Annotated in this window: 50 protein-coding genes and 1 pseudogene (1 of these 51 running past the window's edge); 23 read left to right on the top strand and 28 right to left on the bottom strand. The window is 74.7% G+C overall.

Annotation, left to right across the window (positions count from 1 at the left end):
* Positions 1-154: 154 nt before the first annotated feature.
* Positions 155-1,684 (bottom strand): alpha/beta hydrolase, encoded by a 1,530-nt coding sequence (locus tag AC07DA_RS02635; RefSeq protein ID WP_479123893.1) that lies wholly within the window; start codon positions 1,682-1,684, stop codon positions 155-157.
* A 364-nt stretch (positions 1,685-2,048) separates the two neighbouring features.
* On the opposite strand from AC07DA_RS02635, the gene AC07DA_RS02640 reads away from it, so the two are divergent.
* The 4 genes from AC07DA_RS02640 (at position 2,049) to AC07DA_RS02655 (ending at position 5,506) form a co-directional block, all read left to right on the top strand.
* On the top strand, positions 2,049-3,173 hold the full coding sequence (locus AC07DA_RS02640) for a Gfo/Idh/MocA family protein (protein WP_479123895.1): 1,125 nt from the start codon (positions 2,049-2,051) through the stop codon (positions 3,171-3,173).
* Positions 3,170-4,096: a DUF6807 domain-containing protein gene (locus AC07DA_RS02645; protein ID WP_479123897.1), complete on the top strand. Its 927-nt coding sequence runs from the start codon at positions 3,170-3,172 to the stop codon at positions 4,094-4,096. The genes AC07DA_RS02640 and AC07DA_RS02645 overlap by 4 nt, the downstream gene beginning before the upstream one ends.
* Positions 4,090-4,851: a cupin domain-containing protein gene (locus tag AC07DA_RS02650; protein WP_479123899.1), complete on the top strand. Its 762-nt coding sequence runs from the start codon at positions 4,090-4,092 to the stop codon at positions 4,849-4,851. The genes AC07DA_RS02645 and AC07DA_RS02650 overlap by 7 nt, the downstream gene beginning before the upstream one ends.
* A 202-nt stretch (positions 4,852-5,053) precedes the next feature.
* Positions 5,054-5,506 carry a phospholipase gene (locus tag AC07DA_RS02655; protein ID WP_479123901.1) on the top strand — a complete coding sequence of 151 codons (453 nt, stop codon included), beginning with the start codon at positions 5,054-5,056 and terminating at the stop codon, positions 5,504-5,506.
* An 87-nt stretch (positions 5,507-5,593) separates the two neighbouring features.
* Here the strand turns inward: AC07DA_RS02655 and AC07DA_RS02660 are convergent, their stop codons facing one another.
* Positions 5,594-6,295 (bottom strand): phosphatase PAP2 family protein, encoded by a 702-nt coding sequence (locus tag AC07DA_RS02660; RefSeq protein ID WP_479123903.1) that lies wholly within the window; start codon positions 6,293-6,295, stop codon positions 5,594-5,596.
* A gap of 251 nt (positions 6,296-6,546) precedes the next feature.
* On the opposite strand from AC07DA_RS02660, the gene AC07DA_RS02665 reads away from it, so the two are divergent.
* Positions 6,547-7,203, top strand: coding sequence for a class I SAM-dependent methyltransferase (locus AC07DA_RS02665; RefSeq protein WP_479123905.1), 657 nt, complete (start codon positions 6,547-6,549; stop codon positions 7,201-7,203).
* Between the two features lie 12 nt (positions 7,204-7,215).
* Here AC07DA_RS02665 and AC07DA_RS02670 read toward each other — a convergent pair.
* A pseudogene (locus tag AC07DA_RS02670) lies at positions 7,216-9,464 on the bottom strand (heavy metal translocating P-type ATPase).
* A 3-nt stretch (positions 9,465-9,467) separates the two neighbouring features.
* On the bottom strand, positions 9,468-9,680 hold the full coding sequence (locus AC07DA_RS02675; protein WP_479123907.1) for a heavy-metal-associated domain-containing protein: 213 nt from the start codon (positions 9,678-9,680) through the stop codon (positions 9,468-9,470).
* 187 nt (positions 9,681-9,867) lie between these two features.
* Here AC07DA_RS02675 and AC07DA_RS02680 point away from each other — a divergent pair, with 187 nt between their 5' ends.
* Complete coding sequence (locus AC07DA_RS02680) at positions 9,868-10,827, top strand: hypothetical protein (RefSeq protein WP_479123909.1); 960 nt, start codon at positions 9,868-9,870, stop codon at positions 10,825-10,827.
* A gap of 3 nt (positions 10,828-10,830) precedes the next feature.
* Here the strand turns inward: AC07DA_RS02680 and AC07DA_RS02685 are convergent, their stop codons facing one another.
* Positions 10,831-12,666 (bottom strand): glycoside hydrolase family 15 protein, encoded by a 1,836-nt coding sequence (locus AC07DA_RS02685; RefSeq protein WP_479123911.1) that lies wholly within the window; start codon positions 12,664-12,666, stop codon positions 10,831-10,833.
* 65 nt (positions 12,667-12,731) lie between these two features.
* Positions 12,732-13,511: a DeoR/GlpR family DNA-binding transcription regulator gene (locus AC07DA_RS02690; protein ID WP_479123913.1), complete on the bottom strand. Its 780-nt coding sequence runs from the start codon at positions 13,509-13,511 to the stop codon at positions 12,732-12,734.
* A 154-nt stretch (positions 13,512-13,665) separates the two neighbouring features.
* On the opposite strand from AC07DA_RS02690, the gene AC07DA_RS02695 reads away from it, so the two are divergent.
* Entirely contained in the window at positions 13,666-14,547 is an 882-nt protein-coding gene (locus AC07DA_RS02695) for an SIS domain-containing protein (RefSeq protein ID WP_479123915.1), read from the top strand.
* 13 nt (positions 14,548-14,560) lie between these two features.
* Positions 14,561-15,421, top strand: a complete 861-nt coding sequence (locus AC07DA_RS02700; protein ID WP_479123917.1) for a class II fructose-bisphosphate aldolase — start codon at positions 14,561-14,563, stop codon at positions 15,419-15,421.
* Here the strand turns inward: AC07DA_RS02700 and AC07DA_RS02705 are convergent.
* Positions 15,411-16,553: a methyltransferase gene (locus AC07DA_RS02705; RefSeq protein ID WP_479123919.1), complete on the bottom strand. Its 1,143-nt coding sequence runs from the start codon at positions 16,551-16,553 to the stop codon at positions 15,411-15,413. The genes AC07DA_RS02700 and AC07DA_RS02705 overlap by 11 nt on opposite strands.
* 56 nt (positions 16,554-16,609) lie before the next feature.
* Between AC07DA_RS02705 and AC07DA_RS02710 the strand changes: the two genes are divergently transcribed.
* From AC07DA_RS02710 to AC07DA_RS02725, 4 genes are read left to right on the top strand one after another with little or no spacing between them, the layout of a single operon-like run.
* Positions 16,610-17,251 (top strand): alpha-ketoglutarate-dependent dioxygenase AlkB family protein, encoded by a 642-nt coding sequence (locus AC07DA_RS02710; protein WP_479123921.1) that lies wholly within the window; start codon positions 16,610-16,612, stop codon positions 17,249-17,251.
* A gap of 36 nt (positions 17,252-17,287) precedes the next feature.
* Positions 17,288-18,532 (top strand): ROK family protein, encoded by a 1,245-nt coding sequence (locus tag AC07DA_RS02715; protein WP_479123923.1) that lies wholly within the window; start codon positions 17,288-17,290, stop codon positions 18,530-18,532.
* Positions 18,436-19,581, top strand: coding sequence for an NAD(P)-dependent oxidoreductase (locus tag AC07DA_RS02720; RefSeq protein WP_479123925.1), 1,146 nt, complete (start codon positions 18,436-18,438; stop codon positions 19,579-19,581). Before AC07DA_RS02715 ends, AC07DA_RS02720 begins: the two co-directional genes overlap by 97 nt.
* Before the next feature lie 33 nt (positions 19,582-19,614).
* Positions 19,615-20,037, top strand: a complete 423-nt coding sequence (locus AC07DA_RS02725; protein ID WP_479123927.1) for a PPOX class F420-dependent oxidoreductase — start codon at positions 19,615-19,617, stop codon at positions 20,035-20,037.
* A gap of 3 nt (positions 20,038-20,040) precedes the next feature.
* On the opposite strand, the gene AC07DA_RS02730 is transcribed toward AC07DA_RS02725, so the two are convergent.
* From AC07DA_RS02730 to AC07DA_RS02740, 3 genes are read right to left on the bottom strand one after another with little or no spacing between them, the layout of a single operon-like run.
* On the bottom strand, positions 20,041-20,952 hold the full coding sequence (locus tag AC07DA_RS02730; protein ID WP_479123929.1) for a phosphotriesterase family protein: 912 nt from the start codon (positions 20,950-20,952) through the stop codon (positions 20,041-20,043).
* Positions 20,949-21,527, bottom strand: a complete 579-nt coding sequence (locus tag AC07DA_RS02735; RefSeq protein WP_479123931.1) for a DUF4865 family protein — start codon at positions 21,525-21,527, stop codon at positions 20,949-20,951. The genes AC07DA_RS02730 and AC07DA_RS02735 overlap by 4 nt, the downstream gene beginning before the upstream one ends.
* Before the next feature lie 6 nt (positions 21,528-21,533).
* Positions 21,534-22,103 carry a TetR/AcrR family transcriptional regulator gene (locus AC07DA_RS02740; protein WP_479123933.1) on the bottom strand — a complete coding sequence of 190 codons (570 nt, stop codon included), beginning with the start codon at positions 22,101-22,103 and terminating at the stop codon, positions 21,534-21,536.
* 185 nt (positions 22,104-22,288) lie between these two features.
* Between AC07DA_RS02740 and AC07DA_RS02745 the strand changes: the two genes are divergently transcribed.
* Positions 22,289-22,570 (top strand): SHOCT domain-containing protein, encoded by a 282-nt coding sequence (locus tag AC07DA_RS02745; RefSeq protein WP_479123935.1) that lies wholly within the window; start codon positions 22,289-22,291, stop codon positions 22,568-22,570.
* A gap of 300 nt (positions 22,571-22,870) precedes the next feature.
* On the opposite strand, the gene AC07DA_RS02750 is transcribed toward AC07DA_RS02745, so the two are convergent.
* Together AC07DA_RS02750 and AC07DA_RS02755 are read right to left on the bottom strand one after the other, a co-directional pair.
* Positions 22,871-23,401 (bottom strand): ATP-binding protein, encoded by a 531-nt coding sequence (locus tag AC07DA_RS02750; protein ID WP_479123937.1) that lies wholly within the window; start codon positions 23,399-23,401, stop codon positions 22,871-22,873.
* Positions 23,402-23,584: 183 nt separating this feature from the next.
* Positions 23,585-23,908 carry a hypothetical protein gene (locus AC07DA_RS02755; protein WP_479123939.1) on the bottom strand — a complete coding sequence of 108 codons (324 nt, stop codon included), beginning with the start codon at positions 23,906-23,908 and terminating at the stop codon, positions 23,585-23,587.
* 511 nt (positions 23,909-24,419) lie between these two features.
* Between AC07DA_RS02755 and cds1 the strand changes: the two genes are divergently transcribed.
* The gene (cds1, locus tag AC07DA_RS02760; RefSeq protein WP_479123941.1) at positions 24,420-25,544 is read left to right on the top strand and encodes an L-cysteine desulfhydrase Cds1; all 1,125 of its coding nucleotides are present in this window, start codon (positions 24,420-24,422) and stop codon (positions 25,542-25,544) included.
* A gap of 525 nt (positions 25,545-26,069) precedes the next feature.
* Here cds1 and AC07DA_RS02765 read toward each other — a convergent pair.
* Positions 26,070-26,906, bottom strand: a complete 837-nt coding sequence (locus tag AC07DA_RS02765) for a DeoR/GlpR family DNA-binding transcription regulator (protein ID WP_479123943.1) — start codon at positions 26,904-26,906, stop codon at positions 26,070-26,072.
* A gap of 291 nt (positions 26,907-27,197) precedes the next feature.
* Between AC07DA_RS02765 and AC07DA_RS02770 the strand changes: the two genes are divergently transcribed.
* Positions 27,198-29,543 (top strand): hypothetical protein, encoded by a 2,346-nt coding sequence (locus tag AC07DA_RS02770; RefSeq protein WP_479123945.1) that lies wholly within the window; start codon positions 27,198-27,200, stop codon positions 29,541-29,543.
* Positions 29,544-29,550: 7 nt separating this feature from the next.
* Here the strand turns inward: AC07DA_RS02770 and AC07DA_RS02775 are convergent, their stop codons facing one another.
* From AC07DA_RS02775 to AC07DA_RS02790, 4 genes are all read right to left on the bottom strand, one after another.
* Entirely contained in the window at positions 29,551-31,998 is a 2,448-nt protein-coding gene (locus AC07DA_RS02775) for a right-handed parallel beta-helix repeat-containing protein (protein WP_479123947.1), read from the bottom strand.
* 227 nt (positions 31,999-32,225) lie between these two features.
* Positions 32,226-32,831: an Rv1733c family protein gene (locus AC07DA_RS02780; RefSeq protein WP_479123949.1), complete on the bottom strand. Its 606-nt coding sequence runs from the start codon at positions 32,829-32,831 to the stop codon at positions 32,226-32,228.
* Positions 32,832-33,008: 177 nt separating this feature from the next.
* Positions 33,009-33,836 carry an MOSC domain-containing protein gene (locus AC07DA_RS02785; protein ID WP_479123951.1) on the bottom strand — a complete coding sequence of 276 codons (828 nt, stop codon included), beginning with the start codon at positions 33,834-33,836 and terminating at the stop codon, positions 33,009-33,011.
* Between the two features lie 43 nt (positions 33,837-33,879).
* The gene (locus AC07DA_RS02790) at positions 33,880-34,308 is read right to left on the bottom strand and encodes a DUF6643 family protein (protein ID WP_479123953.1); all 429 of its coding nucleotides are present in this window, start codon (positions 34,306-34,308) and stop codon (positions 33,880-33,882) included.
* 318 nt (positions 34,309-34,626) lie between these two features.
* On the opposite strand from AC07DA_RS02790, the gene AC07DA_RS02795 reads away from it, so the two are divergent.
* Entirely contained in the window at positions 34,627-35,913 is a 1,287-nt protein-coding gene (locus AC07DA_RS02795; RefSeq protein ID WP_479124688.1) for a TerD family protein, read from the top strand.
* A 37-nt stretch (positions 35,914-35,950) separates the two neighbouring features.
* Here the strand turns inward: AC07DA_RS02795 and AC07DA_RS02800 are convergent, their stop codons facing one another.
* Entirely contained in the window at positions 35,951-37,144 is a 1,194-nt protein-coding gene (locus tag AC07DA_RS02800; protein ID WP_479123955.1) for a glycosyltransferase, read from the bottom strand.
* A 39-nt stretch (positions 37,145-37,183) separates the two neighbouring features.
* Between AC07DA_RS02800 and AC07DA_RS02805 the strand changes: the two genes are divergently transcribed.
* Together AC07DA_RS02805 and AC07DA_RS02810 are read left to right on the top strand one after the other, a co-directional pair.
* Positions 37,184-37,969 carry a glutamate racemase gene (locus AC07DA_RS02805; RefSeq protein WP_479123957.1) on the top strand — a complete coding sequence of 262 codons (786 nt, stop codon included), beginning with the start codon at positions 37,184-37,186 and terminating at the stop codon, positions 37,967-37,969.
* A gap of 123 nt (positions 37,970-38,092) precedes the next feature.
* Positions 38,093-38,647 (top strand): PH domain-containing protein, encoded by a 555-nt coding sequence (locus AC07DA_RS02810; RefSeq protein ID WP_479123959.1) that lies wholly within the window; start codon positions 38,093-38,095, stop codon positions 38,645-38,647.
* 79 nt (positions 38,648-38,726) lie between these two features.
* Here AC07DA_RS02810 and AC07DA_RS02815 read toward each other — a convergent pair whose 3' ends face one another.
* Positions 38,727-39,800, bottom strand: coding sequence for an O-antigen ligase family protein (locus tag AC07DA_RS02815; protein ID WP_479123961.1), 1,074 nt, complete (start codon positions 39,798-39,800; stop codon positions 38,727-38,729).
* Between the two features lie 288 nt (positions 39,801-40,088).
* Between AC07DA_RS02815 and lnt the strand changes: the two genes are divergently transcribed.
* The 4 genes from lnt to AC07DA_RS02835 all read left to right on the top strand — a co-directional run bounded on the left by lnt (position 40,089) and on the right by AC07DA_RS02835 (position 45,111).
* Positions 40,089-41,696: an apolipoprotein N-acyltransferase gene (gene lnt, locus AC07DA_RS02820; protein WP_479123963.1), complete on the top strand. Its 1,608-nt coding sequence runs from the start codon at positions 40,089-40,091 to the stop codon at positions 41,694-41,696.
* A gap of 68 nt (positions 41,697-41,764) precedes the next feature.
* Positions 41,765-42,244, top strand: coding sequence for an NUDIX hydrolase (locus AC07DA_RS02825; protein ID WP_479123965.1), 480 nt, complete (start codon positions 41,765-41,767; stop codon positions 42,242-42,244).
* Positions 42,245-42,298: 54 nt separating this feature from the next.
* A complete protein-coding gene (locus tag AC07DA_RS02830; RefSeq protein ID WP_479123967.1) occupies positions 42,299-43,099 on the top strand; it encodes a 3-hydroxybutyrate dehydrogenase in 801 nt (266 codons plus the stop codon).
* A gap of 68 nt (positions 43,100-43,167) precedes the next feature.
* The gene (locus AC07DA_RS02835) at positions 43,168-45,111 is read left to right on the top strand and encodes a helix-turn-helix domain-containing protein (RefSeq protein ID WP_479123968.1); all 1,944 of its coding nucleotides are present in this window, start codon (positions 43,168-43,170) and stop codon (positions 45,109-45,111) included.
* A gap of 200 nt (positions 45,112-45,311) precedes the next feature.
* Here the strand turns inward: AC07DA_RS02835 and AC07DA_RS02840 are convergent, their stop codons facing one another.
* The 8 genes from AC07DA_RS02840 to AC07DA_RS02875 form a co-directional block, all read right to left on the bottom strand.
* Complete coding sequence (locus AC07DA_RS02840) at positions 45,312-46,697, bottom strand: MFS transporter (protein WP_479123970.1); 1,386 nt, start codon at positions 46,695-46,697, stop codon at positions 45,312-45,314.
* Positions 46,698-47,030: 333 nt separating this feature from the next.
* Positions 47,031-47,693 (bottom strand): hypothetical protein, encoded by a 663-nt coding sequence (locus tag AC07DA_RS02845; protein WP_479123972.1) that lies wholly within the window; start codon positions 47,691-47,693, stop codon positions 47,031-47,033.
* Positions 47,694-47,901: 208 nt separating this feature from the next.
* Positions 47,902-48,984: an ABC transporter ATP-binding protein gene (locus AC07DA_RS02850; protein WP_479123974.1), complete on the bottom strand. Its 1,083-nt coding sequence runs from the start codon at positions 48,982-48,984 to the stop codon at positions 47,902-47,904.
* Between the two features lie 81 nt (positions 48,985-49,065).
* Positions 49,066-49,911 (bottom strand): ABC transporter permease, encoded by an 846-nt coding sequence (locus AC07DA_RS02855; RefSeq protein ID WP_479123976.1) that lies wholly within the window; start codon positions 49,909-49,911, stop codon positions 49,066-49,068.
* Positions 49,908-50,726, bottom strand: a complete 819-nt coding sequence (gene modA, locus AC07DA_RS02860) for a molybdate ABC transporter substrate-binding protein (RefSeq protein WP_479123978.1) — start codon at positions 50,724-50,726, stop codon at positions 49,908-49,910. The genes AC07DA_RS02855 and modA overlap by 4 nt, the downstream gene beginning before the upstream one ends.
* 170 nt (positions 50,727-50,896) lie before the next feature.
* Complete coding sequence (locus AC07DA_RS02865) at positions 50,897-51,295, bottom strand: TOBE domain-containing protein (RefSeq protein WP_479123980.1); 399 nt, start codon at positions 51,293-51,295, stop codon at positions 50,897-50,899.
* A gap of 5 nt (positions 51,296-51,300) precedes the next feature.
* Complete coding sequence (locus tag AC07DA_RS02870; RefSeq protein WP_479123982.1) at positions 51,301-52,026, bottom strand: ribonuclease BN; 726 nt, start codon at positions 52,024-52,026, stop codon at positions 51,301-51,303.
* 533 nt (positions 52,027-52,559) lie between these two features.
* Positions 52,560-54,236 (bottom strand): NAD-dependent malic enzyme, encoded by a 1,677-nt coding sequence (locus AC07DA_RS02875; RefSeq protein ID WP_479123984.1) that lies wholly within the window; start codon positions 54,234-54,236, stop codon positions 52,560-52,562.
* Positions 54,237-54,410: 174 nt separating this feature from the next.
* Here AC07DA_RS02875 and AC07DA_RS02880 point away from each other — a divergent pair, with 174 nt between their 5' ends.
* Positions 54,411-54,881 carry a DUF6069 family protein gene (locus AC07DA_RS02880; protein ID WP_479123986.1) on the top strand — a complete coding sequence of 157 codons (471 nt, stop codon included), beginning with the start codon at positions 54,411-54,413 and terminating at the stop codon, positions 54,879-54,881.
* Between the two features lie 160 nt (positions 54,882-55,041).
* Here the strand turns inward: AC07DA_RS02880 and AC07DA_RS02885 are convergent, their stop codons facing one another.
* Positions 55,042-56,354, bottom strand: partial view of an enoyl-CoA hydratase-related protein gene (locus AC07DA_RS02885; RefSeq protein ID WP_479123988.1) — the 3' portion only. 433 nt of this gene lie beyond the right edge of the window; 1,313 of the gene's 1,746 nt are visible here — the last part of the coding sequence; the start codon falls outside the window, past its right edge; it ends in the stop codon at positions 55,042-55,044.

Raw genomic sequence — 56,354 nt, forward strand, 5'->3', positions numbered from 1 at the left:
AGCCGTCCGGTCGGAGTCAGCGGGGCGTTACGGTGGGACACGAGGGCCTCCTGCGGTTGGGCGTAGATGTCGCAATCCACACCGAACCCAGAAGGAGGCCCTCACCCGTTCAAGCACCCAGCACGCGTGTCACCAACGTCCCGGGACAGCACACCTAGCTGTGCGAAGACGCCCGGCAGTCCATGTCCCGCTCCGGCAGCCGCCCGGTGGCCAGGTACGCGTTGACCGCGTCGTCGACACACGGCACCCCGTACACGCCGTACACCGCGTGCTGGTCCGCGCCGCGCAGGGTGATCAGGCGCGACGAGGGCCACCGCGAGCGCACGGTCCGGGCGCCGTCGTAGCCGGTGCGCGGGTCGCCGGTGGCGTTGACGAGCAGCGCGGGCAGGTCGTCGCGGACCGCGGTGGGGCGTTCGCGCGGCTCGTCCCAGAAGGCGCACGGGTTGAGGTTGTGCGTCACGGGCGCGAACAGCGGGTCACCCGCGCGGGTGCGCTGGACGTCCCGCCAGTAGACCTCCGGGTCGCGGGGAGCGGCACCGTCACCGCACAGGACGGCCGTCTGCACGCTGCCGTACGCCGAGTCGCTGCCGGTGAGCACGAAGTCGAGCACCCCGGCGAGCCAGGGGGACGGCGTGACCCGCTGCCCCTGAGCCGCCCGCAGCATGTCCCGCACGCCCCGCGCGAGGTCGCCGTAGGGCGCGTCCCGGTGCTGCGACAGGCCGTTGAAGACGACCAGGGGCAGCACGTGCTGGTCCACGCGGTGGTCGCCGAGCCGCAGCGGGGAACGGGCGGCGGCCCGGCGCACCCGGTCGACGGTCGCCAGCACCTCGCCGCGCGTCCGGCCCAGCCCGTAGGCCGGGTCACGGGCGGCGGCCCAGGCGGCCCAGCCCTCCAGCGCCCGGCGGTTGGTCCGCTCGGCGCCCAGCAGCAGCCGGGGGCCGTAGCGCTCCGGGTCGATCACGCCGTCCAGGACGACGCGGGCGGTGCGGCCGGGGAACAGGGTGGCGTACACCTCGCCCAGGTAACTGCCGTAGGAGTAGCCCAGGTAGGAGATGCGGCGCTCGCCGAGCGCGGCCCGGACGACGTCCATGTCGCGTGCGGCGTTGCGGGTGGTGGCATGGGGGAGCAGGTCGCCGGCGTGGGTCCGGCAGCGCTCGGCGAGGTCCCGCGCGAACGCGGTCATGCGCGCGAAGCCGGCCCGGTCCTCACCCGCCGAGCGGAAGGCGGAGCCGGTCGGCCAGCGGCAGTCCAGCGGGGTGCTGCGGCCCACGAAGCGGGGGTCCACCCCCACGACGTCGTAGCGTGCGCCGACGTCCTTCATCGCCGTGCGCACCCACGGCGGGTCGCCGAGTGTCCGCCCGCCCGGACCGCCGCCGTTGAGCAGCAGCGCGCCGACGCGGCGGCCGGTGTCGGTGGCGCGGATCCGGGAGACGGCGACGGTGATCGTACGGCCGCCGGGGTCGGAGTAGTCCAGCGGCACGGTCACGTCGGCGCAGCGGGCGCCGGCCTGTGCCAGCTCCTTCCCGGTGGTGTCGTCGGGGGCGAGCACGCAGCTCTTCCAGACGAGGCGCTGCTGGTGGTAGCGGGCCAGTGGGCCGGGGGCGGTGCCCGCCCCGGCCGCTGCCGCGGGCAGTGCCGTCACGGCCAGCGCGGTGGCCGTCAGGGCGAGGGCGGCTCGTCTCACGGTTCCCGGGAAGCGGGGTAACACGGGTGGGTGTCCTCTCTGTCGCCGATGTCCCTCGACGGCCGGGCGCGGGCGGGCCGCGAAGGGGTGCGGTGCGACAGAACGCTAGGGGCGGGGCGCCCCGCGGACACTCCGGCCGGCAGCCGGTTCGTGGTGGGGTCCTCCCCAGCGCCGGAGCGGGGGAACGCCGTTTCCGTGGCCTGGGCAACAACCGGAAACTCCGCCCCAAGCTGGGAGAATGCGCCGGCGCACGGAGGGGTGGTCGGTGCAGGGGGGTTGTCCAGACATTCTCTCGCGCCTAGGGTCCCTTCCGAGTGCAAGCGCTTTCCAAGCGTGTGTCCGCCGGCCGTCCGAGGAGCGCCGCATGTCCGTGTCCCCAGGGTCCCCCACCCGCCGCCGCGTGGCCGTCGTCGGCACCGGAGCCATCGTCTCCGGCAGCCATCTGCCCGCGCTGCGGGCCCACTCCCACCGGGTGGAACTGGTGGCCGCCGTCGACGTGGACCAGGAGCGCCTCGACGCGTTCCGCGAACGGGCCGGCGAGCGGGTCGCCGGGTACGCCTCGGTCGACGCGATGCTGGACGCCGAACGCCCCGACCTCGTCCTCATCGGCACCCCGCCCTCCCTGCACCGGGACCAGACGGTGGCCGCGCTCAAGGCGGGCGCCTGGGTGCTGTGCGAGAAGCCGCTCACCCTGTCCCTCGCCGACTACGACGACATCGCCGCCGCCGAGGAGGCCTCCGGCGCCTACGCGGCCGTCGTCTTCCAGCACCGCTACGGCTCCGGCGCCGTGCACGCCCGGGAGCTGATCGCCGGCGGAGAGCTGGGCGCCCCGCTGGTCGCCCACTGCCAGACGACCTGGCACCGCGACGCCGCCTACTACGCGGTGCCCTGGCGCGGGACATGGGCCGGCGAGGGCGGCGGCCCGACCATGGGCCACGGCATCCACCAGTACGACCTGATGCTGCACCTGCTCGGCGAGTGGGACGAGATCCGGGCCATGGCCGCGCGCCTGGTCCACGACACCGAGAGCGAGGACGTCTCCACCGCCCTCGTGCGCTTCCGCAGCGGCGCCCTCGCCACCGTCGTCAACAGCGTGCTGTCCCCGGACGAGGTGAGCCGCATCCGCGTCGACTGCGCGGACGCCACGGTCGAGCTCACCCACCTGTACGGCCACACCAACGACAGCTGGGTCTACACCCCGGCCCCGCACGTCGCCCCCGAACGCGCCGCCGCCTGGCGCACCCCCGCGCACGACGTGCCCAGCTCGCACACGGCCCAGCTCGGCGCACTCCTCGACGCCTACGACGCCGGCGTCCGGCCGCCGGGCAGCGGCCCGGACGCCCGCGCCACCCTGGAGTTCGCCGCGGCCCTGTACAAGGCGGCGTTCACCGGCCGGTCCGTGCACGCGGGGGAGATCGGCCCCGGCGACCCCTTCTACGAGGCCATGCACGGCGAGTACCCCGACTGGGCCCCCAAGGAGCGCGCATGACCATCCGCGTCACCCACACGCACGGCGAGGACATCGCCGTCACCGCGGCGAACGGCACGGAGATCCTCCGCTACGTCTACCGCCCCGACCCCGACCCGTTCGAGGCCCCCAAACCGTACGCCCACCCCGTGCGCACCCTCTCCGGGCGCACGGTGACCGGCTACCGCCCCAGCGACCACCGCTGGCACAAGGGTCTGCAGATGACCGCGAGCCATCTGTCCGGCCAGAACTTCTGGGGCGGCAACTGCTACGTGCACGGCGAGGGTTACCTGCGCCTGCCCGAGCGGGTCGGCTCCATGCGGCACGACGGCTTCCCGCGGTTCACGGTCGAGGACGACCGGCTCACCCTCACCGAGGACCTCACCTGGATCGAGAACGGCGGTGAGGAGTGGGCCCGCGAGGTGCGCGGCCTGACCGTCCACTCGGTGGACGAGGAGGCCGGCGCCTGGGTCCTCGACTGGTCGATCCGCCTCACCAACACCCGCTCCGAACCCCTGGCCTTCGGCTCGCCGACCACCGCGGGCCGCGAGATGGCCGGCTACACGGGACTGCAGTGGCGCGGACCGCGCGACTTCACCGGCGGCACGGTCTTCGCGCCGGACAGCGGCGCCGACGCGGGCAAGCTGATGGGCAGCCAGGGCCCGTGGCTGGCGTTCACGACCGAGCACGACGACGTCGACGGCCACTCCACCCTCGTCTTCGCGCACGCGCCCGAGAACCTGGACGGCTCGTCCGCGATCCACGAGTCGCACTGGTTCGTGCGCTCCGAGCCCTTCCCGACGGTCGCCTTCTCCTGGGCGTTCTTCGAGGAGTTCGAGCTGCCGCCGGGCGAGTCCTTCGCCTACCGCTACCGGCTGGTGGTCGCCGACGGCGCCTGGGACCGCGACCGGGTCGGCGCCCACCTGGCACGCCTGCCGTGGTGAGCGAGCCGGAGCCGGGCCTGCCGCACCCGCTGCCCGGCGCGGTCGGGTTGTCCCACCTCAGCGCCTACGACTGGGAGGCCGCCGACGGGGTGTGCGGCGGCAGCCCGCACCTGCACCTGGTGTGCACGGAGGCGTACGTCGTGACCGGCGGCCGGGGCGCGGTGCAGACACTGAGCCCCGACGGCTACCGGGACATCCCCCTGCGAGCCGGCTCGATCGCCTGGTTCACCCCGGGCACCGTGCACCGCATGGTGCAGGGCGGCGATCTGCGCATCACCGTACTGATGCAGAACAGCGGCCTGCCCGAGGCCGGGGACGCGGTCTTCACCTTCCCGCCCGAGGTGCTCGCCGACCCCGACGCGTACGCGGCCGCCGCCGGCCTGCCGCCCGGCACGGGACCGCGGACCGAGGCGGCCGCCCGGCGCCGCAGGGACCTCGCCGTCGAGGGCTACCTGGGCCTGCGCGAGGCCCTGGTCGCCGGGGACGACGGCCCGTACCGGGAGTTCCAGCGGGCCGCCGCCCGGCTCGTGCGCGACAAGGTGCCCATTTGGCGCGCCCTGTGGCGGGCGGGCGCCCTGGCCACCGCCGAACGCACCGGCGCACAGCTCGACGCGCTGGCCGACGGCGACCCCGCCTACCTCGCCGGGGCCACCGCCCACGAGGCCGCGCCCACCCGGCTCGGCGGCTTCGGCATGTGCGGCCGCCGCGACGAGTACGCGCTGCCCGGCACCACGCTGCCCTACCGGGCGGAGTGACGGCGGAGGGGGTCCGAGAGGAACCCACTGGCTCTCGCATCACCGCCGTCGACGTCCGCAGGTCCGCTGCCGTTCTCCTTGAACAGCCCAGAATTCAGGGGCTCTTGGGGGACAACGGGTGTGAGCACCCTGGACAGGCGGTCATCATCTTGTCATGAACCTGCGGCCCGATGGGCGGGCCGCAGCCTCATGGAGGTCTGGGATGCACCGAAGCCTCGCCACGGGTCTTGCCGCATCGACCCTGGCCCTCGTCACCGTCGCCGCCACCGCCACGACCGCCAGTGCCGCTCCCGCCGACAAGCCGCAGGTGCTCGCGAGCTGGACGCAGACCAGCGCGTCGAGCTACAACGCCTGGGCCGCCGCCCGTGCCAACCAGGGCGCCTGGTCGGCGTACGCCTTCGACTGGTCGACCGACTACTGCTCCTCCTCGCCGGACAACCCGTTCGGCTTCCCCTTCTCGATGTCCTGTGCCCGGCACGACTTCGGCTACCGCAACTACAAGGCCGCGGGCACCTTCAACGCCAACAAGTCCCGTATCGACAGCGCCTTCTACGAGGACCTCAAGAGGGTGTGCAACACCTACAGCGGAGGCACCAAGGCCTCCTGCGACGGCACGGCCTGGACGTACTACCAGGCCGTGCGCGCCTTCGGCTGACCGCCGGCACACGGGGAGGCCGGGCACGCGGCGGTGGCCGCGTGCCCGGCCTCCCCGTCGCGTCAGGTGCCCGGTGCGTTCCCCCGCTCAGTCGCGCACCAGGCCCGGGATGCGCACGCGCGGCCAGGAGCGGGCCGCCGCGAGGAGGGCCTGGGTGCGGGCGGACGGCGTGGCCGCTGCCGCCGCCAGGGCCGCGGCGGCGCTCGCGATGCCGAGGACGGCGCCCGCCGCCACGTCACCCGGATAGTGCACGCCCGTGTGGACTCGGGAGTAGCCGACGGCGCTCGCCAGCGCCCCGAGCGGGACCGCCGCGGGGGGCAGGACGACACCGACCGCGGTGGCGAACGCGACGGCCGACGCGGTGTGCCCGGACGGGAAGGAGGCCGACGTCGGCATCGGGACGTGCCGGTCCACCGTCACCCGGGCGGCCTCGCGGTCCGGGCGGGCGCGGCGCACCAGGCGCTTGCCGAGCAGGTTGGCCGAGGCCGACGCCACCGCGATCGCGCCGACCCCGGCGAGCGCGGCCTTGCGCGGCCGCTTCCCGGCGAGGGCCAGCGCGGCGGCGATGGCGAACGAGATCTTCGAGTGGTCGGCCGCGTGGGACAGATGGCGCAGCGTCCGGTCGAGGGTGGGCGTCGGGGTGGCGGCCACCGCCGCGTACAGGGCGCCGTCCACGGCCCTGAGATCACCCATGACGGCGCCCAGGAGCCGACCGGGACCGCCCGAGGGTTCGCCGGCCCCCGGAAGCGGACGGAGGGCGTTCTCGTGTGACGTCGTCGGATCGGTCATGTGTCGTTCTCCCCGCAGTGGCTTCCCAGCACGGTACCGGCTCACGCCGGGCGCACGCTCGGCGCCCCCGCGCGCCGGTACCTCACGGGTGCCCAGGCGGCGACGGGTCATCCGGCGGGCCGGGCCACGCCCCCGCGCGATCCCGGGCCGCTCGGATCCGCCGTCCCGCCGCCGACGGCGCGGCAGCAGGGCCGGGTCCGGGCCGCCGACCGGCGGGGCGGGCACCCCCGCCCCTCTGCTGAACTGGGGGCATGACCTCCCCGCTCCACCGGGTCCTGCGCGCGCTCGACCGTTTCCACGCGGCCCGCCCGTGGGACCACAACGCCCGCTTCCACCCCTGGATCCTGCGGCACCTCCCCGCCCGGGTGGGCAGCGCCCTGGACGTGGGGTGCGGCAGCGGCGACCTCGCCCGGCTGCTGGCCCGCCGTGCCGGACACGTGCACGGGATCGACGCCGACCCGGCGATCACGGCCCGGGCCCGGGAGCTGACCCCCGCCACGGCGCCGGTGACGTACACGGTGTCCGACGCGCCGGCCGGGCTTCCCGACCGGTCCTACGACGTCGTCACCTGCGTCGCCGCGCTCCACCACCTGCCGTTCACCGAGGCGCTGGAGGCCTTCCGCGACCGGCTGGCCCCCGGCGGCACCCTGGTGGTCGTCGGTCTGTACCGGGCCCGGACGCCCGTCGACCACCTGCTGGGCCTCGCGTCGGTTCCGCTCAACATCGTCATGGCGCTGCTGCGGAACCGGGGCCGCCGGGTGCCGCGCCCCGTCTCCCTGTCCGCCCCGGCCAGGCCGGCGGAGATGACGTTCCCCGAGATCGCCCGTGAGGCGCGCGCCGTGCTGCCCGGCGCGCGCCTGCGCCGCCGCCTGTTCTGGCGCTACACGCTGGTGTGGCACCGCCGTTGACCGGTGCCCGCGTCAGTCCGTGGCGCGGAAGGCGCGCAACCGCAGCGAGTTGCCGACCACGAACACCGAGGAGAAGGCCATGGCCGCCCCGGCGATCATCGGGGTGAGCAGGCCGGCCGCCGCCAGCGGCAGGGCCGCCACGTTGTAGGCGAAGGCCCAGAAGAGGTTGGAGCGGATGGTGCCGAGGGTGCGGCGGGCGAGCCGGATGGCGTCCGCCGCGGCCCGCAGGTCGCCCCGGACCAGGGTCAGGTCGCCGGCCTCGATCGCGGCGTCCGTTCCCGTGCCCATCGCGAGCCCGAGGTCGGCCTGGGCGAGGGCCGCCGCGTCGTTGACCCCGTCGCCGACCATGGCGACCGAACGGCCCTGCTCCTGCAGCTTCCTGACGACCTCCACCTTGTCCTCGGGGAGCACCTCGGCGATGACCTCCTCGATGCCCACCTCGCGGGCGACGGACTCGGCGACGGCCCGGTTGTCACCGGTCAGCAGCAGGGGCGTGAGCCCCAGTGCGCGCAGCCGCCGGACGGCCTCCGCACTCGTCTCCTTCACCGCGTCGGCGACCTCCAGCACCGCCCGCGGCGCACCGTCCCAGGCGACGGTGACCGCCGTGCGCCCGGCGTCCTCGGCCGCCGCCCGTGCCCGCGCCAGGCCGTCCGGCAGCTCGATCGCCCAGTCGGCCAGCAGCCGTTCCCGTCCCACCAGTACCGCGTGGCCCTCGACGACGCCCTGGACGCCCAGTCCGGGGACGTTGGCGAAGTCCTCGGGCGTGGGCAGCGCGCCGAGCTTCTGCAGCGCCCCGTCGGCGACGGCCCGGGCGACCGGGTGCTCGGAGGAGTGCTCCAGCGCCCCGGCCAGCCGCAGCACCTCGGCCTCGTCGGTGCCCTCGGCGGTGTGCACGGCCAGCAGGGTCATGCGGCCGGTGGTGACGGTGCCGGTCTTGTCGAGGACGACGGTGTCCACGCGGCGGGTGGACTCCAGCACCTCCGGGCCCTTGATGAGGATGCCCAGCTGGGCGCCCCGCCCGGTGCCGACCATCAACGCGGTCGGTGTGGCGAGGCCCAGGGCACACGGGCAGGCGATGACCAGGACGGCGACCGCGGCGGTGAAGGCGGCCGTCAGCCCGGCGCCGTTGCCGAGCCAGAAGCCCAGCGTGCCCAGCGCCAGGGCGATGACGACCGGCACGAACACGGCCGAGATCCGGTCCGCGAGCCGCTGCGCGGCGGCCTTGCCGTTCTGCGCGTCCTCCACCAGCCGGGCCATGCGGGCCAGTTGCGTGTCGGCCCCGACGCGCGTGGCGCGCACGACCAGCCGCCCGCCGACGTTGACCGTGGCGCCCGTGACGGGGTCCCCGGTGCCCACCTCCACGGGCACGGACTCGCCGGTGAGCATCGACGCGTCCACCGCCGACGACCCCTCGACGACCGTCCCGTCGGTGGCGATCTTCTCCCCGGGCCGGACCAGGAACCGGTCCCCAACCCGCAACGCGCTCACCGGCACGGTCTGTTCGCGGCCACCGTCGCGCAGCACGGTGACGACCTTCGCCCCCAGTTCCAGCAGCGCCCGCAGCGCCGCCCCCGCCCTGCGCTTCGCCCGTGCCTCGAAGTACCGCCCCGCCAGGATGAAGGCGGTGACGCCCGCGGCGGCCTCCAGGTAGATGTTGCCCGCCCCGTCCGTGCGCTCGATGGTCAGCTCGAAGGGGTGGGTCATGCCCGGGGTCCCCGCCGTGCGAGGAACAGCGCCCACAGCGACCACAGGAACGCGGCCGACGTGCCCACCGAGATCAGCGTGTCCATGGTGGCCGCGCCGTGCCGGGCGTTGACGAAGGCCGCCTTGTGGAAGGGCCACGCCGCGTACGTGACGACGGGCGCGGCCAGGGTGAGCGACAGCCACTGCCAGTACTCGAACTGCAGGGCCGGGATCATGGCCATGGCCACGACGGGCACCGCCAGGACCACCGCCGTGATCAACCGCTCGCGCAGCGGCCCGAGTTCGTCGGGTGCGGCGGCCGGTGCGCCCGGTGCTGCCTCGGCGGGCGCGGGCTCCTGGGCCGTGTACCCGGTCGCCTCGACCGTGGCGATCAGGTCGCCGACGGACACGTCACCGGAGTAGCGGACCTTCGCCTTCTCGGTGGCGTAGTTGACGGTGGCCGTGACCCCCTCCATGCGGTTGAGCTTCTTCTCGACGCGCGCCGCGCAGGAGGCGCAGGTCATGCCGCCGATGGCGAGTTCCACCTCGGTGGCGCTGCCGGTCGTGCCGGTGGGCATGGCTCAGACCCTCCCGGTGAGCTCGTAGCCGGCCTCGTCGACGACCTCGGCGATCACGGTGTCGTCGGGCTCGGCGGCACTGGCGACGGTGACGTGTCCGGTGCCGAGGTCGACCTCGACCCCGCTGACGCCGTCCAGCTCTCCGATGGCCTTGGTGAGCGTCGCCTTGCAGTGACCGCAGGACATCCCGGCGACGGCGTAGGTGGTGGCGGGCATCGGTGTCTCCTCCAACGTGGGGCTGAATACGGGGCGGGGGTATTCCCCGCTGCTTCCCTGTATACCCCCTGGGGGTATGTGGCGCAAGTGTCGAGCCGACTTGACTATGTACCCCCCAGGGGTATGGTGAGCTGCCATGAGGCCCCGCATGCCGCGGGAAGCCCGGTATCTCAAGGAGCCGAAGGTCATGAACACCGGACTGAAGATCACCGCCTTCGCCGCCGCCCTGGCCGCCACGTTCGGCACCGCCTACGGGGTCGGCCAGGGTGTCGGCCCCGTGGTCGCCGACGACCCGCCGACGCACCAGGACGGCCACACCCCGCCCACGCCCCGCCCGGCGCGGGCCGACGGGCACGCGGGCCACGACACGCCCCCGGCCGGCGGGCTGCAGATCTCCGAGGGCGGATACACCCTCGACCTCGCCACACCGCGGGTCACCGCGGGGCAGCGAACCGAGCTGCGCTTCACGGTCCGGGACGCCGAGGGCCGGGCCGTCACCGCCTACCGGCGCGAGCACGACAAGGAACTCCACCTCATCGTGGCCTCACGCGACCTGCTCACCTACCGCCACCTGCACCCCACCCGCGCCGCCGACGGCACCTGGAGCGTCCCCGTCGACCTGCCCCACGCGGGCGGCTACCGCGTCTTCGCCGACTTCACCCCGGCGAAGCGGGGGGCCGGGAACCTCACCCTCGGCGCGGACCTCGCCGCCTCCGGCCCGTACCGGCCGAAGGAGCTGCCCGCCCCGGACACCAGGGCCGAGACCAACGGCTACGCAGTCGAACTGGCCGGCGCCCTGCACCCCGGCAAGGCGAGCGAGCTGAAGCTGAAGGTCTCCCGCGACGGCAAGCCCGTCACCAACCTCCAGCCCTACCTCGGCGCCTACGGCCACCTGGTCGCCCTGCGCTCCGGTGACCTCGCCTACCTGCACGTCCACCCGAACGGCGAACCCGGCGACGGCACCACCAGGCCGGGCCCGGACCTCTCCTTCACGGCCACGGCGCCCAGCGCCGGCTCCTACCGCCTCTTCCTCGACTTCCGGCACGAGGGCACGGTCCACACGGCGGCCTTCACCGTCCGGGCCGGTGCGGCGGCGGCCGGTTCCGCCACGCCCGAGGGGCACGCGGACGACGGCCACGGGCACTGAGCCTCAGCCGAGGGCCCGGTCCAGGTGGAAGGCCGCGCTGATGAGCGCCAGGTGCGTGAACGCCTGCGGGAAGTTGCCCTCCTGCTCCCCGGTGTGGCTGATCTCCTCGGCGTACAGGCCGAGATGGTTGGCGTACGTCAGCATCTTCTCGAAGGCCAGGCGCGCCTCGTCGATCCGGCCGGCGTGCACCATCGCCTCGACGTACCAGAACGAGCAGATGGAGAACGTGCCCTCGTCGCCGTGCAGCCCGTCGGGGCTGGAGCGCGGATCGTAGCGGTAGACGAGCGAGTCGGACACCAGCTCCTCGGTCAGGGCGTCCAGCGTCGACAGCCACTTCGGGTCGGTCGGGGCGATGAACTTCGTCAGCGGCATCATCAGCACGGCCGCGTCCAGCACGTCGCCGTCCTCGTGCTGCACGAAGGCCCGGCGCTGCTCGGACCAGCCGCGGCTCATGATCCGCCGGTAGATCGTGTCGCGGCACTCCCGCCAGCGGGGCAGGTCGGCGGGCAGTCCGCGCCGGTGGGCCATCCGGACGGCCCGCTCGATCGCCACCCAGCACATCAGCCGCGAGTACAGGAAGTTCCTGCGCCCGCCGCGGGTCTCCCAGATGCCCTCGTCGGGCTGGTCCCAGTGCGCGCACACCCAGTCCACCAGGGCGCACACGTCGTCCCACTGGCCGCTGGAGACGGGCTGGGCCCACTTGTCGTAGAGGTAGATCGAGTCGATCAGCGCGCCGTAGATGTCGAGCTGGAGCTGGTCGGCCGCCGCGTTGCCGATCCGGACCGGCGCCGAGCCGTGGTGGCCCTCCAGATGGTCCAGCTCCCGTTCGGGCAGCTCGGTGCGCCCGTCGATGCCGTACATGATCTGCAGCGGTCCGGAGTGCTTGCCGTCCCCGGGGCTGACGTGCCGGCTCACGAACCGCATGAACGCCTCGGCCTCGCCGGTGAAGCCCAGCCTGAGCAGGGCGTAGACGCAGAAGGCCGCGTCACGCACCCACACGTACCGGTAGTCCCAGTTGCGTTCGCCGCCGAGCCGTTCGGGCAGGCTCGTCGTGGGCGCCGCGACGATCGCCCCCGTGGGCGCGTAGGTGAGGAGCTTCAGCGTCAGGGCCGAACGGTGCACCATCTCCCGCCAGCGGCCCTTGTACCGGGAGGCGGACAGCCAGCGCCGCCAGTACGCCACGGTCGCCGCGAACTGCTCCTCGGCCTCCGCGCGCGCACACCGGCGGGGCGCCACGTCGCCGCCGACCTTGTCCAGCGCGAACACCGCCGACTCGCCCTCGGACAGCTTGAACTCCCCGCGCACGTCCGGCCCGTCCGTCTCCAGCGCAACGGTCGCGGTCAGCGCCAGCGACAGCCCCTCGGCCTGGAAGACCGCCACCTCGCCGGTCAGCCGGACGGTGTGCGACCGGGTGCCGTACCCGAACCGCGGAGCCACGCGCGTACGGAAGGGGACCGAACCGCGCACGCACACCACCCGCCGGATCAGCCGGTGCCGCTCGGCCTCGGCCGACGCGCCGTCGACCGGCATGAAGTCCTGCACCTCGCCGACGCCGTCCTCGGTGAAGAACCGGGTGATCAGCACGTTCGTGTCGGGAAAGTAGAACTGCTTCGTGCGGGCCGGCACGGCCGCCGCCAGCTCGAAGCAGCCACCGCGCTCGGCGTCCAGGATCGCGGCGAAGACACTGGGCGCGTCGAAGGCCGGGCAGCAGTACCAGTCGATCGTGCCGTCGGTCCCCACCAGGGCCACGCTGCGCAGATCGCCGATCAGCCCGTGCTCCGCGATCGGCACGTACCGGCGCCCGCCCGGCACGCCCGGACCCTCCGTCGTTCCGCCCATGACAGCCTCCTGCCGGGTGCGCGCCCCAGCCCCAGCCTAGGACGACCCGCGGCCCGGCGCCCCCGTCACACCGTGAGGACCCGCAGCCCGGCCTCCTCGAACGCCCGTACCGTCTCCGGGGCCGCCGCCGTGTCCGTCACCAGCGTGTCCACCGCCTCAGCCGCGCAGATCCGGGCGAAGGCCCGCTGTCCCAGCTTGCTGGAGTCGGCGGCCACGACCACCCGCTCCGCCCGCTCGCACAGCAGCCGGTTGACCGCCGCCTCCGCCTCGTCGTGCGCCGCGGCCCCGTGCCTGACGTCGAAGGCGACGACGCCGAGCACCGCCACGTCGACGGTGATCTGCCCGAGCACCCCGTCCGCCAGCGGCCCGACCAGCTCGTAGGACTGGCCCCGCGCGACCCCGCCGGTCAGCACGATCTTGAACTGCGGTCGCACCACCAGCTCGCTCGCGATGTTCAGCGCGTTCGTCACCACGGTCAGCGCGGGCGAGCCCGACGCCAGGTCCCCGCGCACGGCCAGGGCCCGCGCCACCTCCGTGGTGGTCGTGCCACCGGTCAGCCCGACCGCCTCCCCCGGCCCCACCAGGTCCGCGACGGCCTTGGCGATGCGCTGCTTCCGCGAGGCGTGCCGGGCCGTCTTGTAGCGCAGCGGCAGCTCGTACGACACCCCGTGCACCACCGCGCCGCCCCGGGTGCGCACCAGCATCTGCTGCTCGGCCAGCCGGTCGAAGTCACGGCGGATCGTCGCCGCCGACACCCCGAGCTCCCCGGCCGCGTCCTCGACGTCCAGCCGGCCGCGCTCCACGAGCAGTTCCAGCAGCGCCTTCCAGCGGGCGTCGCGCGACATCCGCACCTCCAGGTCCTCGATCTCCGGGCGACCTTAACGCAGCGGATCCTCCCGCATGCTTGATGATGCGCGAAAGGTGGCTATATCTTGCAACAACGATCACAGCGGCCGCGCGAGGCACGGCGGGCGCGTCCCATCGGCGCGGAGGTGCGGCATGGCACATGTCGAGGACGAGCTGAGCAGTCAGCCCGAGTGCTGGGCCCGGGCCGCCGCACAGGCGGCGGACCACGCGCGGGTACTGCCGGCACCGGGCGAGCGCGTGGCGATCGTCGGCTGCGGCACCTCGTACTTCATGGCCCAGGCGGCCGCCGCCCTGCGCGAGGGCGCGGGCCAGGGCGAGACCGACGCGTTCGCCGCCTCGGAGTTCCCGCACGGCCGCACCTACGACCGCGTCGTCGCCCTCACCCGCTCCGGCACCACGACCGAGGTCCTCGACCTGCTCGGCCGGCTGAAGGGCCGCACCCGGACGACCGCGATCACCGCCGATCCGGACACGCCCGTGCGGACGGCCGCCGACGAGCTCGCCGTCCTCGCCTACGCGGACGAACGGTCCGTCGTCCAGACCCGGTTCGCCACCACCGCCCTCACCCTCCTGCGCGCCCACCTCGGCCTCCACCCCGGGACCGCCGTCACCGACGCGCGCACCGCCCTGGCGCAGCCCCTGCCCGAAGGGCTCGCGGACTGCGGTCAGTTCACGTTCCTCGGGCGCGGCTGGACCGTCGGCCTGGCGAACGAGGCCGGGCTGAAGATGCGCGAGGCCGCCCTGGCCTGGGCGGAGGCGTACCCGGCGATGGAGTACCGGCACGGCCCGATCAGCGTCAGCACCGCGGGCACGGCGACCTGGATGCTCGGGGACGCGCCGGACGGACTCGCCGAGCAGGTCCGCGCCACCGGGGCGTCGTGGGTCGCGGGCGGCCTGGACCCGCTCGCCGAACTCGTCCGCGCCCAGCGCCTCGCGGTCACCGTCGCGACGTCCCGCGGGCTCGACCCCGACCGCCCCCGCCACCTCACGCGCTCGGTGATCCTCGCGCCCTGACCCGGGAGACCCCGTGCCCCTCACCACCACCGGCGAACTCGTCACCCGGGCCGCCGCGGCCCGCTCCGCCGTCGCCTCGTTCAACATCATCACGCTGGAGCACGTCGAGGCCGTCGTCGCGGGCGCCGAGTCCGCCCGGGCCCCCGTGGTCCTCCAGGTCAGCGAGAACGCGGTCCGGTTCCGCGGCGGACGGTTGCTGCCGCTCGCCCGGGCCGCCGCCGCGGCCGCCGAGGACGCCGACGTGCCCGTCGCCCTCCACCTCGACCACGTGCAGAGCGACGCCCTGCTGTACCAGGCCGTGGACGCCGGTTTCAGCTCCGTGATGTACGATGCGGCCCGCCTGCCCTACGAGGAGAACCTCGCCGCGACCCGGGCGGCGGTCGACTGGGCGCACGCCCACGGCCTGTGGATCGAGGCCGAGCTGGGTCAGATCGGGGGCAAGAACGGCAGACCGCCGCTGGACGCCCACGCCCCGGGCGCCCGTACCGACCCCGAGGAGGCCCGTGCCTTCGTCGCCGACTCGGGCGTGGACGCCCTGGCCGTCGCCGTCGGCAGCGCCCACGCCATGACCACCCGCACCGCGGCCCTCGACCACGCGCTCCTCAAGCGCCTGTCGGCCGCCCTGGACGTCCCGCTGGTGCTGCACGGCTCCTCCGGTGTCCCGGACGGCGAACTCACGGCCGCGGTCGCGGGCGGCATCACCAAGGTCAACGTCGGCACGGCCCTGAACATCGCGCTGACCGGCGCGATCCGCGACTTCCTCGCCGACCGCCCGGAGGCGGTCGACCCGCGCGGCTACCTCACGGTCGCCCGCGAGGCGATGACCCGGGCGGTGGCCCGGACCCTGCGCACGCTCGGCGCGCCTACCGCTTGACGGCCTTCAGCACCACGAACTTCGGGTCGCTCGCGACGACCCCGCTGTTGCCGAAGAGCCTGCGCAGCGTCACGTGGTAGCCCAGGTGCCGGTTGCCGATCACCCACAGCTCCCCGCCGGGCCGCAGGGCGCGCCGCGCCCCGGCGAACATCCGCCGGGCCGTGGCGTCGGTCGTCGCCTGGTGGGAGTGGAACGGCGGGTTGTTGAGGACCAGGTTGACACTGCCGGACGGCACCCCCGCCAGCCCGTCGCCCACCCGGAACCCGGCCCGCCCCGACAGCCCGTTGGCCCGGTACGTGGCCTCCGCGGAGGCCACGGCCTGGAACGACTCGTCGACGAACAGCACCTCGGCGTCCGGGTCGGCCAGCGCCACCGCCGTCCCCACGACGCCGTTGCCGCACCCCAGGTCCACCACCCGGCCGCCCCGGCTCTCCGGCAGGTGCCCCAGGAAGAACCGGGTGCCGATGTCGAGCCGGTCCGCGCAGAAGACACCCGCGTGATTGACCACCGTGCGCCCCGAGGCGGCGCCGATGCCCTCCGGAAGCGTGTAGACGTACGGCCACGGGCTGGCCGGCCGCTCCCGCCCCGCGTCGGGCGTGCAGAAGATCAGCCGGGCCTTCCTCTCGGCCAGGGAGGTGCGGGTCGGGCCGAGGATCCGCTCGAACAGCCGGAGCGTCGAGGTGTGGATCTCCTTCACCATCCCGGTGCCCACGACCACCGTCCCCGCGTGCACGGCCGGGGCCAGCCGCAGCAACTGGTCCTCCAGCAGCGCCAGGCTCTTCGGCACCCGCACCAGCAGCACGTCGATCCGCTCCGGCGGCGGATCCTGGGTGGTGAGCAACCGGACCGCTTCCGGCTCCGCCCCGGCCCGCGCCAGGTTCGCGCGCGTCGCCTCCTGCGTCAGGTACGAGTCGGTGATCTGCACCGGCCGGTGCGCCGCGAGCGCCGTGACCAGCGCGCCCCAGCGGTCCCCGACCACCACGACCGTGCCCGACAGCGGGACCTCCCGCGCGGCCAGGTGCCGCAGCAGGTACTCGTCGGAGGCGTCCCAGGCGCGCAGCCGGTCGCGCGGGTCCTCGGGGAAACGGGTCGGCGCGAACGCGCCCCACGGCGTCGTCATACGGTCGTTCATCGTGCGACCAGGCTAGCCGAGCCGCAGCTCAGCCCCGGTCGGGCAGGATGGAGGGCATGGACGGCGAGCTGTTCCCCAGAGCCCTCACCGAGGTCGCGCCCGGCGCGGTGCACGCGCCGGACTGGCTGGACGCCGGGGAACAGCGCGCCCTGCTCGACGCCTGCCGCGCCTGGGCCCGGCCACCCGCCGGGCTGCGCACCGTCCGCACGCCCGGTGGCGGCACCATGACCGCCCGGCAGGTGTGCCTGGGCCGGCACTGGTACCCCTACGGCTACGCCCGCACGGTCACCGACGGCGACGGCGCCCCGGTCAAGCCCTTCCCGGACTGGCTCGGCGACCTGGGCCGCCGGGCGGTCCGCGACACCCTCGGCGGGCCGGCACCCGCCTACGACATCGCGCTGATCAACTTCTACGGAGCCGACGCCCGGATGGGCATGCACCGCGACAGCGACGAGAAGTCGCCCGCGCCGGTGGTGTCGCTGAGCCTCGGCGACAGCTGCGTCTTCCGCTTCGGCAACACCGAGACCCGCACCCGGCCGTGGACCGACGTCGAACTGCGCAGCGGCGACCTGTTCGTCTTCGGCGGCCCGTCCCGGCTCGCGCACCACGGGGTGCCCCGGGTGCACGCGGGCACGGCACCGCCCGGGCTCGGCCTGACCGGACGGCTCAACATCACGCTCCGGGTCAGCGGCCTGTAGGCCGCCGCTCCGGCGGATCATGACAGACTCGCCCTCATGAGCGGGAAGGCGGACCCCCGGCCGGGGGACGGGAGCACCTCGAGGACGCGGCTGGACCGGGGGCGCGGAGCCCTCGGACCCGCGCTGGAGCTCGTCCACACCGGACGCGCACCCACCCGGGCCGTGCTCACCGCCGAACTCGGCGTGACCCGGGCGACGGCCGGCGCGGTCGCCGCCGAGCTGGAGGCGCTCGGGCTGATCCGGGTCGACGCCCGGCCCGGAGCGGCGGCCGGCTCACAGGGCCGGCCCTCGCACCGGCTGGCCGTCGCCGAGGACGGGCCCGTCGCCCTCGCCGCGCAGGTCCACGCCGACGGGTTCCGGGCGGCGCTGGTCGGGCTGGGCGGGCGGATCGTCGCCACCGCGCCCGGCTGCGAGACCGTCGACGCCGACCCGGCGAAGGTGCTCGCCTCCGTGGTCACGGCGGGCGCCGAACTGCTGCGTGAGACCGGACGCCGATGCGTCGGCGCGGGCCTGGCCGTGCCGTCCGCCGTCGCCGAACCCGAGGGCCTGGCCCTCAACCCCCTGCACCTGGCCTGGCCCGCGGGCGCGCCCGTGCGGGACATCTTCGCCGAGCAGGTGCGCGCCGCCGGGATCGAGGGACCCGCCTTCGCCGCGAACGACGTCAACCTGGCGGCGCTCGCCGAGCACCGGCACGGCGCCGGGCGCGGCTCCCGCGACCTGCTGTGCGTGGCCACCGGCCACCGGGGCGTCGGCGGCGCGCTCGTCCTCGACGGCCGCCTGCACCGGGGCAGTTCGGGTCTCGCGCTGGAGGTCGGCCACCTCACCGTGCACCCCGAGGGCCGCCCCTGCCACTGCGGCAGCCGCGGCTGCCTCGACGTGGAGACCGACCCGCTGGCCTTCCTCACCGAGGCGGGACGCGAGCCGGGCCCCGAGGTGTCCCTGCTCCAGCAGTCCATCGACCTGGTCCGCCACCACTACGACGACCCGGCCGTGCGCGCCGCCGCCGAGGCCCTCATCGACCGGCTCGGCCTCGGACTCGCCGGCCTGGTCAACATCCTCAACCCGGACCGCATCATCCTCGGCGGCCTGCACCGCACGCTCCTGGACGCCGACCCGGCCCGTCTGCGCGCGGTCGTCGCCGACCGCAGCCTGTGGGGGCAGAGCGGCGGCGTCCCCATCCTGGCGTGCACCCTCGACCACAACAGCCTGGTCGGCGCGGCGGAACTGGCCTGGCAGCCGGTCCTGGACGACCCGCTGGGTGCCCTGACGGGGCGTCCCTGACCCGGCGTCATCCGGCGGCCGGACCGCACGGCGCACCGGGCGCCCGATCCCACCGGCACCAGGCTTGGCCCCGCGGCTTTCCGGGAAGGCGAGCAGCCGAGCGGGCAGGCTGGTGGGCACACAGCAGGCCGCACCGCACCACCGAGGAAGTTGACGCAATGACCGACCAGCTCACCGTGAGCGTCCTGGGCACCGGCATCATGGGCGCCGCGATGGCCCGCAGCCTCGCCCGGGCCGGGCACGCCGTCCGCGCCTGGAACCGCACCCGGGCCAAGGCCGAACCGCTCGCCGCCGAGGGCGCCCACATCGCCGGCACGCCCGCCGAGGCGGTCCGGGGCGCCGACGTGGTCCTGACCGTGCTGCACGACGGTCCCGCCGCCCTGGACACCCTGCGCGCGGCCGCCCCCGCCCTGCGCCCCGGCACCGCGTGGGTGCAGTCCACCACCGCCGGCCTCGACGACGTCGCCGCGCTGGCCGCCTTCGCCCGCGAGCACGGCCTGGTCTTCTACGACGCCCCCGTGCTGGGCACCCGGCAGCCCGCCGAGGCCGGGAAGCTGACCGTGCTCGCCGCCGGGCCCGCCGAGGGCAGGGACAGGGTGACGCCGGTCTTCGACGCCGTCGGCGCGCGCACCGTGTGGACCGGCGAGGACGGGGCCGCGGCCACGGCCACCCGGCTGAAGCTGGTCGCCAACAGCTGGGTCCTCGCCGTCACGGCCGCCGCCGGGGAGTCGCTCGCCCTGGCGAAGGCCCTCGGCGTGGACCCGGCCGGCTTCCTCGGCGTCGTCGCGGGCGGCCCGCTCGACATGGGCTATCTGCGGGCCAAGTCCGACCTGGTCCTCGGCGACCGGCTCACCCCGCCCCAGTTCGCGGTGAGCACCGCGGCCAAGGACGCCCGCCTGATCGTCCGGGCGGGCGCGGACCACGGCGTCCGCCTGGACGTGGCCGAGGCCGCCGCCGCCCGCATGGAGCGCGCCGCCGCCCTCGGCCACGGCGAGGAGGACATGGCCGCCGCCTACTTCGCCAGCTTCGACGACGAGCCGTCCGCCTGAACACCCGCCCACAGAAACCCTGGAGGTCCCACCGTGTCCAAGCCGCCGCTGCCGCCCGAGGCCGAGGCCCTGCTGAGCCGTCCGAACCCGTGCGTCATGGCCACGCTGCGCTCCGACGGGGCACCGGTCTCCACCGCCACCTGGTACCTGTGGAAGGGCGGGCGGGTGCTGATCAACCTCGACGCCGGCCGCGTCCGCCTGAAGCACCTGCGCCGCGACCCGCGCGTGACCCTCACCGTCCTCGCCGACGACGACTGGTACACCCACGTCACCCTCATCGGCCGCGTCAGCGAGATGTACGACGACGAGGGCCTGGCCGACATCGACACGCTCGCCCGGCACTACACCGGCGAGCCCTACCCGGAGCGGGCCCGGGCCCGCGTCAGCGCCTGGGTCGAGGTCGACCGCTGGCACGGCTGGGGCGCGATGAAGGACAGCGACCAGGCATCCACCTGAGCGTCAAGGCCGCCACTCGGCCGCGAAGGCCCGGCCCGGGTTCTCCGTCAGGATCCGCCGCACCAGCTCCTCGCCCACGGCCTGGACGAGGCGGGGCCGCACCCGGCGCAGCAGGTACGGCATCCCCGGCCCGCCGTTCACCGAGCGGGCGGCGGCCGTGGTGGTGTCCGCGCCCAGCAGCAGCCGGTCGCCGAACCCGGCGTCGGCCAGCGCCCGTACGGCGTCCGGCATCCGCCAGTCCGTGGCGTGGTGCGCCCGGGACGGGCCGTCGAACGCCAGGTAGCAGCCGGATTCGGCGGCCTGCCGGTGCGTCACGAGGTCGGGGGAGCGGTTCAGGTGCCCGAGCACCACCCGGTGCGGCGGCACCCCCGACTGCCCGCACAGCACGTCCAGGACGTCGAGGCCGCCGGTGCCCAGCTCCAGGTGCACGGCGATCGGCGCACCCGTGGCGTGATGGGCCTCGGCCGCCGCCGACAGGGTCCACCGGGCGTGCGCGTCCAGGGCGTGGAAACCGCCCGCGACCTTCACGAGCCCGGCCCGCACCCCCGACGTCCCGATCCCTTCGGTGAGTTCGGAGACGAAGACGTCGGTGAGCCGGCCGCGCAGCCGGGCCAGGACGCCGTCGTCGTAGTGCGCGGCCTGGTGCAGCCCGGTCGCGGCCACGACGTGCACGCCGGTCTCCCGGGACAGCGGCGGCAGATCCGCCGCCCGCCGCCCGAGCCCGTACGGCGTCCACTGCACCACGGCCCCGCCGCCCAGCTCCCGGAACGCCGTCAGCTCCGCCCGTGCCGCCGGCACGCCGCGCAGTTCCTGGCCGGGCAGCAGGGGGCTGCCGAAGAACAGGTGGTCGTGGGCGTCGCACACGCCCAGGTCCGTGGGGCGGACGTCGCCCAGCACCGTGCGGACCGCGCTCACCACCGGCGTCCCCGGCGTATCCGGTCCCGGCCCGGCGCCGACAGGTGCAGCACCTCGTAGACGTCCCCCTCGGCGTCGGACGGCTCGCGGTCCCAGAGGGAGAACGTCACCAGCTCCCAGCGGCTCGTGTCGACGGCGACCGCGGCGAGCACGGCCCCGTCCCGTGCCGCCAGCCGCCCGGCGCCGGCGGCCGCCTCCTGCGCCGTGTCCGCCAACCGCCCGCGCTCCGGGACGCGGTGGCGCTCCCGGAGCGCGAACCCCGGCCGGCCGCCGCCCCCTTCCTCGTACGCGAGACCGGTCCACTGCCGCGCGGACGGCCGTCCGAAGTCGTCGGCGATGCCCTGGAACCCGCCGCCCCACAGGAAGGCGTTCATGCCCTCGACGGTGTTCCAGAGGTAGAACGGCGCGTAGGCGTTGACCGGGGAGCCGCGCAGGCCGCGCTCGCGCACGAGATAGGCCTTGAGGCCGAGCCCGTCGAAGTCGTCGAGCAGATGGCCCCGGCGGGCCACCCGGTCGCGGATGACGCCCATGTCGTAGTCGGCGGGCAGGGCGATCTCGTACTGCAGGGCGTGCATCGAAGGTCACCTCAAGGGGGTCCGGGGCGCCAGCAGGGAGAGCAGCCCGCGCACGGCGGCGTCGAACGCGGCGGGGGAGCCGGAGGCGCGGGCGAGGACGTAACCGCCCTGGACGGTCGCGACGACGGCCGCGGCGATCTCCCCACCGTCGAGCGCGGGATCGAACTGCCCTTGTTCGCGGCCCTCTTCGACGAGCGCGGCGATACGCCCGCGGAGCCAGTCGAGGGTCTGGTCGACCGGCGCGCGCAGCTCGGCGTTCGCGATCACGTCCGGGTCCATGGTCAGCCGGCCCACCGGGCAGCCCCGCAGCACGTCCCGCTCGCGCCGCAGATACGCCTCGATGCGTTCGTACGGCGTGCCCGGGCCGTCGAGCACCCGCGCGGCGGTGGCGCGCGTCTCCTCGGCGGTCCGCCGGATGGCGGCCAGGGCCAGATCGGGCTTCCCCTTGAAGTGGTGGTACATGCTGCCCTGCCCCGCGCCCGAGCGCTCCAGGATCGCCTTGGGGCTGGTGCCCACGTAGCCGCGCTCCCACAGCAGTTCGCGGGCCGACTCGATCAGCCGTTCCGAGGTGCTCATGCCCCTCACTGTACATACCAGTAGTTACAGGAGTCGAGGCGCGCGACGGGACGACGGAGGGCGGCCCAGGGGTGTACTCCCGGCGAGGTACGCGCACCGCCGCCGGCCGTACGACGACCGCGGGCCCTTCGGCGGCGACTCTCGAAACCACACGGATTCCGCTGCGCGACGAGGAGATGGACGACATGCAGACGACCCTGGCGCACTTCGGCGACGGGCCCGGCCCGTGGATCCTGTTCTTCCCGGTGGTCTGGGCGCTGGTGATCGGCGGCGGCATCGCGCTGCTGCGCCGCACCGCGGGGCGCGGCCACCGCGGTGCGCCCGCGCACCGGTCCGTGGCCGGCGGACACTCGCCCATCGCGGTACTCGGCCACCGCTTCGCCGCCGGCGAGATCGACGAGGACGAGTACTGGCGCCGACTGTCCGTGCTGAACGAGGAGTTCGGACGCACGGGCGGCGCGGCGTGACCGCGGCACCGTCAGGCGGGCCGTGCGCGCCGCGCGGCCGGTGAAGACGCGACCCGGCGGCCGGTCCGCCGCGGCGGCGGCCACGCAGAGGTGGGCCCGGGCAGCAGTGGCCGCCCGCGGTGACTCCGCGGTCCCGCACCGGGACGCGGGCATCCCGGACCGGCATCACCGCCGACGGGCCCTGCCCGGATCCCGGCGCGCGGCCCGGGCGGACGGGCTGCGCGGTCTCGTGCGGTGGCGCATGCCCCGGGACCGCGCCCGGCGGCCTGCGCCCCCGCGGGGACGGTGGTCACCGCCCGGTCAACCGGCAACGGCCGACCGGGCGGGAGCATGTTCGGGCCGGAGCACGTCGGCGGAGTGCCCGACCTCGGCGAACCGGCGCACGGGTTTGTCCTGGACCGCGCGCCGACGGCGCGTCGGCGCCGCCACCGCCGGAGCGGACGTCGGCAGGGTGAACCACACGACCTTGCCCGACTCGCCGTCGGGCCGGACGCCCCAGCTCTCGCTCATGGCGGCCACCATCGCCAGCCCGCGACCGCAGGTCGCCAGCGGCTCGGCGTCGTCGACCACGGGCATGCGCGGATCGCCGTCGCGTACGGAGACCGTGAGCCGGTCGAACAGCAGCTCGATCTCCACGGTGCACGTCTTGTCGGGCTGGGCGTGGCGGTGGACGTTGGACAGCAGCTCCGTCACGCCGAGCGAGGCCCGGTCGATCAGGGCGTCGAGATGCCAGTAGCGCAACTGCGCAGATACGATTCTGCGGACCTGGCCGATCCGCGACGGCAGGGCTTGGAGCTCCACCGTGCAGTGCCTGCTTGGGTAGCTGATCACGGCTGCGACTCCCCGACGTGAGGTCCGGAAGAACACGGAGTTCGGATCCAGCAGGGCGCCTTCGTGACACTGCCGCCCGCTGTCGTGGCCGGCGGGCTGGTTCGCAGCGTTATCGCCGGTAAACCCAGAGTGACGTGAGACCAGAGTGACGCAGGGGGTGGGGGAGCGCAACTCGCGGACATCTCAGTCGTCACGCCCCGCCGCCCGGCGCACCGCCTCGATGAAGCGCCGCGCGGCCGGCGGTCCCGGCTTGCCCGGGGCGGGATCGTGCTCGCCCAGGGTGAGCAGGTACCGGTTGCCGTTGAGGTCGGCGGTGGCCCGGTCGTCGGGGCCGAACCAGGGTTTGGAGGCCCGCACCGCCTGCACCGGGGCACTGTCGATCTCACTGCCGTAGCTGGTCAGCAACTCGACCCGGCCGTCGCTGATCCGGACCTGCCCGGCCCGGGTGAGCGAACGCAGCCGCTTCCCTATCCGCACGCCCGTGGCCTTGAACTCCGGCTCCGCCATGCCACCCGCCCCCTTGTGCGCGTCGGTGTACCGGCCCGCTCCCCGCGGCGCCCGGTACGGGCTCGTGTCCTGGTCCAGTGTGCCCCGTCCGGGACCCGCTCCCTCCGGGCCGGTGCCCCCCGCCTCCGCGGGGGCGCGCCGCGCCCGGCCGGAACCCGGTTCCGGCGGTGCGCTGTCCCGGGCGGGACAGCGCCGCTGCTGCGTCATGCCCTGCCGGGAACCTCGGCTCTGACACCGTCGTGCACCGTCGTGGCCTCGGTCCCGCGGTGCAGTCTGCCCCCACCCGGCGCCGAGCACCAGTACGTGCGAGCCCTTCGGCCGGGGCGCCCGCAGCACACTCGCGAAGGCACCGCCAAGACCGCGCGCCCCCTTGCGCCAACCTCTGCCCCAGGGGGCGCTTTGGGGGGCTCAAAGGTGCGTTTATGCAGGTGAGAAGCGTGCGCCGGGTGCTTATGATCGGGGTGTCGGCCGCGCGATCCGTCGTCGGCGCGCAGCGTTAGGAGCCCCCCTCGTGAGCACTCCCCAGCAGACCCCGACCGGCGTGACCCTCGACGTCGACCACAGTGACACCGGCTACCGCGCATGGCTGAAAGAGGCCGTCCGCAGGGTGCAGGCCGACGCCAACCGCTCGGCCGACACGCACCTGCTCTCCTTCCCGCTGCCGGAGCGCTGGGGCATCGACCTGTACCTGAAGGACGAGTCGACCCACCCCACCGGCAGCCTCAAGCACCGGCTCGCGCGCTCCTTGTTCCTGTACGGCCTGTGCAATGGCTGGATCCGGCCGGGCAGACCGGTGATCGAGGCCTCTAGCGGCTCGACGGCCGTCTCCGAGGCGTACTTCGCGAAGCTCATCGGCGTGCCCTTCATCGCCGTCATGCCGCGCACGACGAGCGCGGAGAAGATCCGCCTGATCGAGTTCCACTCCGGCCGCTGCCACTTCGTGGACGACCCCCGCACCATGTACGAGGAGTCCGCCCGCCTCGCGGCCGAGACCGGCGGCCACTACATGGACCAGTTCACCTACGCCGAACGCGCCACGGACTGGCGGGGGAACAACAACATCGCCGAATCCATCTTCCGGCAGCTGCGCCTGGAGCGGTTCCCCGAGCCGGCGTGGATCGTCGCCACGGCGGGCACCGGCGGCACCTCGGCGACCCTCGCACGCTACGTGCACTACATGCAGTACGACACCCGCGTCTGCGTGGCCGACCCCGAGAACTCCTGCTTCTTCGACGGCTGGACCACCGGCGATCCGGACGTCACCTGCGACTGCGGCTCCCGCATCGAGGGCATCGGCCGGCCCCGGATGGAACCGAGCTTCGTGCCCGGCGCGATCGACCGGATGATGAAGGTGCCCGACGCGGCCAGTGTCGCCGCCGTCCGGGCCCTGGAACGCGCCATCGGGCGCAAGGCGGGCGGCTCGACGGGCACGGGCCTGTGGAGCGCGCTGAAGATCGTCGCGGAGATGGTGTCCGAGGGGCGGCAGGGGAGTGTCGTGACCCTGCTGTGCGACCCCGGGGACCGGTACCTCGACAAGTACTACTCGGACACCTGGCTGGCCGGGCAGGGTCTGGACATCGCGCCCTACACCGCCGCGATCGACTCGTTCCTGGAGACGGGCGCCTGGCCCTGCTGAGGCGCGGGCCGCGGACCGTGAGCCGCCGCTCCGGCACCGCCGCCCGGCGTCGCGGAACCACGCGCCCCTGACCCGCCCGGAACGCCTGCGCGAACAGCCGGTACTGCGCCGTCCCGTCCGTCGCGAGGTCCACCGCACCCGGGTCCCACCCTCGCACCCGGGTCCCATCTCGCACCCGGGTCCCGCCGCCGACCCGGTCCCACCGCCGCACCCGGGTCCAGCAGCCGGCCGGGGCGAGCCGGCAACCCGGCGGCGACGGCCCGCGCCCGGACACGCCGGTGACGTCGACGCGGTAGGCGTACGTCTCGGGTTCCCGCGGCGAGGACCGTCTCGCCGAACCCCGCGCCCCCGCCGAGGGCGAAGTCGGGCCCCGCACCGGCGTCCACGCTGGGGCGGCCTCCACCCGGGGGAATCCAGTCGGCCCAGCCGGGACCGACCGCACGGTGAGCCATGGACGCGGCCCTTCTCACCCTCCGCACAGCCGGACGGTGATCGGCCGAGGCCGTCACCTCAACCGGCGCCCCGTCAGATGTCCGCCCCCTCGTCGGGCTCCGGCTCACCGGCCACGACCAGCCGCCGCAGGTGCTCCGCGACCACCCCGCGCGCCTCCTCCGGCAGGCCGGCGTCGGTCACGAGCGTGTCGATCCGCTCCAGCGAGGCGAACGAACTCAGGCCCACCTTGCCCCACTTGGTGTGGTCGGCCACGACCACGACCCGCCGCGCCGACTGCACCAGCCGCCGGTTGGTCTCGGCCTCCGCGAGGTTCGGTGTCGACAGCCCGGCCTCCACCGATATCCCGTGCACCCCGAGGAACAGCAGGTCGAAGTGGAGCGCCGCGATCGCCTGGTCGGCCACCGGTCCCACCAGCGAGTCGGACGGCGTACGCACCCCGCCGGTCAGCACCACCGTGGCGGCACCCTGCCGGGGGCCCGTGGTGCGCTGAGCGGCGTGGAAGACGTCGGCGACCCGCACCGAGTTGGTGACCACCGTGAGGTCGGGCACGTCCAGCAGCTGGTGGGCCAGCGCGTACGTCGTCGTGCCGCCGGACAGGGCGATCGCCGCGCCCGGCGCGACGAGCTTGGCCGCGGCCCGCGCGATGTCCTCCTTGGCGGTCAGCTCCAGTCCCGACTTGGCCTCGAACCCCGGCTCGTGCGTACTCGCCTCGACCACCGGGACCGCGCCGCCGTGCACCTTCTCCAGCACGCCCTGGCGAGCGAGCGCGTCCAGGTCGCGGCGGACCGTCATGTCCGACACGCCGAGCTTGCGCGTCAGCTCGTTGACCCGGACCCCGCCCCGGCGGCGGACCTCGTCGAGGATCAGGGATCGCCGCTGCTCCGCGAGGAGGTTCTGATTCTCGCTCACGTACGCTCCGGTCCTTTCGCCTCAATGCCGTCCGACACGCCCGGCGCACCCTCCCGGACCGGGACATTCTCCCCGGGCTCCGGTGCGCGGACGTCCCATCCTCGCATGTCGCGCCACGGAGGGCTCCACCACCTGCTGGTCGCGCACATGTCACCGAACGCTCCTCCTCGGCACGGCTTCATCACGGATCGGGAAGATTCCGTGACAGCAGGTGTGCGGCGCCCCGGAAGTGGAGATCCTTGTGCCCGCACAGGCAGAGCCGACGGCGTGTCACGGGGGAAGTGCGAATCAGTGGAACGTGCGCAGGAACATGCGTCGACCGGCGGACCGGACGGTCCCGCCGCACCGGCGGACGAGGCCGGAACCGCCCTGGAACTCCTGGTCCACGGCGTGGGCGGCACCACGCCCCAGGACATGCTGAACGATCCGCGGACGGTACGGATCACCGGCGACGACATCGCGGCCGTCTTCCGGCGCGCCGACGACGTCGACGCGGAGCACAGCCCCGGCGCCGCCCGCCGCGACGAACCGGTGCCCGAGGCCTATGTGTGGTGCAACCTCACCTCCGGCAACGGCACCCGGGCCCTGTGGTTGTTGCTGCTGCCGTTCATGGTCGTCAACCTGGCCCACTGGATGCGCCCCAGCGCCCGCGGCCGCCGCCGCACCGTGCGCCTGTACGGCCTGCTGGTGCGGCTCGCCGGGCTCACCCTGACCGTGCTGCTCGTCGCGGCCGCCTGCGAGGTCGCCCTCGACCTGACGGCCTGGCAGTGCGCGGGCACGCCCGCGTGCGCCGAGCGCCACTCCTGGCTGGGCTTCCTCTCGCCCACCGTCTCGGACGGTGGCTGGTGGAGCGCCCCGGGCCGCAGGCTCGCCCTCGCCGCCGCCGTCCCCACCGCCCTGACCGGCCTGCTGTGGTACCTGTCCCGGCGCACCTGGGGCGACTACGAGTCCCAGCAGCCCATCGCCCGCGCCCCCGAGCCCGACGAGGACCCGGGGCCGACCGCCCTCGGCCGCCCCGGGTTCTGGTACGGGCGGCGGCTGGTGGCCCGGCTGCGCGCCGCGCACACCGCCGCCGGACTGCTCACCGTCGCCGCCGCCGTCGGTACGGCCGCCGCCCGCGAGGACCGCGCACCCGGCGGCCCAGCCGTGCTGGACACCCTCGGCCTGCTCCTGGGGGCGGCCCTCGCGGCCTGCGCGGTCGCCGTCGTCTGGGTGGTGTGCCGCAGGGGCCGCAGCGAGAACCGCCTCGACCGGGAACTCGACGCGCGGTCCGTACGGCGCCTGCCGCTGGTCGCGCTCGCCCTGCTCGCCCTCACCCTGCTGTACGCCGGGTGGGACCGCCCCGGGTGGGAGTCGGCCGGGCGGCTGCCGGGTGACACGGCCTTCGGGGCGATCACCCTGGTCCAGGGCCTGCTCGTGGTGCTCCTCGCGGCCGTCGCCCACAGCCTGCACCGCACCGACCCCGACCGGCGGGCCGTGCTGCGGGGCCTGGGCGGACCGGCCGTCGCCCTGCTGGCCTGCGCCCTCGGCGGGGTGATGTCCGGCGGCGTCTCGCAGCGGGTCTCCGACTGGCTGGACGGCACCGGGGCGTCGATGGCCGGGCCTCCGGTCCTGCTGACCTGGCAGGCCTCCGTGATCCCGCCCCTGCTGCTGGTGCTGCTGGGCCTCTTCGGCTGGCTGGCCCACCGGGCCTGGACGCTCGCCCGCGCCGAGCGCGACGCCGTCGCCCGCGCCTACCCGGACGAGAACCTGGACCGCGCCCGCACCCGCCGCATCGCCTCCACCCGCGCCATGGCCTCCCTCACCGACCGAGGGCCCCGGATCGTCGCCGTCACCTCCGGCGTCACCCTGCTGCTCGGTGCCGCGGCCCTGGCGGGCGCCCTCGCCACCGACGAGACGCCGGGCGAGGCCGCCCGGAACACGACCCCCCTCGTCCACGGCGCGGCCGAGACGGCGCAGGCCCTCGGCTCCTGGCTGATCGGCGTCGGCTTCATACTCCTCGTCACCTGGGGCCGCCGCGCCTACAAGGACGCCGCCGCCCGCCGCACCATCGGCATCCTGTGGGACGTCGGCACCTTCTGGCCCCGCGCCGCCCACCCCTTCGCACCGCCCTGCTACGCCGAGCGCGCCGTGCCCGACCTGACCTGGCGCATGGCGACCTGGACCCGCGCCACCGGCGGACGACTGGTCATCTCCGGGCACTCGCAGGGCAGCGTCCTCGCCGCCGCAGCGGCCTGGCAGCTGGCCCCCTCCGCCCGCCGACGCGTCGCCCTGCTCACCTACGGCTCCCCGCTGGAGCGCCTCTACGGCCGCTGGTTCCCCGCGCACTTCGGGCCCGCCGCGCTCAGCTCCCTGCACCGGGACGTCGACTGCTGGCGCAACCTGTACCGGCTCACCGACCCCATCGGCGGCCCGATGCGCCTGCCCGGCGACCGCGGCCCGCAGGTCGACCACCCGCCCCTCAAGGACCCCCTCGGCTACGGCCGCACCGAGCTGCTGCCGCTGCCCGCGCCGATCCTCGGCCACTCCGACTACCAGGCGGACCCGGCGTTCGCCGAGGAACGCCGCCGGCTCCTGGCCCGGCTGCGGCCGGGCGTGCCCGCACCCCGCGACACGCCCGGGCCGCCCGCCGCCTAGCCGCGGTTCACAGCAGCTCGGGGAGGTCCTCGGCGTACAGCAGCGTCAGGTCGTCCGTGCTCGGCTCCGCGAGCTGGGCGACCCGGCTCGCGTGCCGCTCCACCATCGCCTCGAACGTCTGCCGCGCCGTACGGCCGTTGCCGAACGCCGGGCCCTTCGGGAGCCGCGTGAAGTACGTCCGCAACGCCTCGGCCGCGCCCGGCGCCAGCCGGTACTCGTGCTCCTCGGCCTGCTGCTCCACGATCCGCAGCAGGTCCTCGGGGCCGTAGTCGCTGAAGGTGATGGTGCGTGAGAAGCGGGACGCCACACCGGGGTTGACCGACAGGAAGCGCTCCATCTCCGCCGTGTAGCCCGCGACGATCACCACGACCGCGTCCCGATGGTCCTCCATCAGCTTCACCAGCGTGTCGATGGCCTCCTTGCCGAAGTCGCGGCCCGCGTCCTCCGGGGACAGCGCGTACGCCTCGTCGATGAACAGCACACCGCCGCGCGCCTTCTCGAACGCCTCCTGCGTGCGGATCGCGGTCGAGCCGATGTGCTCGCCGACCAGGTCGACCCGGGAGACCTCCACCAGGTGGCCCTTCTCCAGCACCCCGAGGGAGGCGAGGATCTCGCCGTACAGCCGCGCGACCGTCGTCTTGCCGGTGCCGGGGGAGCCGGTGAAGACCAGGTGCCGCTTGACCGACGCCGCCTTCAGACCCGCCTGCCGACGCCGCCGGCCGACCTCGATCATGTCGGTGAGGGCGCGCACTTCCCGCTTGACGCTCTCCAGGCCCACCAGCGCGTCCAGTTCCCCGAGGACCTCCTTGGAGCTGCGGGCCGGTGGCCCGGGCTCGGTGACCGGCGCCGGTGCGGGCGGCGGCTCCGGTTCGGTGCGCTGCCCCGGGACCGCGCCCAGCAGCCCGGCGGAGTGGCCCACCGTCTGCACGGCCGTCTCCGGCGTCGCCGCGGGCGCCCGCAGCCCCGCGCTCTCGTCGCTGGTGCAGTCCTCGACGACGGGCCCCGCCCCGGACGCCGCGTCGGCGCCGCCGTCCGCGAACTCGTAGCCCCCGCGCGCGCACCGCTCGGTGCGGCACTTGCGCAGCGTCGTGCGGCTGCCGTCGATCACGTGGAAGCCGTAGCCGCCGCTGCCCGTCACACGGCAGTTCAGGAAGCTGCCGCGGCCTCCGGCCGAGACGTAGACACCCGCCTCCGCCGGGGAGTCCACCGTGCAGCGCTCCACCGTCGGGTCGGCGCCCTTGGTGACGATCACGCCCGTCTGGGTGCCGTCCAGCGTGCAGTTGCTGAGCGTGCCGCCGCTGCCGTGGTCACGGAACCAGGCGCCCGTCGCCGCGTCCCGGATCCGGCAGTCGTCGAGCTGCGCCGTCGCGCCGTCGCTCACCGACACGGCCGTGTTGCGCACCTGCGACAGGTCGCTGTCCACGACGTCCGCCCGCGAACCCCGGTCGAGCACGAACAGGGCGTCCGGCACGTCGTGCACCCGGCAGGAGTCCAGGACCGCGGTGGCGCCGTCGCTGACCCACACCGCCGGGTAGTCGCCCGTGCTGTCGAAGATCTCGCACTGGTTGGCGTCCACGCGCGTGCCCGGGTCCCACACCGACAGGCCGTTGCGCCCGAACTGCCGCACCGTCGTGCGCGTCAGCGTCAGGACCGAGCGGGAGCGCAGGTCGACCGCGTTCTCCGGGATGTCGTGGATGCGGCAGTCGGCGAGGGTGAGCACCGCGTCCGTGTCGAGCGTGACCCCGTCGGCCGTCGTGCGGTGCACGTCGCAGTCGGTGAGGTGCGCGGTGGCCCGGCCGGTGATGTGCACCCCGCTGCCCCGCACCTCGTAGATCTCGCAGCCCACCGCCTCCAGCGCCGAGTTCTCCCCGGTCGCCGACAGGCCCGAGCCCGAGGCGTGGTGCACCTTGCAGCGCTCCAGCCGGGGGTGGGCGCCGCCGCGCACCGCCACGCCCGCCTGCCCGGCCGCGACGACCTCGCACTCCTCGAACACCCCGCCCGCGCCGTCCAGTACGGCGATGCCGACGCCCGCCGGATTGTCGACCGCGCAGCGCCGGACCGTGGGCCGGGCACTGCCGCGCACCTCGATCCCGGCCGCCGACCGCGTCACCACCCGCACGTCCCGCAGCTCCGGGGTGCCCTCCTCCACCAGCACGGCCGGGGAGGCCGCGTCCTGGCCCTCCACGTGCAGGTCCTGGACCACGGCCGAGGCGCGCACGGTCAGCGGCACCCCGTCCACGGGCGCGATCCGCACCGAGCCGGGCGCGTTCTCCGGGCCGCGCAGGGTCACCGCCCGCTGCACGACGAGGTTCTCCCGGTAGGTGCCGGGGGCGACGGTGAGGACGTCGCCGTCGGCCGCGGCCTCCAGGGCGGCGGCGAGCGATGCGTACTCACCCGTGCGGCGCCGCCACCGCGACGTGCCGGTGTGCGTCACCTGGACCGTGCCCTGTGCCATGGTGTAGCTGTGCCCCCACCTCGGTCGTACTGATGGCTCGTTCGCCCTCGGGACGGGCCGGGCAGTGCCAAGACCGCGGCGGTGCGGGCCCGGCGGGGCCCGCCGCACGCGGCGTCGACACCCGGCGCGCCCCTCCTGCTCGCTCGCACGCGGGTTGTGCCGAACGGGTTCGGCCGGACCACCGTAGCGTGCGCGCGGGTGGTGGGTTGACCAGAGCCGGAAGGCCGTCAGCTGCCGGTGCCCGTCCTGCCCCAGTCCGGGCCCGCCTTGTCCCATGCCTGGTCCCAACGGGCGTACCGGCGGCGGACCATGCGCCAGACGATCAGCCGTCTGCCGCCCTCGACGAGGGCGCCGGCCACCAGGGCCGCGCCGAGGCCGGCGAGCACCGCGTGCGTCGACGCCGTCGCGGAGTCCAGCGGGCGGGCCACCATCCTGCCGTGCCGGTCGGTCCATATGCGGAACTCGTCGCCCTGCCGAGGGTCCTTCAGGCCCGCCAGGACCGGTCCCTGCCGGGTCGTGCCGTCCGGGGCGGTCCAGCCCGCGAGGACGCGGGTGCGCAGATCCCGGCCGGTCGACGTCTCGGGGTCGGCGTCCAGCGGGGAGCGGTCCAGCTTGCGGACCACGGTGGCCGTCACCAGATGCCGCGCCTGGTGCTGCTCGCGGACGGAGCGCTGCAGGGCGTCCTGCGCGGCGCCCCCGACGAGGGCGCCGGCCAGCGGGGCGGCCAGCAGGACGAGCAGCAGGGCGGCCAGGGCCACCCACGCCTCGGCCAGATCGGTCGCGCGGCACAGCGGATTGCGCCGCCAGCGCCAGAGCCCGCTGATCGCTCGCACCGCCCGCACCCCCTTCCCGCTCCGTGATAGTCCCCGGCGGAGCCGTCCACGCGCGGAACCCGTCGAAGAGAGAGCGAAATCACCTCGGCCCGGGGCCTGTCACGCACGTCTCACACCGGGCCAACGCCCGGGCCCCGTGCCGTGGTTCCCGCCCGGACGGCGGTGGTCGCGCCGGCGCTACGCGAGGATCGTGACGGGGTCCCCGAGCCGGATCGTGCCCCGGGACAGCGGCACCAGGTTCTGCCCGAAGACCAGCTTGCCGTCGATCCGCCGGTGCCGCCCCAGGCTGTGCAGGGGTTCACGGCCGCGCTCGCCCGTGCCCTGGTCGGTGGTGGTCACCACGCACCGTCCGCACGGCTTGGCGACGCGGAAGGCCACCTCGCCCACGGCGATGCGCGACCAGTGGTCCTCGGCCCAGGCATCGGTGCCCGCCACGACCACGTTGGGCCGGAACCGGTCCATGGGCAGCGGGCCCTCGTCCGCGTGATCGCCTTGCGCGATCAGGGTGTTGAGGGCGTCGAGCGAGGCCGTCGTGGTGAGCAGCAGGGGGAAGCCGTCGGCGAAGGAGACCGTCTCGCCGGGCCGCGCGTACCGGGGGTCGACGGGCCGGCGCGTGGCGGGCTCGTCCAGGTAGGCAAGACGCGTACCGACGCCCAGGTAGCCGCTCCACCAGGCGTGCGCCGCCTCGTCCTCGGCCGGGACCGCGTCGACCTTGTCGCGGAAGATCTGCACCGGCACCGTCGCGACCCGCCGGGGCACGGGCACCGCCAGCGGTTCCATGCCGGGCGCCGACAGCAGGACGCCGCCGTCCGGCAGGTGCTCGGCGGCGGCCAGCGCGAGGCGCGGCTGCTGGCGCTGTGTGACGACCTTTCCCCCGTCGTCGACCAGCAGCCAGCGCCGGTCTCCGGCCAGCCCCCAGGGCTCCACGGCGGCCTCCCGGGGCGCGAGGCCCCGGACCGCCTTGACCGGATGGACGTGCATTGCCTTCAGGTGTGCGTTCCCCATGGGGCCATCGTGCCAGCCGGCACCGACAGCCCCCGGGCGCGGCTCAGTACCCGCGGTACTGCTGGTTGTTGTACGGGTCCTGGTAGGGAGCCGGGGCCGGCCGGGGAGTCGCGGGGCGCATCGCCTCGTACCCCGCGGGTGCCGCCGGACGGGGCTGCTGCGGCTGGGGGCCGGGGTAGCCGCGCGGAGCGGTGGCCTGCTGCGGGATGTACGCAGCGGGCGCCTGCTGGAGCGGGGCCGGCTGCTGGGCCTGCGGATAGCCGTAGGCCGGCTGGGAGGGCGCCGCCGGGAGCGCGGGCAGCGCCGACGGGAGGGCGGGCAGGCTGCTGCCCGGCATGTCGTACTGAGCGGGGACCCGGATCGGGGCGATCTGCGGGGTGCCCCGCTCGGCGACGAGCTTGTCGTAGATCGGGGTGTCCGGGAAGGAGGCGGAGTAGTAGCCGCCGCCATAGGTGGAGCGGGGGGAGGTCATGGCACATAAGTTAAGCCCACGATGTGCTGGTTGGGGAGACCGATAAGAGGGTTGTTTTCCGTGCCCGCGGTGACCTGGGATCCCCAATGCGAGCGAACTCGGCGAAAAGGGGCGTCGGACCGGTTACCGATCGTGTAAAGGCCGAGTTCCGGGCGGGTTACCAGCGGTTGGCCGGCGCTCTTCCGACGGTCGTGGCCGGGCGTTGCACGGGAGTTCGCGGCCGGGAGGAAATAGGTTGTGCCGACGGACCTCGACGGAACTCGACGGACGGCCTGGACGGTCCCGGCGCGGTGTCACGTGATGGGGGCGGACATGCACATGCTGAAAGGGTCGAACACGCCGGTGCCCACCGCGGCGCTGCGTGTGGAACTGGGCTGGCGCAGCGGACCGGGCGTGCCCGATGCCGACGCCTCCGCTTTGCTGCTCGTCGCGGGAAGGGTCCGCTCCGACGCGGACTTCGTCTTCTACAACCAGCCCGTCCACGCCTCCGGCGCGCTCCGCCACGAGGGCAAGCGCGACGCCGGCGGCCGGGTCACCGACACGCTCCTGGTCGACCTCGCGCGCGTGGAGCCCGCCATCGAGACGGTCGTCCTCGCCGCCTCCGCCGACGGCGGCGCGTTCGGACAGGTCCCCGGCCTGTACATCGAGGTGCGGGACGCCGCCCAGGGCACCCCGGTGGCCCGCTTCGAGAACCCGGGCGCCACCACCGAAACCGCTTTCGTGCTGGGTGAGTTCTACCGCCGCCAGGGCGCCTGGAAGTTCCGCGCCGTCGGCCAGGGCTACAGCAGTGGCCTCGAAGGGCTGGCCACGGACTACGGCATCACGGTCGACGAGCCCCAGCGGGCGGCCCCGGCGCCCTCCGTGTCCCCGGCTCCTCCCGCCGCCCCGGCCCCCACGCCCCCGCCGGCGGCACGGCCGGCGTCCCCGCCCCCGCCCGCCGCGCCCCCCGCGGCTCCGGCCGAGCCCGTCCGCCTCACGAAGGTGACGCTCACCAAGGCGGCCCCCTCCGTGTCGCTCGCCAAACAGGGCGGCACCTCCGGCGCGCTGCACGTGAACCTCAACTGGGAGGTGCGCAAGCAGTTCTCGGGGTGGAGCAGCAAGTTCGGCCGCCCGACCGCGACGCACTCCGATCTCGACCTCGACCTGTGCGCGCTGTACGAACTCACCGACGGCAGCAAGGGCGTCGTACAGGCCCTCGGCAACAGCTTCGGCGCGCTGCACCGGCCCCCGTACATCCACCTCGACGGCGACGACCGCACCGGAGCCGTGGCGACCGGTGAGAACCTCACCGTCAACCTCGACCACAAGCACGTCTTCCGGCGCATCCTCGTCTTCGTCACCATCTACGAAGGCGCCCGCTCCTTCGCGGACCTGAACGCCACGGTCACCCTCCGGCCGCAGCACGGCGCGCCGATCGAGTTCTCCCTCGACGAGTGCACGGTCCCCTCACTCGTCTGCGCCCTGGCGCTGATCACCAACACGGGCGGCGACCTGGTCGTCCAGCGTGAGGCGCGGTACCTGGTGCCCGAACGGGGCGTGAGCCCCCAGCGCACCGTCGACCACGCCTACGGGTGGGGCATGAACTGGACCCCCGGCAGGAAGTGACCCCGCAGCGGTCGGGAAGGGACGCCCGCGGGGGCCGTCAGCCCTCGTCGGGTACGGTCTCCGGGCGCGCGTAGGTGCGGCCCTTCCAGGCCGCACCGCGTCCGCGGTGGTGCTGCACGGCCGAGTCGACGGTCATCAGCAGGTACAGGAACGCGGTGAACGGCAGCAGGGGAGCGAGCCACGGCGGCTGCCGGTAGTAGCGGAGCATCGGCAGGTACGTCCCCGCCATGACGAGCCAGGCGAGCCCGCCGGTGACCGCTGCCGCGGCACTGCCCGCGGCCAGGCCGGCCAGCACGGCCACGGGCGGCACCAGGTACACCAGCACCAACCCGGCCACCGTCCCGGCCAGCAGCAGCGGGTGGTGCCGCAGCTGGGCGTAGGCGCTGCGCGAGACCATCCGCCACAGGTCACCCAGCCGCGGGTACGGGCGCACGCTGTCGACGCGGTCCGCGAGCCCCAGCCAGACGCGCCCGCCGGCGCGCTTCACGGCCCGCGCGAGGGCCACGTCGTCGATCACGGCGTGCCGGATGGCGTCCGGGATCCGCGCCCGCTCGGCGGTCTCCGCGCGCACGAGGACGCACCCCCCGGCGGCGGCCGCCGTCCGGGTCCCCTCCCCGCCGATCCGGCGGAAGGGGTAGAGCTGCGCGAAGAAGTAGACGAAGGCCGGCACCACGAGCCGCTCCCACAGGCTCTCCACCCGCAGCCGGGCCATCTGCGAGACGACGTCGAACCCTCCCGCGCGGGCCGCGGCCACCAGCTCGCGCAGGCTGTCCGGTGCGTGCGCGATGTCGGCGTCCGTCAGCAGCAGGTACTGAGGGCCACGCGCGCGTGCCAGGCCGATGCCGTGGCGCACCGCCCACAGCTTGCCGGTCCAGCCCGGCGGCGGTTCGCCCGGCGAGGACACGGTCAGCGGCAGCCCGCCGTGCCGGTCCGCCAGGTCCCGCGCCAGACCACCGGTGCCGTCCGTACTGCCGTCGTCGACGAGGAAGACCTCCGCCCGGCCGGGATAGTCCTGCAGCAGCAGGGACGGCAGCGCGGCGGGCAGCACCGCCGCCTCGTCGCGGGCCGGGACGACGACGCACACCGGCGGCCAGACGTCCGGGTCCCGGCGCGGCGGCAGGCGCACGTCCGTGCGCCAGAAGAAGCCCTGGCAGAGCAGCAGCCACAGCCAGGCGAGCAGTGATCCAGCGGCAGTCCATGCGAGGGCGCTCACGCGCGCAGTCTGCCCCACGCGACCGGCCCGGGACCGCTCATCGTCTATCGTGATCGGGTGAAGATCGCGCTCATGGACTCCGGTATCGGCCTGCTGGCGGCCACCGCCGCGGTACGGCGGCTGCGCCCCGACGCCGATCTCGTGCTCTCCCTGGACCCCGACGGCATGCCGTGGGGCCCGCGCACCCCGCAGGACCTGACCGAGCGCGCCCTGGCCGTCGCCGAGGCGGCCGCCGCGCGCCGCCCCGACGCCCTGATCGTCGGCTGCAACACCGCGACCGTGCACGCCCTCACCGCCCTGCGCGCCCGCCTCGAACCGGAGCTCCCGGTCATCGGCACCGTCCCGGCGATCAAGCCGGCCGCGGCGGGCGGCGGCCACCTCGCCATCTGGGCCACCCCCGCCACCACCGGCAGCCCCTACCAGCGCGACCTCATCCGCGACTTCGCCGATGGCGTGCCCGTCACCGAAGTGCCCTGCTGGGGGCTGGCCGAGGCCGTGGAGCACGCCGACGAGGCGGCGATCGACGCCGCCGTGGCCGCGGCCGCCGCGCTCACCCCCGAGGACGTGACCACCGTCGTCCTCGGCTGCACCCACTACGAACTGGTCGCCGAGCGCATCCGGACCGCCGTGCAGCGCCCCGGCCGCCCGCCCCTGGTGCTGCACGGCTCCGCCGGCGCCGTGGCCGCCCAGGCCCTGCGCCGGCTCGGTGAGCAGCCCGCGCCGGGTGCCGCGCCCCACGGCACGCTGACCGTGCTGCTCAGCGGCCGCGAGGGCGCGCTGCCCAGGCCGGCCCTGGCGTACGCGGAGGGCCGGCTGCTGCGGGCGGTCACCCCCGCGGGCTGACCCGCCCCGCTCGCGACGGCGGTCGCGCGGCCCCGCCCGACCGGATCAGCGGCCCGCCCGCCCGGCCCAGTTCCGCTCCGCCACGCGGTACCGGCGGAGCGGAACCTGAGTACCCTCAAAGGCATGAGGGACCACCGCCACGGCGAGAACGCCCCCCACGTGCCGAGCGAGGTCTGGACCGGCCGGGCGACCAACCGGGTCCAGTGGCTGCTGGCGCTCGTGGGCGCCGCCTGCATGGCGCTCGGCGTCGAGCTGGCCGTCGACTCGGCCTGGACCTCCGGCGCGGCACCGCTCGTGATGGCCGTCGTCGGCTGCATCGCCGCCGGTCTGCTGGTCCTCTTCGGGACCCTCGCCTTCGTCCACGTCGCCCTGCGGGTCGACGAGGACCACCTGGAAGTGCGCTGCGGCCACATCGGCGTGCCCCGCCGCCGCATCCCCCTCTCCCACGTGGCGGGCGCCACCTACACCTCCCACGTCACGCCCCGCCACTGGGGCGGCTGGGGCTATCGGTGGCGGCCCGAGAAGGGCACCGCGGTGGTGGTGCGGCGGGGCGAGGGCATCGTGCTGGAGCTGTGGGACGGACACACCTTCACGATCACCGTGGACGACGCGGAGGCGGCCGTACAGGTGATCAAGTCGCGGCTGCGCCCCGGGAAGCCCGGGGCTCCCGCGCACTGACGCGCCCGGCCGCCCCCGGCGCGGCGCCCCGCTGCGGACCGTGGCCGAGCGGGACGTGCCGCCCGAGGGGATGGTCAGGTCACCACGCGGGAGTGCGTCCGGTGTCCCGCGCGTGCGGACCCTCGAAGCGTCCCGTCGGCTCGTCGGGAAGGGGGCGGGCCGTGGCCAGACCCGCCAGCAGACCGGCCCCCACCGACACCGCGGTGAAGCTCAGCGCGTTGCCGATCGCTGCGATGGCGGCGACCGCCGTCAGGGCCGCCCCCGCGGTCAGGACCACCGGCGTCGGACGCGGACCGCGCCAGAGCGCGTACATCATCCAGCCGAACGCCGACACCAGCAGGGCCAGCCCGATCAGGCCCTGCTCGGCAGCCTGCTGCAGGGGCGCCGAGTGCGGTCTGCCGTCGGACAGCAGGGACGGAGCGGACGCCGGGCTCAGTTCACCGAAGCGGCCCGGGCCCGTCCCCAGGACGCTGTTCTCGCGCAGCAGGAGCCAGGCGTCCTGCCACAGCCGGACCCGCTGCGGGGTCAGCCGCGCTTCGAGCGCGGCGGTGCACCCGCCCGGCACGGCCCCCGAGGCGACCATCCAGGTCAGACCCGTCACCACCGCCGCCACCCCGGCCAGCACGGCGAGGCCGGCGCCGCGGTGCCGGCTGCGGCCGGCGGCCAGCGAGCACAGCAGCACCCCGGCACAGGTGACACAGCCCGTGGCCGAGCCGAGCACCGCCGCCAGCACCGCGGTCCCGGCGGCCAGCAGACGCAGCGCGCACCGCGCGACCAGCCCGGGAGCGGCCCAGGCCGCGCAGCACGCGGCACCCGCCGACAGCGTGAGCACGGCCGCGGTGGCCCCCGCGTGGCCCAGCGGAGCGGAGAGCTGCGGACCCGGAGCCAGATGCGGCACGGCCAGCGTCAGCCCGACACCGGCCAGCGCACCGGCGCACGGCGCCCCGACCGGCAGCAGCGCCCCGCCGATCCGGCCCGCGGCGTACCCGGCCGCCACGGCCAGCACCGCGAGGAGCACGCCCTCCGGCCGGCCGTCGTGCGCCGCCGCCGTGATCAGGGACCAGCCGGCGCACGCGCCCAGCACCACGACACCCGTCGCGTCGGAAACGATTCTTCTCTCACCGTCCGTGTCCGGCCCGGACACGGACGACATCCCGCCTCGACCCACCCCGCCCCCCGCACCAGTCGCCCCCGACCTGTGAAGGCCCCGGTCACCGGGGCCGCCACCGGCCCGCGCTACTGAGGCTTCGGCACACCGTAACGGCTGGTGGATGTTTTGGGGATGTGTCGTGACGAAATGAGCGGGAGGCTGCGGCGGCTGCCGGGCCCGTGCCCGGTCGACGAGGGCGGGCGGCGTGCCGCCGGACCCGGGGCGGCGCCCGCCCGGCGGTGCCCCGGACCGCGCTGTCGGGGCGCAGGTCACTCGACTTAGACTCCGGGAGTGACCGTCACCGCAACCTCCGTCGACGAGTCGGACCGGCTGGAGCCGCGGACCGCTCAGCGGGCGCGCGTCCGGGCCCGGCGGCTCGTCCCGGCCGCAGCAGCCGCGCTCTCCGGCCTGCTCCTCTACGTCAGCTTCCCGCCCCGCACCCTGTGGTGGCTGGCTCCGCCGGCCTTCGCCGTCCTGGGCTGGGTGCTGCGCGGACGTGGCTGGAAGGCGGGGCTCGGTCTCGGCTACCTCTTCGGCCTCGGCTTCCTGCTGCCGCTGCTGGTGTGGACCGGAGTGGAGGTGGGGCCGGGGCCCTGGCTCGCCCTGGTGGCCATCGAGGCGGTCTTCGTCGCACTGGTCGGCGCGGGGATCGCGGCCGTGTCGAAGCTGCCCGGCGCGCCCGTGTGGGCGGCCGCCGTGTGGATCGCCGGCGAGGCGGCACGCGCGCGTGCGCCCTTCAGCGGCTTCCCCTGGGGGAAGGTCGCGTTCGGTCAGGCGGACGGGGTGTTCCTGCCGCTCGCCGCGGTGGGCGGCACCCCGGTGCTCGGGTTCGCCGTCGTCCTGTGCGGCTTCGGGCTCCACGAGACGGTGCGCCTCGCGCTGGCGAGGCGGGCCGGTGGCACCGTGTGTGCCGCGGCGGCCGTCGTCGCCGCGTTCAGCGTGGGCGCCCCGGTCCTCGGGGCGTTCGCCGCCCGGCCGCTGGTCAGCGACCGGGCCGAGGACGGCAGCGTCACCGTCGCGGTGATCCAGGGCAACGTGCCGCGCGCGGGCCTGGACTTCAACGCCCAGCGGCGGGCCGTGCTCGACTACCACGCGCGCGAGACCGAGCGCCTGGCCGCCGAGGTCAAGGCCGGCAGGGTCGCCCGGCCCGACTTCGTGCTCTGGCCGGAGAACTCCTCCGACATCGACCCCTTCGCCAACCCCGACGCCCGCGCCGTCATCGACGCGGCGGCCCGGGCCGTCGGCGTGCCCGTCTCGGTGGGCGGCGTCGTCGAGCGCGACGGCAAGCTGTACAACGAGCAGATTTTGTGGGACCCCGCCAAGGGCCCGGTCGACACCTACGACAAGCGTCAGATCCAGCCCTTCGGCGAGTACCTGCCGCTGCGCTCGCTCATCGGCGCGATCAACCCCGACTGGACGGCCATGGTCCGCCAGGACTTCAGCCGGGGCACGCAGCCGGGCGTGTTCACCATGCACGGCGCCGAGGTCGGCCTCGTCACCTGCTACGAGGCCGCCTTCGACTGGGCCGTGCGCTCCGAGGTCACCGACGGCGCCCAGATGATCTCCGTGCCGAGCAACAACGCCACCTTCGACCGCAGCGAGATGACCTACCAGCAGCTCGCCATGTCCCGCGTCCGCGCGGTCGAGCACAGCCGGACCGTGGCCGTGCCGGTGACCAGCGGGGTCAGCGCCTTCATCATGCCGGACGGGCGGATCACCCAGCGCACCGGCATGTTCGTGGCGGACTCGCTGGTGCAGGAGGTGCCGCTGCGCTCCTCGCTGACCCCGGCCACCCGGCTCGGCGTCCTGCCGGAGACCGCGCTCGTGCTCGTCGCGGCCGGCGGACTGGGCTGGGCGGTCGGCGCCCGCCTGCGCGGGCGACGCGCCGGTGACGTGTAGCCGTACGCCGGTCGCACACCGTCGAAACCGGCCAGGGCGCCCGGACCGGCCCCTTTAGGGTCGTGGTCATGGCTACTCCTGACTTCATCCGCACGCTCCGCGCCTCCGCGGGTCACCAGCTGCTCTGGCTTCCGGGCGTCACCGCCCTCGTCTTCGACGACGAGGGCAGAGTCCTGCTCAACCGCAGGGCCGACACCCGCACCTGGTCGGTGATCGGCGGCATCCCGGACCCGGGGGAGCAGCCCGCGGCCTGCGCCGTGCGCGAGGTCTACGAGGAGACGGCCGTGCGCTGCGTCGCCGAACGGGTCGTCGTCGTCCAGGCCCTGGAGCCCGTCACCTACGACAACGGCGACACCTGCCAGTACATGGACATCACCTTCCGCTGCCGGGCCGTCGGCGGCGAGGCCCGGGTCAACGACGACGAGTCGCTGGACGTGGCCTGGTTCGACATCGACGCCCTGCCCGAGCTGCACGAGTTCGGCCTGCTGCGGATCAAGCAGGCCCTGTCGGACGGCCCCACATGGTTCGACCCCACTGGCTCCGGCTGAACTGTGGGGTGTGACCACATGGGGCGAGGGCGGGGCCCTGCCTAGGGTCGAGACATGACCGCGCCCCGTGTCCTCCCGGCCCCCCACGCCAGCCCGCTCGACCTCGGCGGCCGCACCGCGCTCGTCACCGGCGCCGCCGGCGGCATCGGCCGCGCCTGCGCGCTGCGGCTCGCCGCCGCCGGCGCCAAGGTCAGAGCCGTCGACCGGGACGGAGCGGGCCTGGAGGCGCTCGCCGCGCAGGGCACCGGCCTCGCCGGCACCGTGGAACCGCACCTGCTGGACCTCACCGACCTCGACGCCGCCGAACTCGCCGCCGCCGGCACCGACGTCCTCGTCAACAACGCCGGTCTGCAACTCGTGCGCCCCATCGAGGAGTTCCCGCCCGACGTCTTCCACACGGTGCTCACCGTCATGCTGGAGGCGCCGTTCCGGCTGATCCGCGGCGCCCTGCCCCACATGTACGGACAGCAGTGGGGCCGCATCGTGAACGTGTCGTCCGTCCACGGGCTGCGCGCCTCGGCCTACAAGTCGGCCTATGTGGCGGCCAAACACGGCCTGGAGGGGCTGTCCAAGACCACCGCCCTCGAAGGCGCGCCCCACGGGGTCACCTCGAACTGTGTGAGTCCCGCCTATGTGCGCACCCCCCTGGTCGAGACGCAGATCGCCGACCAGGCACGGGCCCACGGCATCCCCGAGGAGCGCGTCCTGTCCGAGGTGCTGCTCCAGGACAGCGCCGTCAAGCGGCTCATCGAACCGGAGGAGGTCGCCGAGGCCGTGGCGTACCTGTGCGCTCCCCAGGCCTCCTTCGTCACCGGCACCTCGCTCGTGCTCGACGGCGGCTGGACCGCCCACTGAGGGCCGGGCCGCCCGGCAGTTGTCCACAGGCCTGACGGGACCGCCGGGTCATGGTGAATCCTGTGAGCATGTCCAGCGATCACGTGCAGCAAGCCGAGCGCTCCGCCGCCCCCGGGGGACGGCCGGCGAGCGCCGAGACGCCCTACCTGGAGCTCCTGGCCCGGGGCGCGTCCGCCGACGCCTACGAGCAGCCGGTGCTGCTCGCGCGCGCCGAGGGACGGCCGCCGGAGTGGATCGGGGCGCTCCAGCGGGCCAAGCCGCTCGCCCTGCGCGTCCGCGCGGAGCTGGAAGGACGGCGCCGCCGCGAGGCCGAGCTGTCCGCGCTGTTCGAGACCGCCCACGACCTCGCCGGACTGCGCGACCTCGATGCCGTCCTCCGGGCGATCGTCCAGCGCGCCCGCTCCCTTTTGGGCACGGACATCGCCTACCTCAGCCTGAACGACCCGGTGCGGGGCGACACGTACATGCGCGTCACCGAGGGCTCGGTCGCGGCCCGGTTCCAGCAGCTGCGCCTCGGCATGGGGGAGGGCCTCGGCGGCCTGGTCGCCCAGACGGCCCGCCCCTACGTCACCGACGACTACTTCAAGGACGACCGCTTCCAGCACACCCGCACCATCGACGCGGGCGTGCGCGACGAGGGGCTCGTGGCGATCCTGGGCGTGCCGCTGACGCTGGGGCACCACGTCATCGGCGTGCTGTTCGCGGCGGACCGCCGGGCCCGGGTCTTCGAGCGGGAGCAGATCGCCCTGCTGGGCTCCTTCGCGGCTCTGGCCGCGGCCGCGATCGACACCGCCAACCTGCTCGCCGAGACCCGCTCCGCCCTCGCCGGCCTGGAGCGGGCCAACGAGATCATCCGCGACCGCAGCGGCGTCATCGAGCGCGCCTCCGACGTGCACGACCGGCTCGCCGAACTGGTCCTGCGCGGGGGCGGGGTGCACGACGTGGCGGCCGCGGTCTCCCAGGTCCTCGACGGCACGGTCGAGTTCGCCGAGGCCGCCGCGGCACCGGCCGGGGCGCTGGAGGCCTCCCGCGCGGAGGGCCACGCGGTACGCCACGAGGACGACTGGATCGCGGCCGTCGCCGCCGGCGGCGAACTGCTCGGCGCGCTCGTGCTGCGCGGGCACCCGGGCCTGGACCCCGTCGACCAGCGCACGCTGGAGCGGGCCGCGATGGTCACGTCCCTGCTGCTCCTGGCCCGCCGGTCGGCCGCCGAGGCGGAGCAGCGCGTGCGCGGGGAGCTGCTGGACGACCTGCTGGACGCGCGCGACCGCGACCCGCGCGTGCTGCGGGAGCGCGCGGCCCGCCTCCACGCCGACCTCGACGCCGTCCACGTGGTGCTGGCCGCGCGGCTGGAGGGCGGCGCCGCCGAGGCCGGCGAGGAGGCCGACGTCCGCAGACGCCTGGCGGCGGCCGCGTCCCACCTCGCCGCGACCCGGCACGGCCTCGCGGCCGCCCGGGACGGCGGCACGGTCCTGCTGCTGCCGCTGGGCCCGGACGGCACCGCCACCGAGCTCGCCCGTGCCGCCGCCCGGCAACTGGGCACCGCGGTCCACGCACCGGTCACCGTCGGCGCCTCCGCGCCCGCCGGCGGCCTGGCCACCCGGCCCGACGCGGTCGCCACGGCCTACGGGGAGGCCCGGCGCTGCCTCGACGCGCTGCGGCTCCTCGGCCGCGCCGGCGACGGGGCCGCCGCCGAGGACTTCGGCTTCCTGGGGCTGCTCCTGGCCGGCGACCGGGACATCCCGGGCTTCGTCGACCGCACCATCGGCCAGGTCGTGGCGTACGACCGGCGCCGCGGCACCGAGCTGGTGCGCACGCTGGACGCGTACTTCGCCTGCGGCATGAGCCCGGCCCGCACCAAGGACGACCTGCACGTCCATGTGAACACGGTCGCCCAGCGCCTGGAGCGCGTCGGCCGTCTCCTCGGCGACGACTGGCAGAGCCCGGCCCGCGCCCTGGAGATCCAGCTGGCGCTACGGCTGCACCGGCTGTCGGCACCGGCCGGGCCCTGAAGGCCCGGCGGGGCGCGAGCTCCCGCACGGCGCTGCTCCACCCGGCGGCCCGCACGGCGCTGCTCCACCCGGCGGCCCGTACGGCGCTGCTCCACCCGGCGGCCCGTACGGCGGCGCTGCCCCCGCCGGCAGGGCGAGCCCCGCACGGCACCGGTCCCCGCACGCCGGGTGGCGTACGGGGGCCGGAAGCGGTGCGTGCCTCACAGGGCCCGGGCGTCCCCCGGCACGGTCGCCGCCGTCTCCGCCTCGGCGGGCGGGGCTACGTCGGCCAGGTCCCGGTTGCGGGTCTCCTCGGCCGCCGCCACGGCGACGACCGTGAGCACGGCGGCGGCGATGACATACAGGGCGATCGGCGTGGAGCTGCCGTAGTCGGACAGCAGGGCGGTGGCGATCAGCGGCGCCGGCGCGCCCGCCGCGACGGAGGCGAACTGGGCGCCGATGGACGCCCCGGAGTACCGCATCCGCGTCGCGAACATCTCGGAGAAGAACGCGGCCTGCGGCGCGTACATCGCCCCGTGCAGCACCAGCCCGACGGTCACGGCGAGGAGCAGGCTGCCGAAGCCGCCCGTGTCGATCAGGGCGAAGAAGGGGAACATCCACAGCCCGACCCCGACCGCGCCCACCAGGTACACCGGCCGGCGGCCGATGCGGTCGGAGAGCGCGCCCCACGCCGGGATGACCGCGAAGTGCACGGCCGAGGCGATCAGCACGGCGTTGAGCGCCGTCTGCTTGGAGACGCCGGCCGAGGTGGTGGCGTAGACGAGGATGAACGCGGTGATCACGTAGTAGCTGATGTTCTCCGCCATGCGCGCGCCCATCGCGACCAGGACGTCACGCCAGTGGTGGCGCAGCACGGCGACGAGCGGGAGCTTCTCCGCCGCCGTGTCCCGGGCCGCGCTGCGTGCCTGGGCCTGCGCCAGGGCCTGCTTGAAGACGGGCGATTCGTCGACAGAAAGACGAATCCACAAACCGACGATCACCAGCACGCCGGAGAGCAGGAACGGGATCCGCCAGCCCCAGTCGGTGAACGCGGCGTCCGACAGCACGGCCGTCAGCAGGGACAGCACACCGGTGGCGAGGAGCTGACCCGCCGGGGCGCCGGTCTGCGGCCAGGAGGCCCAGAACCCGCGCCGCCGCGCGTCCCCGTGCTCCGACACGAGCAGCACCGCGCCGCCCCACTCGCCGCCGAGCGCGAACCCCTGCACCAGCCGGAGCACCGTGAGCAGGACCGGCGCGGCGGTGCCGATGGTGGCGTGCGTCGGCAGCAGGCCGATGGCGAAGGTCGCCCCGCCCATCAGCAGCAGACTGAGCACCAGCAGCTTCTTGCGCCCGAGCCGGTCGCCGTAGTGCCCGAACACCAGGGCGCCCAGGGGCCGGGCGGCGAAGCCGACGGCGTACGTCAGGAACGACAGCAGGGTGCCGACGAGCGGGTCGGAGCCGGGGAAGAACAGCTGGTTGAAGACGAGCGCGGCGGCGGAGCCGTAGAGGAAGAAGTCGTACCACTCGATGGTGGTGCCGATGAGGCTGGCGGTGACGATGCGCTTGAGGCTGGCGGGGGGTGGGGGAGCGGTTGCGGGGGAGGGCATCGGCACCACTTCCTGGCAGTTGGCGGGGACGGTTTCGTGTCGCCATACCGTAGGAATCCGCAGGTCAGCGGCACATGTGGTGGGACACCATAGTTCCGGGTGCGGAGGTGCGTGCGGCCACCATGAGGGCGGGGCCGGAGCCTTTGCGAGAGCCTCCAGGGGGCCGGTGAAGCGCTGTCCGAATTATGCAGGTCTGGGATGCTTCGGTGGTGGGGTGCTGACTCCCGTGCTGGTTCGGTGCTGACCTCTGTAAGTGACGGCAGCAACCGTTCGGCCGTCGGTATCTGCTCCGGGAACCCGCGGCGCATCGGCGTCCGCATCGCGCGCAAGACGTTATTGGCCGGTGCGGCTCCACGGCGAGGGGCATGCCTCGTGCTCGGCCTTGTCGAGCACCTTCGTGATCACCGACCGGTACTTGGCCAGTCGGGCGCCTTCGTATGTGGACGCCTCCTGGTCGGTGCGCTCGGGGACCACGATCAGCAGACGCTGCCCTTTCTCTATCGGCGGGCGAGCCTCGGCCGCACGCGGATCGACCAGGTCAAGGCTGATCCTTCTGTCACCGCGGGACGGCTTGATCCACTCTTGGACCGCGAAGGCCACACTGATGCGGCCCTTACTGGAGGGGCGGATTTCGGTAACGTCGCCGACGGCGATGGTGTCGGCGCATGCGATCCACTCGGTGAGCGTCTGCCCGCGTCCGCTCTGCGTCTCGCGCGAAGTGTTCCCGGAGGTTCCGTTCATGACGGACAGGGTCACGGCGATGCACGCGGCGGCCGCGGCTGTCGTGAGTGAGACGGCGACCACACGACGTCGACGACGCGGCTTGGCCAGGGGGACCGGCTCGAGGGCGGGCACAGCCCCCGGGTCCGGCCTGCCGGCCTCGTCCTCGAGCTCGCCCCACGGAACGCCGCCGAGAGCCAGCATCGCGCGTACCAGCTCTTTATCCAACGGTTGCAGCACAGGCTCGCCCGTCGTGGACGTGCGCGTGTTCGCCATCCGCTCACCCTTCCCTCCTGCTTCACATGCGACGGGAGACGTGCGCGGAACGTTCACCCGAGCACGCGGGCGCTTCCTACTGCCCATCCATGATCATTTGGCGCCTGCGTACACCAACGAGGCAATGCGTGCGGCCACCATGGGCCGAGGCCGCAGCGCCGTGCCGGGACAGCGTCGCCGGGGCTTCCGCCAGGCGTGTGGCGTCCCCTCAGACGGGATAGGCGTGGGTCTGTGCCGCCTTCACCGTCGCCCAGACCTCGGTACCGGGATGCAGGTCGAGTTCGGCGGCGGCGACCGTGGTGAGGTCGGCGGCGAGGGGGAGCTCGCCGGTGAGGTCGGCGCGGATCTGGTCGCCGTGCGTCTCCAGGCCGGCGACCTCGCAGCGCCAGAGGTTGCGGGCGCTGGAGCCGGTGGGGCGGCAGCGGTGGAGGGTCACGGCGCCGGGCGGGAACGCCACGAAGACCGGGCCGGACAACAGCTCCGTGGTGGTGACGCTGGGGCCGTCGGCCAGCCGGACGGTGTGGCCGTCGGCCTCGCCCCGGTACAGGTTGAGGCCGACCAGCTGCGCGATGTAGTCCGTGCGCGGGTGGCGGGCGATGTCGGGCGGCGTGCCCTCCTGGACGACCCGCCCGTGCTCGACGACGACGAGCCGGTCGGCCAGCACCATGGCGTCCAGCGGGTCGTGCGTGACCAGCACGGCGACGGCCTCGAAGTCCGCGAGGTGGCGCCGGAGCCGGGCGCGCACCTCCAGCCGCGTCCGGGCGTCGAGGGCGGCCAGCGGCTCGTCGAGGAGCAGCAGGCGGGGGTGCGTGGCCAGGGCGCGGGCCAGGGCGACGCGCTGGGCCTGACCGCCGGAGAGCCTGCGCGGCCGGGCACCGGCGTGGTCGGCGAGGCCCAGCCGGTCGAGCCACGCGGCGGCCTGCGCGCGGGCCTGTGCCTTCGTCGCGCCCTGGCAGCGGGGTCCGAACGCCACGTTGTCAAGGGCGCTGAGGTGCGGGAAGAGCAGGTAGTCCTGGAAGACGACGCCGACCGGGCGGGACTCCGGCGGCACACGGTCCAGGTCCGTGCCGTCCAGCCGCAGATGGCCGTCGGTGAGCGGGGTCAGGCCGGCGAGGGCGCGCAGGGCGGTGGTCTTGCCGGCGCCGTTCGGGCCGAGCAGGGCGACGACCTCACCGGGCGCGACGGCCAGGGCCACGTCGAGGCGGAAGCCGCCGCGCTCCACGACGAGACGGGCGTCGAGCCCGGCCGTGCCGGAACCCGCGCCGACGTCGTGGTCACCGTTCCCGGTCATGCGTCCTCCTGCCGTCGTCCCCTGTCGTCGTCCCCTGCCGTCGATCGCGCCGACCACTGGTGCGGCCCTGGCCCATGCCGGTCACCCCCCGCTCATCCAGCGGTCCCGCAGTCCGGCCAGCACCGCGACCGACACCGCGAGCAGCACCAGGCTCAGGGCGATCGCGGCCTCCGGGTCGCTCTGCAGCGCCAGGTAGACGGCCAGCGGCATGGTCTGGGTGCGCCCGGGAAAGTTGCCCGCGAAGGTGATCGTCGCGCCGAACTCGCCCAGCGCCCGCGCCCAGGCCAGTACCGCGCCGGCCGCGATGCCCGGGGCGATCAGCGGCAGCGTGACCCGGCGGAACGCGGTGAAGCGCGAGGCACCCAGGGTCGTGGCCGCCTCCTCGTAGCGCGGGTCGGCGGCCCGCAGCGTGCCCTCCACGCTGATGACGAGGAACGGCATCGCCACGAACGCCTCGGCGACGACGACGCCCGCCGTCGTGAAGGGCAGCGTGACCCCGAACCAGGCGTCCAGCCACTGCCCGACGATGCCGTTGCGCCCGAGGGCCGTCAGCAGGGCCACGCCCCCGACGACCGGCGGCAGGACGAGGGGCAGGGTGACCAGGGCGCGTACGACACCGCGGCCGGGAAAGTCGACCCGGGCCAGCAGCCAGGCCAGCGGCACGCCGATCACCAGGCTCACCGCGGTCGCCGCCGTCGCGCACAGCAGGGACAGCCTCAGCGCCTGCCACACGGCGGCGCTCGTCAGCTGCTCGGGAAGGCTCTGCCACGGCGTCCGTACGAGCAGGGCGATCAGCGGGACGGTCAGGAAGGCCACGCCGAGCAGCGCGGGAAGGAGCAGCGGCAGCGGCACGCCGGTCCGGACGCGCCGCGGCCCGCCCCGGAGGCTGCCGGCCGTGGTGCCGGGCCGGTCGGTCGGGGCGGTCACGGCGTGCGGAACCCGGCCCGGCTCAGCACCCGCTCACCCTCGGCGGAGCGCACCAGCGCGATGAACGCCTTGGCGGCCTCGGCGTTCGGCGCGTCCTTGAGCAGGGCGATCGGGTAGTCGTTGACGGCGTCGGCGGACTCGGGGAACTCCACGCCCTCCACCTTGTCACCCGCGGCGCGCACATCCGTCTTGTAGACGACGGCCGCGTCGGCCTCCTTCAGCTCGACCTTCGTCAGGGCGGCCTTCACGTCCTGCTCGTAGGAGACCGGGGTGAGCTTCAGTCCGCCGGCGTCGAGGGCCTTACGGGCGGCGGCGCCGCAGGGCACCTCCTGGGCGCAGAGCACGACCTTCAGGTCCTTCGCGGTGAGGTCCTCGAGGGAGGAGATCTTCTCGGGGTTGCCCGGCAGGGTGGCGATCTCCAGTTCGTTGCGGACGAAGGTGGCGGGCGTGCCGGAGGCGGCACCGGCGTCCGTGACGATCTTCATGGTCTTGGGGCTGGCCGCGGCGAAGACGTCCGCCGGGGCGCCGCCGGTGACGCTCGCGGCGAGGGAGTCGCTGCCGCCGAAGCTGAAGGTGACCTTCGTACCGGGGTGCTCCTTCTCGAACCGCCGGCCGAGCGCGGTGAAGCTGTTCTGCAGCGAGGCGGCGGCGAAGACGGTCACCTCGCCGGAGACCGCGCCCGGCGAGGAGCCCGCGCCGGGGGAGTCCGAGGCGTCCGGCCCGGACGGCGAGCAGGCGCTCAGGGCCAGCAGGGCGACGGTGCCCGGCACGGCCGTCCGGGACAGGTGGCGGAACCGGCGCGCGGTACGGGTCATCGCGGGTGCACTCCCTCTACGGACTGTCGGTGACGCGGCCGCACCCCCGGTGCGGTGGGCGTGCATGCGTCGATGATAGTGCCGCAGATGCGAGGGGAAAGTCTCCTGTGGGTTCGCATGAGCGGAGAAAGCGTCCCGCGAGGCTGGCATGTGCGTTCGTACGGAGCGTCTCACGCGCGGTCGATGTGCACGTTCGTCGATTTCACCCGGGCGGTGGCCTCCATGCCGACCTCCAGCCCGAGCTCCTCCACGGCCTCCCGGGTCAGCAGCGACACCAGGCGGTGGGGCCCGGCCTGGATCTCCACCTGCGCGGCGACGTCGCCGAGTTTCACGGCGGTGACGATGCCGGGGAACGCGTTGCGGACGGAGGTGTACGCCTCGCCGTCCTCCTCGGCGCCGCCGCTGCGGGCCAGTTCCACGGAGAACGCGGCCAGGTCCCGTCCGTCGATCAGGCGCCGCCCGCCCTCGTCCCGGTGGGTCGCCACCCGCCCCGCGTCCGCCCAGCGCCGCGCGGTGTCGGGGCTGACGCCGAGGAGCCGTGCGGCCTGGCCGATGGTGTAGGACTGCATGGGCGTCAAGATAGGCGATCGGGCCGGGCCGCACCCGAGTGGCCCGGGACGTGGTGTTCGAGCAGCCAGCGACCCACCAGGGCACCGCCGTAGACGACGTACCCCACGCCGATGAGCCAGGACTCCACGACGAGGACCACGCCGACCGCTCCGTAGCTGATGGCGTTGGTGACGATGAGCGGCGTGAACACGAAGTAGGAGAAGGTGCGCAGGCCGACCAGGCCCGCCATGGTGGCCACCGCCCCGGGGAGCAGTTCGCGCCAGCGCACCTGCCCGCCCAGCAGGAAGCGCTGGCCCCACCAGAAGAACAGCACACCGGACGCCGCGGCCAGCACGATCCGCTCCGGTCCGGACACCAGGCTGCGCGTCTGCACCTCCTGGTACAGGTACACGGTCATGGCGATCATCCACACCGCCTGGCGCCAGACGCGGTGCCACGGGCCGGCCGTCAGGCCCCAGATGCGCTCGTAGCCGTTCTGCACGCTGCCCGCGAACGCCACGCCGAAGACGGCGAGCGCGACGCCGCCGAGCACGCTGGTGGTGCCGATGACCTCGCGCGGAGGGCTGATGATGTCCGTCAGCACCCGCGCGGACCGCCCCGACAGCCCCATGCCGTCGGCCAGCCAGGAGGCGAAGCCGCCGCCCCCGAGCGGATCGGCCGCGGCCACCACGATCAGCAGCGGCGCCAGCGTGACCAGCGCGAGCGTGGCGAACCCCATGGCCCGGTGCATCAACTCCACCTCGCGGCCCCGCCGGATGAGGCTGTGCGCCCCCGTCCGCCGCCATCCGCCGTGCACCCCGTGCCCCGGCCTTCTCACGGCATGTCGGCGCTCGCCCGGGGACCGGACCGGGCCGGCCGCCGGTCCCCACGGCCGACTGTCGTCCGCGACGGTCTGATGACGCTCATCCCGTGTCGCCTCCGGCTGCGCTGGCTCTCCGTTCGGTCCCGGAGATCGTTGACCGTTCCGGAGTGGGGCAAACGCGGCGATACGGTCCGGGCGGTGCCGTTCGGCGCAGCGGCGGCCAGGGGTGCGCGCTCATCGTGATGAACACTGCCCAGGTCCGGCGACCGGGCGGACGAGCGCGCTGGACGCCCGCGCGAGCGCGCTGGGGCTCCCGCTCGTCGGCGCCGTCCTCGGGCGCCGGCGGCCGCGTCCGGCGCGCCGTCGGTGAGGGAGCCGCTGGTCCCTGCCGCCGACGCCGCCGCGGGTCGACCGTCGTGCCCGGACAGCACGTCCCCCGCGGCGGGCGCGTGGCGCGGTGCTCAGTCCGCGTAGCGGGGCGTCCACTGCGCCCGTGCGATCGCCTCGCGCAGCTCGTCCTGCGTCGCGCGCGGGGCCACCCCGTCCTGCACGGCGGCGAGGGCCGCGGCCAGGGCGATCTCCCGGGCGGACTCGCGCATCCCGGCCAGCGGGGGCAGCAGCGGCACGGGACCCTCCACCCCGTCGGCGGCCCGCACCGCGCACCGCGCGACGGCCCGCGCGGCGGCCACGAGCATCCGGTCGGTGACACGCGTGGCGCGGCTCGCGGTCACCGCCAGGCCCATGGCCGGGAACACGTACACGTTGTTCGACTGCGCCACCGGCACCCGGTGCCCGTCCACCGTGAGCGGCGGGAAGGGCGAGCCGGTGGCGATCAGCGCGCGGCCGTCCGTCCAGCGCGTGAGGTCGGCGGGGTCCGCCTCGGAGTGGGAGGTGGGGTTGGACAGCGGGAAGATCACGGGCCGTTCGCACGTGGTGGCCATCTGCCGCACGATCTCCTCGGTGAAGGCGCCGTGTGCCGTCGACAGGCCGATCAGCGCCGTCGGCTCGACGCGGCGCACCACCTCGGCGAGGCCGGTGCCGTCCCAGTCGGCCACCTCGCCGTCGTCCCGGGCGAACACGCGCTGCTGCGGGGACAGTCCGGAGCGGGACGACACCAGCAGACCGTCGACGTCGAGGATCCAGAACCGCGCCGTGGCCTCGTCCTCGGTCAGCCCCTCGTCGACCATGGCCGTCCGGATCATCTCGGCGACGCCGATCGCGGCCGACCCCGCCCCGAGGATCACCAGCCGCTGCTCGGGCAGGGGCGTGCCGGCCACGTCCGCGGCGGTCGACAGGGCGCCGAGCGTGACGGCCGCGGTGCCCTGGATGTCGTCGTTGAAGGTGAGCAGCCGGTCCCGGTAGCGCTCCAGGATCGGATACGCATGGGCCGTGGCGAAGTCCTCCCACTGCAGCAGCGTTCCGGGCAGCTCCGCCTCGACCGCCGACACGAACGCCTCGATCATCTCGTCGTACTCGGCGCCCGTCAGCCGGTGGGCGCGCCGGCCCAGGTAGCGCGGGTTGCCGAGCAGCTCCTCGTTGTCCGTGCCGACATCCAGCAGGACCGGCAGGGTGCGGGCGGGGTGGATGCCGCCGATCGCCGTGTACAGGCTGAGCTTGCCGATCGGGATGCCCATGCCGCCGACGCCCTGGTCGCCCAGCCCGAGGATGCGCTGCCCGTCGGTGACGACGATGACGTCCACGCCCTGGTTGCCGTGCGGGCGGTTGCGCAGGATGTCACGGAAGCGGTGCCGGTCCTCCCAGGTGAGGAACAGCCCGCGCGGCCGGCGGTAGATCTCGCTGAACCGCCGGCAGGCCTCGCCCACCGTCGGGGTGTAGACGACCGGCAGCAGTTCCTCCAGGTACTCGGTGACCAGGCGGTAGAAGAGCACCTCGTTGGTGTCCTGCAACTGCCGCAGGTAGATGTGCCGGTTCAGGGGCTTGTCGTAGCCGCGGAACGCCTCGTGGGCGCGGGCGACCTGCTCGTCCAGGGTCTCCACCGCGGGCGGGAGCAGCCCGTCCAGACCGAGTGCCTCGCGTTCGGCGCGGGTGAAGGCGGTGCCCTTGTTGACCAGCGGGTCGGCCAGGGTCGTGACGGCGAGGCTCGTGGTGAGGCGGGGGTGGTTCATCGGCTGGTCCATGGAGTGACGCCTTCCCGCCACGCGCGGGTTCGTGCGGGTGACGTGTGCCATCCGGACCAACGGCCGGCCGCTCGCGGAAAGTCCCCGGGCCACCGATGAGTTCCGCCGCGCCGCGCCGTCCACCCTTCCGAGAGGCGCACCCCGCGCCCCCGACTCCCCCCAGGAGACAGTGACATGAGTGCGACGACCCCGCAGACCCGGACCGCCCCGGCCACCTCCCGGACCGTCACCGGCTTCCTCTCCGCAGGTCCCGTATGGCTCGTCGGCGTCCTGGCGACCCTGGCCGGCGCCGTCGTGACGGAGGCCTTCGCGCTGGCCGCCCGCGCGGCGGGCGTCCCCATGGAAGCGGCGAGCCCCGGGGCCGCCGAGGCCGCGGAGATCCCGGTCGGCGGGTTCTTCGGCGGGGTGGTGTTCTGGTCGGTCGCCGGGATCGTCCTGGCGGTCGTGCTCGCCCGCTGGGCCCGCAGGCCGGCCCGCGCCTTCACGGTCACCACCGTCGTCCTCACCGTGCTGTCCCTCGCCGGTCCCGCCGTCGCCCCGCACACCGCGGTGTCCACCCGGATCGTCCTGGCCGTGTCCCACCTGGTGGCCGCCGCGGTGATCGTCCCGCTGCTGGCCCGCCGGCTCGCCGGCACCCGGCGGTGACGCCCCCGCCCCCCGCTGCGCACCGTCCCGGTGCCGGCCCGTCGCGCTCCGCCGCCGACGGGCCGTCGTCGTGCGGCGGGGCACCGGGTGCGGGTACCCGCCGGGGCGGGGGAGGCGGACCGGAGGACGCGGCCGGTGCCCACCGGCGGCGGCCGTAGGATCAGGCCGTGCCGGCCGTGGCCAACGGACGGGCGGAGCCGCTCGGCGTTCCGCGGACGAAGGCGGACCGCAACGCGTGGTACGGGGCCTCGGGGTCGAAGAACACGGCGCGCATGCGGGCGAGTTCGGTCCGCCGGTACTCCGCGAGCGGCCGCTGGAGCTCGTCCGCGTGACGCGCCGTCGTCTTGGTGGTGATCCGGCGCGCGAGGTCCTGGTCGGCGGCCACCTCGGCCGCCAGGCGCGCGACCTCCTCGGCGAACTCCCCGGGGGCGACCGGCACCAGACGGTCCACCAGGCCGATCCGCTCCGCGGCCGCCGCGCTCACCGGCCGTGCCTCGCTCGTCAGCCTTTCGGCCGTCTCCGCCCCCACCCGGCGCGGCAGCGAGTACGTCCAGAACTCCGAGCCGTGCAGACCCAGGTTCCGGTAGTGCGGGTTGAGGACGCCGCCGGTGCGGCACCAGACCTCGTCGGCGGCCAGCGCGAGCATCACGCCGCCGGCCACCGCGTTGCCGCCGAGGGTCGCGATCACCACCCGGTCGGTGGTGCGCAGCACGGCCTCGACCAGGTCGTTCATCGCAAGGCAGTTCGACCAGGACTCGCTCGCCGGGTTGCCCGAGGACTCGATCACGTGCAGGTGGCCGCCGGTGGAGAAGACGTCACGGGCACCGCCGAGCACCAGCACCGAGGTGGGGCGGGTGAGCGCGTACCGGTAGGCGGCGAGGAGTCTGCGGCAGTGCGTGGTGCTCATCGCCCCGCCCGGGAACGAGAAGGACAGGAAGCCGACCGAACCGCGCTGCCGGTAGCGGATGTCGGCCCACGTGGTGCGGGCGGGGGGCAGTTCCAGCGGGACGGCGATCTCCGGCAGCCAGTACGGGCGGTCCTGCGAGCCCGGCATGCCCGGGCCGCTCCCGGGCGGCGCCGGGAAGCCGGCCAGCACCGAGGCCGCCGGGCGGCGGAACGGCGCCGGGTCGCCCGAGCTCTTGCGGGGGCGCAGCTCCGGGATCCACACCGCGCCGTCCCGGGTGGCCCGGCACAGCGCGCCGGACCGGGTCGCGAGCAACTCCCCGGGCGCTCCGCGCAGCCGGTCCTCCGGGTGCCCGCCGTGCAGGTACACCTCCCGCCCGCACAGCTCGTCCAGGACACCGGGCCGTGAGTCGCCCCCGCGCAGCTTGCGCAGCACCGTCTCCGTGTCGTCGTTCTCCCAGTCGATCCGCCGCTGCTCCTGGCGGAAGAAGTCGCGCCACACCACGCGGATCCCGGGATCGCTCTGCGGCCGGGGCTTGAAGGAGCCCTCCGCGAAGCGCCGCACCGCCA

The organism is Streptomyces sp. NPDC044921, assembly GCF_056432865.1.

What these genes read in the sequence shown, in the direction of transcription:
- AC07DA_RS02840 (WP_479123970.1), bottom strand. Translation starts at nt 46,697, where the DNA reads ATGCCCTCCCCCGCAACCGCTCCCCCACCCCCCGCCAGCCTCAAGCGC.
- AC07DA_RS02755 (WP_479123939.1), bottom strand. Translation starts at nt 23,908, where the DNA reads ATGGCGGAGCCGGAGTTCAAGGCCACGGGCGTGCGGATAGGGAAGCGG.
- AC07DA_RS02880 (WP_479123986.1), top strand. Translation starts at nt 54,411, where the DNA reads ATGAGTGCGACGACCCCGCAGACCCGGACCGCCCCGGCCACCTCCCGG.
- AC07DA_RS02785 (WP_479123951.1), bottom strand. Translation starts at nt 33,836, where the DNA reads ATGGGGAACGCACACCTGAAGGCAATGCACGTCCATCCGGTCAAGGCG.
- AC07DA_RS02845 (WP_479123972.1), bottom strand. Translation starts at nt 47,693, where the DNA reads ATGGCGAACACGCGCACGTCCACGACGGGCGAGCCTGTGCTGCAACCG.
- AC07DA_RS02875 (WP_479123984.1), bottom strand. Translation starts at nt 54,236, where the DNA reads ATGGACCAGCCGATGAACCACCCCCGCCTCACCACGAGCCTCGCCGTC.
- AC07DA_RS02825 (WP_479123965.1), top strand. Translation starts at nt 41,765, where the DNA reads ATGGCTACTCCTGACTTCATCCGCACGCTCCGCGCCTCCGCGGGTCAC.
- modA (WP_479123978.1), bottom strand. Translation starts at nt 50,726, where the DNA reads ATGACCCGTACCGCGCGCCGGTTCCGCCACCTGTCCCGGACGGCCGTG.
- AC07DA_RS02675 (WP_479123907.1), bottom strand. Translation starts at nt 9,680, where the DNA reads ATGCCCGCCACCACCTACGCCGTCGCCGGGATGTCCTGCGGTCACTGC.
- AC07DA_RS02665 (WP_479123905.1), top strand. Translation starts at nt 6,547, where the DNA reads ATGACCTCCCCGCTCCACCGGGTCCTGCGCGCGCTCGACCGTTTCCAC.
- AC07DA_RS02695 (WP_479123915.1), top strand. Translation starts at nt 13,666, where the DNA reads ATGGCACATGTCGAGGACGAGCTGAGCAGTCAGCCCGAGTGCTGGGCC.
- AC07DA_RS02865 (WP_479123980.1), bottom strand. Translation starts at nt 51,295, where the DNA reads ATGCAGTCCTACACCATCGGCCAGGCCGCACGGCTCCTCGGCGTCAGC.
- AC07DA_RS02710 (WP_479123921.1), top strand. Translation starts at nt 16,610, where the DNA reads ATGGACGGCGAGCTGTTCCCCAGAGCCCTCACCGAGGTCGCGCCCGGC.
- AC07DA_RS02790 (WP_479123953.1), bottom strand. Translation starts at nt 34,308, where the DNA reads ATGACCTCCCCCCGCTCCACCTATGGCGGCGGCTACTACTCCGCCTCC.
- AC07DA_RS02745 (WP_479123935.1), top strand. Translation starts at nt 22,289, where the DNA reads ATGCAGACGACCCTGGCGCACTTCGGCGACGGGCCCGGCCCGTGGATC.
- AC07DA_RS02775 (WP_479123947.1), bottom strand. Translation starts at nt 31,998, where the DNA reads ATGGCACAGGGCACGGTCCAGGTGACGCACACCGGCACGTCGCGGTGG.
- AC07DA_RS02655 (WP_479123901.1), top strand. Translation starts at nt 5,054, where the DNA reads ATGCACCGAAGCCTCGCCACGGGTCTTGCCGCATCGACCCTGGCCCTC.
- AC07DA_RS02680 (WP_479123909.1), top strand. Translation starts at nt 9,868, where the DNA reads ATGAACACCGGACTGAAGATCACCGCCTTCGCCGCCGCCCTGGCCGCC.
- AC07DA_RS02660 (WP_479123903.1), bottom strand. Translation starts at nt 6,295, where the DNA reads ATGACCGATCCGACGACGTCACACGAGAACGCCCTCCGTCCGCTTCCG.
- AC07DA_RS02705 (WP_479123919.1), bottom strand. Translation starts at nt 16,553, where the DNA reads ATGAACGACCGTATGACGACGCCGTGGGGCGCGTTCGCGCCGACCCGT.
- AC07DA_RS02850 (WP_479123974.1), bottom strand. Translation starts at nt 48,984, where the DNA reads ATGACCGGGAACGGTGACCACGACGTCGGCGCGGGTTCCGGCACGGCC.
- AC07DA_RS02735 (WP_479123931.1), bottom strand. Translation starts at nt 21,527, where the DNA reads ATGCACGCCCTGCAGTACGAGATCGCCCTGCCCGCCGACTACGACATG.
- AC07DA_RS02645 (WP_479123897.1), top strand. Translation starts at nt 3,170, where the DNA reads ATGACCATCCGCGTCACCCACACGCACGGCGAGGACATCGCCGTCACC.
- AC07DA_RS02795 (WP_479124688.1), top strand. Translation starts at nt 34,627, where the DNA reads ATGCTGAAAGGGTCGAACACGCCGGTGCCCACCGCGGCGCTGCGTGTG.
- AC07DA_RS02740 (WP_479123933.1), bottom strand. Translation starts at nt 22,103, where the DNA reads ATGAGCACCTCGGAACGGCTGATCGAGTCGGCCCGCGAACTGCTGTGG.
- AC07DA_RS02815 (WP_479123961.1), bottom strand. Translation starts at nt 39,800, where the DNA reads ATGTCGTCCGTGTCCGGGCCGGACACGGACGGTGAGAGAAGAATCGTT.
- AC07DA_RS02810 (WP_479123959.1), top strand. Translation starts at nt 38,093, where the DNA reads ATGAGGGACCACCGCCACGGCGAGAACGCCCCCCACGTGCCGAGCGAG.
- AC07DA_RS02835 (WP_479123968.1), top strand. Translation starts at nt 43,168, where the DNA reads ATGTCCAGCGATCACGTGCAGCAAGCCGAGCGCTCCGCCGCCCCCGGG.
- AC07DA_RS02870 (WP_479123982.1), bottom strand. Translation starts at nt 52,026, where the DNA reads ATGCACCGGGCCATGGGGTTCGCCACGCTCGCGCTGGTCACGCTGGCG.
- AC07DA_RS02715 (WP_479123923.1), top strand. Translation starts at nt 17,288, where the DNA reads ATGAGCGGGAAGGCGGACCCCCGGCCGGGGGACGGGAGCACCTCGAGG.
- AC07DA_RS02685 (WP_479123911.1), bottom strand. Translation starts at nt 12,666, where the DNA reads ATGGGCGGAACGACGGAGGGTCCGGGCGTGCCGGGCGGGCGCCGGTAC.
- AC07DA_RS02690 (WP_479123913.1), bottom strand. Translation starts at nt 13,511, where the DNA reads ATGTCGCGCGACGCCCGCTGGAAGGCGCTGCTGGAACTGCTCGTGGAG.
- AC07DA_RS02830 (WP_479123967.1), top strand. Translation starts at nt 42,299, where the DNA reads ATGACCGCGCCCCGTGTCCTCCCGGCCCCCCACGCCAGCCCGCTCGAC.
- AC07DA_RS02640 (WP_479123895.1), top strand. Translation starts at nt 2,049, where the DNA reads ATGTCCGTGTCCCCAGGGTCCCCCACCCGCCGCCGCGTGGCCGTCGTC.